Annotated in this window: 48 protein-coding genes (2 of these 48 cut by a window edge); 23 read left to right on the top strand and 25 right to left on the bottom strand. The window is 75.1% G+C overall.

The features are described from left to right. On the bottom strand, positions 1 to 305 hold the 5' portion of the coding sequence (locus D1J60_RS34890; protein ID WP_125824526.1) for a BadF/BadG/BcrA/BcrD ATPase family protein. Its footprint begins 967 nt before the window's first position; 305 of the gene's 1272 nt are visible here — the first part of the coding sequence; it begins with the start codon at positions 303 to 305; its stop codon lies off the left edge, out of view. Positions 306 to 477: 172 nt separating this feature from the next. Between D1J60_RS34890 and D1J60_RS34885 the strand changes: the two genes are divergently transcribed. Then, complete coding sequence (locus D1J60_RS34885; protein WP_125824525.1) at positions 478 to 2040, top strand: phosphatidylinositol-specific phospholipase C domain-containing protein; 1563 nt, start codon at positions 478 to 480, stop codon at positions 2038 to 2040. An 85-nt stretch (positions 2041 to 2125) separates the two neighbouring features. Here the strand turns inward: D1J60_RS34885 and D1J60_RS34880 are convergent, their stop codons facing one another. Continuing rightward, a complete protein-coding gene (locus D1J60_RS34880) occupies positions 2126 to 2917 on the bottom strand; it encodes an MBL fold metallo-hydrolase (protein ID WP_125824524.1) in 792 nt (263 codons plus the stop codon). Positions 2918 to 3001: 84 nt separating this feature from the next. Between D1J60_RS34880 and D1J60_RS34875 the strand changes: the two genes are divergently transcribed. Together D1J60_RS34875 and D1J60_RS34870 are read left to right on the top strand one after the other, a co-directional pair. Then, positions 3002 to 3601, top strand: a complete 600-nt coding sequence (locus tag D1J60_RS34875; protein WP_125824523.1) for a CGNR zinc finger domain-containing protein — start codon at positions 3002 to 3004, stop codon at positions 3599 to 3601. A 182-nt stretch (positions 3602 to 3783) separates the two neighbouring features. Next, on the top strand, positions 3784 to 4521 hold the full coding sequence (locus D1J60_RS34870) for a hypothetical protein (protein ID WP_125824522.1): 738 nt from the start codon (positions 3784 to 3786) through the stop codon (positions 4519 to 4521). Positions 4522 to 4555: 34 nt separating this feature from the next. Here D1J60_RS34870 and D1J60_RS34865 read toward each other — a convergent pair whose 3' ends face one another. Next, on the bottom strand, positions 4556 to 5488 hold the full coding sequence (locus D1J60_RS34865; RefSeq protein ID WP_125824521.1) for a helix-turn-helix domain-containing protein: 933 nt from the start codon (positions 5486 to 5488) through the stop codon (positions 4556 to 4558). 105 nt (positions 5489 to 5593) lie between these two features. On the opposite strand from D1J60_RS34865, the gene D1J60_RS34860 reads away from it, so the two are divergent. Next, positions 5594 to 6715 (top strand): serine hydrolase domain-containing protein, encoded by a 1122-nt coding sequence (locus D1J60_RS34860; RefSeq protein WP_125824520.1) that lies wholly within the window; start codon positions 5594 to 5596, stop codon positions 6713 to 6715. A 58-nt stretch (positions 6716 to 6773) separates the two neighbouring features. On the opposite strand, the gene D1J60_RS34855 is transcribed toward D1J60_RS34860, so the two are convergent. Beyond that, the gene (locus D1J60_RS34855) at positions 6774 to 7391 is read right to left on the bottom strand and encodes a nucleoside/nucleotide kinase family protein (protein ID WP_125824519.1); all 618 of its coding nucleotides are present in this window, start codon (positions 7389 to 7391) and stop codon (positions 6774 to 6776) included. 172 nt (positions 7392 to 7563) lie between these two features. Between D1J60_RS34855 and D1J60_RS34850 the strand changes: the two genes are divergently transcribed. Continuing rightward, entirely contained in the window at positions 7564 to 7917 is a 354-nt protein-coding gene (locus tag D1J60_RS34850) for a hypothetical protein (RefSeq protein WP_347147220.1), read from the top strand. 3 nt (positions 7918 to 7920) lie between these two features. Further along, on the top strand, positions 7921 to 9246 hold the full coding sequence (locus tag D1J60_RS34845) for a caspase family protein (RefSeq protein WP_125824517.1): 1326 nt from the start codon (positions 7921 to 7923) through the stop codon (positions 9244 to 9246). Between the two features lie 58 nt (positions 9247 to 9304). On the opposite strand, the gene D1J60_RS34840 is transcribed toward D1J60_RS34845, so the two are convergent. The 6 genes from D1J60_RS34840 to D1J60_RS34815 form a co-directional block, all read right to left on the bottom strand. Then, positions 9305 to 11845 carry an acyl-CoA reductase gene (locus tag D1J60_RS34840; RefSeq protein WP_125824516.1) on the bottom strand — a complete coding sequence of 847 codons (2541 nt, stop codon included), beginning with the start codon at positions 11843 to 11845 and terminating at the stop codon, positions 9305 to 9307. A gap of 2 nt (positions 11846 to 11847) precedes the next feature. Then, complete coding sequence (locus D1J60_RS34835) at positions 11848 to 12996, bottom strand: acyl-protein synthase (protein ID WP_125824515.1); 1149 nt, start codon at positions 12994 to 12996, stop codon at positions 11848 to 11850. After that, complete coding sequence (locus D1J60_RS34830) at positions 12993 to 14138, bottom strand: GNAT family N-acetyltransferase (RefSeq protein WP_164721108.1); 1146 nt, start codon at positions 14136 to 14138, stop codon at positions 12993 to 12995. Before D1J60_RS34830 ends, D1J60_RS34835 begins: the two co-directional genes overlap by 4 nt. A gap of 5 nt (positions 14139 to 14143) precedes the next feature. Then, positions 14144 to 15460: an MFS transporter gene (locus D1J60_RS34825; protein WP_125824514.1), complete on the bottom strand. Its 1317-nt coding sequence runs from the start codon at positions 15458 to 15460 to the stop codon at positions 14144 to 14146. Beyond that, complete coding sequence (locus D1J60_RS34820; RefSeq protein WP_125824513.1) at positions 15457 to 16722, bottom strand: AMP-binding protein; 1266 nt, start codon at positions 16720 to 16722, stop codon at positions 15457 to 15459. Before D1J60_RS34820 ends, D1J60_RS34825 begins: the two co-directional genes overlap by 4 nt. 278 nt (positions 16723 to 17000) lie before the next feature. Next, complete coding sequence (locus tag D1J60_RS34815; protein ID WP_125824734.1) at positions 17001 to 17942, bottom strand: AraC family transcriptional regulator; 942 nt, start codon at positions 17940 to 17942, stop codon at positions 17001 to 17003. Positions 17943 to 18057: 115 nt separating this feature from the next. Here D1J60_RS34815 and D1J60_RS34810 point away from each other — a divergent pair, with 115 nt between their 5' ends. Continuing rightward, positions 18058 to 18744, top strand: a complete 687-nt coding sequence (locus D1J60_RS34810) for an NAD(P)H oxidoreductase (RefSeq protein WP_125594714.1) — start codon at positions 18058 to 18060, stop codon at positions 18742 to 18744. Between the two features lie 118 nt (positions 18745 to 18862). On the opposite strand, the gene D1J60_RS34805 is transcribed toward D1J60_RS34810, so the two are convergent. The 3 genes from D1J60_RS34805 to D1J60_RS34795 all read right to left on the bottom strand — a co-directional run bounded on the left by D1J60_RS34805 (position 18863) and on the right by D1J60_RS34795 (position 23013). Further along, entirely contained in the window at positions 18863 to 20143 is a 1281-nt protein-coding gene (locus D1J60_RS34805) for a VWA-like domain-containing protein (protein ID WP_125824512.1), read from the bottom strand. Between the two features lie 83 nt (positions 20144 to 20226). After that, entirely contained in the window at positions 20227 to 21498 is a 1272-nt protein-coding gene (locus D1J60_RS34800) for a MoxR family ATPase (protein WP_125824511.1), read from the bottom strand. A gap of 147 nt (positions 21499 to 21645) precedes the next feature. Continuing rightward, positions 21646 to 23013 carry a hypothetical protein gene (locus tag D1J60_RS34795; protein ID WP_125824510.1) on the bottom strand — a complete coding sequence of 456 codons (1368 nt, stop codon included), beginning with the start codon at positions 23011 to 23013 and terminating at the stop codon, positions 21646 to 21648. 388 nt (positions 23014 to 23401) lie between these two features. Here D1J60_RS34795 and D1J60_RS34790 point away from each other — a divergent pair, with 388 nt between their 5' ends. Both D1J60_RS34790 and D1J60_RS34785 read left to right on the top strand, forming a co-directional pair. After that, entirely contained in the window at positions 23402 to 24562 is a 1161-nt protein-coding gene (locus D1J60_RS34790) for a histidine kinase (RefSeq protein ID WP_125824509.1), read from the top strand. Beyond that, the gene (locus tag D1J60_RS34785) at positions 24559 to 25200 is read left to right on the top strand and encodes a response regulator transcription factor (RefSeq protein WP_241253665.1); all 642 of its coding nucleotides are present in this window, start codon (positions 24559 to 24561) and stop codon (positions 25198 to 25200) included. Before D1J60_RS34790 ends, D1J60_RS34785 begins: the two co-directional genes overlap by 4 nt. 52 nt (positions 25201 to 25252) lie before the next feature. On the opposite strand, the gene D1J60_RS34780 is transcribed toward D1J60_RS34785, so the two are convergent. From D1J60_RS34780 to D1J60_RS34760, 5 genes are all read right to left on the bottom strand, one after another. Beyond that, positions 25253 to 26494, bottom strand: coding sequence for a cytochrome P450 (locus D1J60_RS34780; protein WP_125824508.1), 1242 nt, complete (start codon positions 26492 to 26494; stop codon positions 25253 to 25255). Beyond that, entirely contained in the window at positions 26491 to 26706 is a 216-nt protein-coding gene (locus D1J60_RS34775; protein WP_125824507.1) for an MbtH family NRPS accessory protein, read from the bottom strand. The genes D1J60_RS34780 and D1J60_RS34775 overlap by 4 nt, the downstream gene beginning before the upstream one ends. Continuing rightward, positions 26703 to 29876 carry a non-ribosomal peptide synthetase gene (locus D1J60_RS38775; RefSeq protein WP_125824506.1) on the bottom strand — a complete coding sequence of 1058 codons (3174 nt, stop codon included), beginning with the start codon at positions 29874 to 29876 and terminating at the stop codon, positions 26703 to 26705. Before D1J60_RS38775 ends, D1J60_RS34775 begins: the two co-directional genes overlap by 4 nt. Before the next feature lie 3 nt (positions 29877 to 29879). After that, on the bottom strand, positions 29880 to 31553 hold the full coding sequence (locus tag D1J60_RS34765) for a fatty acid--CoA ligase family protein (RefSeq protein WP_125824505.1): 1674 nt from the start codon (positions 31551 to 31553) through the stop codon (positions 29880 to 29882). A gap of 79 nt (positions 31554 to 31632) precedes the next feature. Continuing rightward, the gene (locus tag D1J60_RS34760) at positions 31633 to 31806 is read right to left on the bottom strand and encodes a thiazolylpeptide-type bacteriocin (protein WP_125600985.1); all 174 of its coding nucleotides are present in this window, start codon (positions 31804 to 31806) and stop codon (positions 31633 to 31635) included. Between the two features lie 227 nt (positions 31807 to 32033). Between D1J60_RS34760 and D1J60_RS37585 the strand changes: the two genes are divergently transcribed. The 10 genes from D1J60_RS37585 (at position 32034) to D1J60_RS34705 (ending at position 45777) form a co-directional block, all read left to right on the top strand. After that, a complete protein-coding gene (locus D1J60_RS37585; RefSeq protein WP_164721107.1) occupies positions 32034 to 32594 on the top strand; it encodes a hypothetical protein in 561 nt (186 codons plus the stop codon). Between the two features lie 165 nt (positions 32595 to 32759). Next, the gene (locus tag D1J60_RS34745) at positions 32760 to 33803 is read left to right on the top strand and encodes a hypothetical protein (RefSeq protein ID WP_125824502.1); all 1044 of its coding nucleotides are present in this window, start codon (positions 32760 to 32762) and stop codon (positions 33801 to 33803) included. Then, complete coding sequence (locus tag D1J60_RS34740) at positions 33800 to 34672, top strand: ABC transporter ATP-binding protein (RefSeq protein WP_125824501.1); 873 nt, start codon at positions 33800 to 33802, stop codon at positions 34670 to 34672. Before D1J60_RS34745 ends, D1J60_RS34740 begins: the two co-directional genes overlap by 4 nt. After that, positions 34669 to 35529, top strand: coding sequence for an ABC transporter permease (locus D1J60_RS34735; protein ID WP_125824500.1), 861 nt, complete (start codon positions 34669 to 34671; stop codon positions 35527 to 35529). The genes D1J60_RS34740 and D1J60_RS34735 overlap by 4 nt, the downstream gene beginning before the upstream one ends. Next, the gene (locus D1J60_RS34730) at positions 35526 to 38084 is read left to right on the top strand and encodes a lantibiotic dehydratase (protein ID WP_125824499.1); all 2559 of its coding nucleotides are present in this window, start codon (positions 35526 to 35528) and stop codon (positions 38082 to 38084) included. Before D1J60_RS34735 ends, D1J60_RS34730 begins: the two co-directional genes overlap by 4 nt. Beyond that, the gene (locus tag D1J60_RS34725) at positions 38081 to 39832 is read left to right on the top strand and encodes a hypothetical protein (protein WP_125824498.1); all 1752 of its coding nucleotides are present in this window, start codon (positions 38081 to 38083) and stop codon (positions 39830 to 39832) included. Before D1J60_RS34730 ends, D1J60_RS34725 begins: the two co-directional genes overlap by 4 nt. Beyond that, positions 39829 to 42036, top strand: coding sequence for a TOMM precursor leader peptide-binding protein (locus tag D1J60_RS34720; protein WP_125824497.1), 2208 nt, complete (start codon positions 39829 to 39831; stop codon positions 42034 to 42036). Before D1J60_RS34725 ends, D1J60_RS34720 begins: the two co-directional genes overlap by 4 nt. Before the next feature lie 14 nt (positions 42037 to 42050). Next, positions 42051 to 43607: a hypothetical protein gene (locus tag D1J60_RS34715; RefSeq protein ID WP_241253664.1), complete on the top strand. Its 1557-nt coding sequence runs from the start codon at positions 42051 to 42053 to the stop codon at positions 43605 to 43607. Continuing rightward, a complete protein-coding gene (locus D1J60_RS34710) occupies positions 43589 to 44596 on the top strand; it encodes a thiopeptide-type bacteriocin biosynthesis protein (RefSeq protein ID WP_125824496.1) in 1008 nt (335 codons plus the stop codon). Before D1J60_RS34715 ends, D1J60_RS34710 begins: the two co-directional genes overlap by 19 nt. Next, entirely contained in the window at positions 44593 to 45777 is a 1185-nt protein-coding gene (locus D1J60_RS34705; protein ID WP_125824495.1) for a cupin domain-containing protein, read from the top strand. Before D1J60_RS34710 ends, D1J60_RS34705 begins: the two co-directional genes overlap by 4 nt. Before the next feature lie 26 nt (positions 45778 to 45803). On the opposite strand, the gene D1J60_RS34700 is transcribed toward D1J60_RS34705, so the two are convergent. Further along, positions 45804 to 46964, bottom strand: coding sequence for an acyltransferase (locus D1J60_RS34700; RefSeq protein WP_125824494.1), 1161 nt, complete (start codon positions 46962 to 46964; stop codon positions 45804 to 45806). Positions 46965 to 47201: 237 nt separating this feature from the next. Here D1J60_RS34700 and D1J60_RS34695 point away from each other — a divergent pair, with 237 nt between their 5' ends. Beyond that, entirely contained in the window at positions 47202 to 47774 is a 573-nt protein-coding gene (locus D1J60_RS34695; RefSeq protein ID WP_125824493.1) for a dihydrofolate reductase family protein, read from the top strand. A gap of 103 nt (positions 47775 to 47877) precedes the next feature. Beyond that, positions 47878 to 48540 (top strand): hypothetical protein, encoded by a 663-nt coding sequence (locus D1J60_RS34690; protein WP_125824492.1) that lies wholly within the window; start codon positions 47878 to 47880, stop codon positions 48538 to 48540. Positions 48541 to 48573: 33 nt separating this feature from the next. Here the strand turns inward: D1J60_RS34690 and D1J60_RS34685 are convergent, their stop codons facing one another. The 4 genes from D1J60_RS34685 to D1J60_RS34670 form a co-directional block, all read right to left on the bottom strand. After that, on the bottom strand, positions 48574 to 49092 hold the full coding sequence (locus D1J60_RS34685) for a metallophosphoesterase (protein ID WP_125824491.1): 519 nt from the start codon (positions 49090 to 49092) through the stop codon (positions 48574 to 48576). A gap of 241 nt (positions 49093 to 49333) precedes the next feature. Further along, positions 49334 to 50059 (bottom strand): SDR family NAD(P)-dependent oxidoreductase, encoded by a 726-nt coding sequence (locus tag D1J60_RS34680; protein ID WP_125824490.1) that lies wholly within the window; start codon positions 50057 to 50059, stop codon positions 49334 to 49336. A gap of 142 nt (positions 50060 to 50201) precedes the next feature. After that, the gene (locus D1J60_RS38910) at positions 50202 to 51626 is read right to left on the bottom strand and encodes an alpha/beta fold hydrolase (protein WP_347147213.1); all 1425 of its coding nucleotides are present in this window, start codon (positions 51624 to 51626) and stop codon (positions 50202 to 50204) included. A 56-nt stretch (positions 51627 to 51682) separates the two neighbouring features. Beyond that, a complete protein-coding gene (locus D1J60_RS34670) occupies positions 51683 to 52981 on the bottom strand; it encodes a cation:proton antiporter (RefSeq protein WP_125824489.1) in 1299 nt (432 codons plus the stop codon). 704 nt (positions 52982 to 53685) lie between these two features. Here D1J60_RS34670 and D1J60_RS34665 point away from each other — a divergent pair. Further along, positions 53686 to 55305, top strand: a complete 1620-nt coding sequence (locus D1J60_RS34665) for a sulfatase-like hydrolase/transferase (RefSeq protein WP_125824488.1) — start codon at positions 53686 to 53688, stop codon at positions 55303 to 55305. A gap of 50 nt (positions 55306 to 55355) precedes the next feature. Here D1J60_RS34665 and D1J60_RS34660 read toward each other — a convergent pair whose 3' ends face one another. Together D1J60_RS34660 and D1J60_RS34655 are read right to left on the bottom strand one after the other, a co-directional pair. Continuing rightward, entirely contained in the window at positions 55356 to 55934 is a 579-nt protein-coding gene (locus D1J60_RS34660; protein ID WP_125824487.1) for a TetR/AcrR family transcriptional regulator, read from the bottom strand. Between the two features lie 71 nt (positions 55935 to 56005). After that, the gene (locus tag D1J60_RS34655; RefSeq protein ID WP_125824486.1) at positions 56006 to 56896 is read right to left on the bottom strand and encodes an SDR family NAD(P)-dependent oxidoreductase; all 891 of its coding nucleotides are present in this window, start codon (positions 56894 to 56896) and stop codon (positions 56006 to 56008) included. Positions 56897 to 57023: 127 nt separating this feature from the next. On the opposite strand from D1J60_RS34655, the gene D1J60_RS34650 reads away from it, so the two are divergent. Then, positions 57024 to 57671, top strand: the 5' portion of a protein-coding gene (locus D1J60_RS34650; RefSeq protein WP_125824485.1) for a DUF2625 domain-containing protein. 81 nt of this gene lie beyond the right edge of the window; 648 of the gene's 729 nt are visible here — the first part of the coding sequence; its start codon is at positions 57024 to 57026; its stop codon lies beyond the right edge, outside the window.

Genomic DNA, 57671 nt, shown 5'->3' with positions numbered 1-57671 from the left:
CCCGCGCCCGCGTCGCCCGCAGCGCCCGTGTTCCCCCGAGCCCCCGCGCCGCCCGGCGCCCCCGCTCCGGCGAAGCCCGCGACCACGCATCGGACCCGGGCCGCCCGGCCGTCGGCCAGGACTTCGCCGATGGCGTGCGCCAGGCGTTGCTCCAGGAGCCGTTCGGGGACGGAGCGCGCGTTGCCCGCACCGGCCGACGCGGTGGCGAGCGGCGGGCCGCCGTCCGCCGCGGCGACGGCCACGCGCAGCCCGCTGCCCCCCGCGTCGATGCCCAGCACCAGCTCCGGCCGGGCGGTCCGCGTCATCCCCGGTCACCTCCTCGGTGGTACCGGCAGCGTACGCGCGCAGGCCGGGCGGAATACGGCGGACGGCCGACGCGGGGCCGCGGGCGCCGACGTAAGCGGAACGTCAGCGGAACGATAGGGGCGGCGGTCAGGGTGGGGTCCGCACCGCTACCCGTACTCGCACTGGAGTGACATGTCCCGCACCACCTCCCCTTCCGCCGGCGTTCCCCCACGCCGACGGTCGCGCCGGCTGGCGTCCCTGATGACGGCCTGCGTCGCGCTGGGCGCCGCGCTGCTCGCGCCCGGGGCCGCCGAGGCGGCCGGGTCGACCCCGGAACACGCGTACCGCAACATCGGGCAGGCGGACCGGGCCGAGTGGATGTGGGGCATCGCGAGCGACACCCCGCTGTCGGCGATGTCCATCCCCGGCACCCACGACACGCTCTCCATCCACAACGGCACCAGCGTGCAGACGCAGGAGGACTGGGGCGACAGCGCGGCCACGCTGACGGCGCAGCTGGAGCGGGGCATCCGGGCCATCGACATCCGGGCCCGCGTCTCCGGGGGAGCGGCCTTCACGATCCACCACGCCGTGTACTACCAGCAGGCCAACTTCGACGACGTGCTGACCAAGGCGCAGGCCTTCCTCCGCGCGCACCCGACCGAGTCGATCGTGATGCGGCTGAAGGCCGAGTGCCCGTACTCGGACGTCGGCACCTTCGACTGCGCGAACGACCCGAAGTCGACGACCCCGGCCGACGTCCGGTCGATCTTCGCCGACTACGTCAAGCGGTACCCGGGCCTCTTCTACACCCCCTCGGTGTCCGGGAGCGGCCGGGCGAACGTCCCCACGCTCGGTCAGGTCCGCGGCAAGCTGGTCCTCGGCAGCTTCGACAGCGTCGACAGCGACGGCTACGGGATCAAGGGCTTCAACGACCGCAAGGAAGACCACTGGGCCCCGGACTCCCTCGCGGAGAAGTGGGGCTACGTCAAGAGCAACGTCAACAAGGCGATCTCCGGCTCCGCCAATGACATGTACGTGACGTACTCCTCGGCGTCGAAGGCCCCCTTCGGCTACCTGCCGTACCAGTTCGCCGGCGGCTGGAAGCTGGGCAACGAGAACGGTGACATCGTTCACGACGAACCAGGCGTCAACTACCAGCTCATGAAGCACCTCAACAGCAACCCCGGCCGGGTCGGCGTCATCATGACGGACTTCCCGGGCTGGGGCCTGGTGAACGCGATCATCGACCACAACGACGGCAACATGGTCAAGGGCGGCCAGCGGTCGATCTGGCTGGTCAACGCCGACAAGACGTACTCCAACAGCCAGTACCAGGGCCGGTGCATGGTCCGCGGGCCGGAGTTCGGCTCCGGCGACGGCGGCCTCGTCACCCAGCGCCCGTGCCAGTCGAGCCCGCCCAGCAGCCACCAGTGGACCGCCACGAAGCCGGACACCTTCGACGGCAAGAGCCACTTCTGGATCAAGGCGAGCAACGGCCAGTGCCTGACGATGCCGTACAACAACGGCACCGCGCCCGCCGCCGGCACCCAGCTGTTCTGGTGGCCCTGTGAGACCCGCTGGTTCTCCGGCAGCCAGATGTGGAACGTCATGCCGACCAAGCTCGCCACCTCGACCGGCTCCCGGCCGGCCTACTACTTCGTCAACAACTGGACCGGCCTGTGCCTGTCCATGGACCCGGCCACCGCCTCCACGACGGGCGGCAAGGTGACCCAGGACAGCTGCCCGAAGTAGTACGCCGCTTCCTTCGCCCCCTCCCTCCCTTCCCTCCCGCCCACCGGCCGGGCGGCCTCCTCCCGGGGCCGCCCGGCCGTCGGCGTCAGCCCCGTTCGCCCAGGTCCAGGCGGTCGAGCAGGCCGGCGTCGGTGAACGCGGCGACCAGTTCGTCCCGTCCTTCGGTGAAGTGCCCCCAGCTGTCGTAGTGGACGGGCACCACCCGGCGGGCACCGAGCAGCTTCGCGGCTTCGGCGGCCTGGGCGCTGTCGAGGACGAGCAGCCCCCCGTCGAAGAGCTGGGTGAACCGGGGGGCGCCGGCGAACAGGACGGCGGTGTCCACCGGCCCGAACCGCTCGGCGATCCGCCCGACCAGTTCGAGGGAGGCGTTGTCGCCGCTGACGTAGACCGTGGGCAGGTCCCGCCCGGTGAGGACGAACCCGACGACCTGGCCCGTGAACGGTTCGACCTCCTCGCGCGCCCCCGGCCCGTGGAGGGCGGGCACGCCGGTGACCGTGACGGTGCCGCCGCCGGGGCGGTCGAGCTCGACCGACTCCCAGTCGGCGAGCCCCCTGGCTCCGGCGCCCAGGCGCTCCCCGCCCCCGGGCGTGGTCAGGGTCAGGGGAACGTCGGCGAGCAGGGCCCGGCCGGACTCGTCGAGGTTGTCGGGGTGTTGGTCGTGGGAGAGCAGGACCACGTCTATGCGGCCGAGGTCGGCCGGGGCGGCCGCGGCGGGGGCCGTCTTGGTCAGCACGCGGTCCCCCGGGCCCGGGTACGCGCGCGGTGCGTCGAAGGTGGGGTCGGTCAGGAAGCGCAGGCCGCCGTACTCGAAGAGGGCGGTCGGACCGCCGAAGACGCGGACGGGTACGGACTCAACGGGCGTGCTGGTGTCAGCCATCTGAACCTCACGGATGAGTTGTTGGTTATCCGTGATGATCATAGGGGTGTCTCACGGATGGGTGCAATGCTTAACATGAGACCCATGAGTGAGATCCCGGTCGGCGCATCCGTGCCCACACCCGCGCCGGGGGCGGAGGAACACCTCGCCCTCGATTTCGTCAACAGCGCCGTCGCGCAGCCCGGAGGACAGTTCACCGACCTGCTGGGCACCCCCGAGAGCGCGAACGAGTGGCTGACCGCACACGGCCTCGCGCCCGCCGACGCCGGGGTACGCGAGGTGTGCGCGGCGCGGCTGCGCTCGATGCGCGAGCACCTCAGGTCGCTGTTCGCCGCCCGCGCCGACGGTCTGCCCGCCCTGCCCGCCGCCCTGGCCGCCGTCAACGACGCGCTGAGCGGGGCCCCCACGGCCGCCCTGCTGCACTGGGACGAGAAGAACGGCCCCTACCGCTCGACGCCCTGCCCCACCAGCGAGATCCTCGACCGCGCCCTCGCGGCCCTCGCCGCCGACGCGGCGGACCTCCTCACGAGCCCCGACGCCGAACGCCTCACGGCCTGCGCCTCCCCGCCCTGCAACCGCTACCTCCTGCGCCACGGCCGCCGCCACTGGTGCTCCACCCGCTGCGGCGACCGCGCCCGCGCCGCCCGGGCCTACGCCCGGCGCACCCGGGGTACGGCGGGGTGACGGCCGGGTGACGGCAGGCGGAGGAAGGGGCCGAACGCCCCGCGGCGCAGAAGCCTTTACCCGGTACGACTGATCCACCCGCACGGGTGGACCGCCGTCACGCGGCGGTCCGACGGCCGGTCACCCCGTCTATAAAGAGGGGGTTTCGCCCCCTGGCCGTCTGACTGATGGGTCGTCATTCCATGCCGCACGCCGTTCTGCGCCTCGCCGCCGCCACCGCCTTCCTCCTGTCCGTCGCCGTCACGCCGTCCGCTGCTGCCGCGCCCGCCGCCGCGTCCGTTGCCGCCGCGTCCGTTGCTGCCGCGCCCGCGGCGGACGGGGACACCAGCGCCCCGTGCGGCCCGGTCGTGGAGTACCGGGCCTGGGACTGGTGGCGCACCACGACGAACACGGAGATCGCCCGCACCGTGGCCGCCACCGCCTCCAGCGAGCGCTGGCAGTGGCGCGAGGACGTCAACACCCTGTGGCGCGGCGACACGAGGGAGAACGTCGAGGAGATCTTCCGGACCGGCTTCACCCCGCGCGGCGACCAGCTCATCCCGCTCGCCGAGTACATCGTCAAGGGCGGTGGCCAGCAGAGCGCCCACCTCAGCACCAGCTGCGACCAGAGCGTCGCCAAGCGGTTCGCGACGTACGGGGCGGAGAAGACCGGCTGGGTCTACGAGATCTACGCGCCCGGCGGCATCGACGTGAACGCCACGGCGGCGGTGAACAACTACCAGTCGCCGTACCTGTGGAACAAGGAGATCGACTTCCCCGGAGGCGTACGGGGCAACTACATCAAGGGCGCGTGCAAGTACCGCCTGACGGGCACCGACCCGGTGACCAACGAGAAGACCTGGCAGCAGCTCGGCTGCAAGGACAACGCCGACTTCGCCCCCTACAAGGCCGCCCCGGCCGCGTTCAAGCTGGCGAGCTGACGAAGCGGAGGGCGCCCTCCACGGGGGCCGGCGGTCACGGCGCCCCCGCCCGCCGGCCGGCCCGGTCCACCGGGATCCACAGCTGGGAGCGGGGCTCCTCGCCGGTCGCCGCCGGGGCGGTCCGCAGGAGTTCCGGGCCCGGGCGGCTCGTGTACGGGTTCGAGGGGAACCACTGCGTGAACACGTCCCGCCACAGCTCCTGGAGCGCGCCGGGAAGGGGCCCCCGGCTCTCGAAGACCGCCCAGGTCCCGGCCGGCACGTCGAGGACGTCGAAGTCGCCGAAGTCGCCGAAGTCGTCCAAGTCGTCCAGGTCGTCGCAGCCGCCGGCAGCCGTGCCGGGAGCGGTCAGCACGCCGATCCAGTAATCCGCGAGGGCGCCCTCCTCCCGGCTGTCGCTCAGGTACACCGCCGCCGACAGGATCCCCTGCGGCTCCGGGCCGCCGGACAGCTCCTTCATCCGTACGACCGCCCGCTCGTCCAGGCCCTCCAGGTGCGCGGCGGCCGCCTCGTTGACCCCGTCGTGGACGAGCGGCACCCGGGCCTTCCTGCCGACGAGCCGGAACGGCTCCTTCTGAACGATCCGGTACCGCATGGCCGTACTGCCCTCGACCACGACGCGGAAGGACATGCGCGGCTGCGCCGTGAGCACCGCACCCGTGCGCCGGGCCTCACCGGGCCCGATGCCGTGCACCGACCGGAACGCCCGGGCGAACGCCTCGGCCGACCCGTACCCGTACCGCACGGCGACGTCGAGCAGCGTCAGCTCCCCGTCCGTCACCTCGGCCCCGGCGAGCGTCATCCGGCGGCGCCGCACGTAGACCGGCAGCGGCATCCCGGCGAGCGCGGAGAACAGCCGCCGGAAGTGGTACTCCGACACCGCGGCGATCCGGGCCGCCCCGGCCACGTCGACCTCCTGGTCGAGGCGGGCCTCCAGGTGGTCCAGCGCCTGGTTCAGCCGCTCCAGCACGCGTGCGCGTCCTTGTCCGAGAAGGGGTGTGACCGGCCCCGCCCGACAGAACCGGTGCGGGAACTGTCGGGTGCGAAGCCCCCTCGCCGCCCGAGGCTTCCAGCCATGACTGATGATGTTAGGGGACTCTGCGCGCCGCGGTTCGCCGCGGTACGCGCCGCCTTCGCCGCCTCCCTCGCCCGGCACGACGTGGGCGCCTCGGTCGCCGTCCGCCTCGACGGCGAGCCGGTGGTCGACCTCTGGGGCGGTCACACCGACCCGGAGCGGTCCGTCCACTGGGAGCGCGACACCCTCACCGCCGTGAACTCGACCACCAAGAACATGACCGCCCTGTGCGCCCTCGTCCTGGCCGACCGGGGCCTGCTCGACCTGGCCGCGCCGGTCGCCGCCTACTGGCCCGAGTTCGCCGCGGCCGGCAAGGAGGGCGTGCTGGTACGGCACGTGCTGTCGCACAGCGCGGGACTGCCCTCCCTGCCCGGGACGGTCTCGGCCGAGGACCTGTACGACTGGGACCGCGTCACGGCCCTGCTGGCCGCGCTGGCCCCCGCGTGGGAGCCCGGGACGGCCGCCGGCTACCACGCGCTCACGTTCGGGTTCCTCATCGGTGAGGTCGTCCGCCGCGTCACCGGCCGCACCCTCGGCGCGTTCTTCGCCGAGGAGGTGGCCGGGCCGCTGGGCGCGGACTTCCACATCGGGCTCCCCGCCCGGCACGACCACCGCGTCGCACCGCTCGTCCCGCCGCCCGCACGGACCGACGAGTACGCCGCCACCGCACCACAGGGGCCGGACGGCGTGCCCCGGGCGGAGGCCGGCGGCCCGGTGGTCCGGGTCAGGGACGTCAACTCGGTGCCCTGGCGCCGTGCGCAGATCCCGGCGGTCAACGGCTTCGGCAACGCCCGCTCCGCCGCCCTCCTGCACTCGGTGCTGGCGAACGGCGGCACGGCCGGCGGGGTGCGGCTGCTGTCCGCCCGGGGCTGCGAGCCCGCCTGGCGGGAGCTGGTCCGCGGGCAGGACCGGGTCCTGGGGACGCCGATGTGCTGGACGGCCGGCTTCGGCAAGTTCGGCGACACCTTCGGGTGGGGCGGCTGGGGAGGTTCGCTCGTGGTGAGCGACCCCGGCTCCCGCCTGACGGTGGCCTACGTGATGAACGGGATGATCGACCGGGACCGGCAGGAGGACGACCGCGGCACGGACCTGGTCACGGCCGCTTTCGGCGCACTGTACTGACGGGGGGCCCGGTCCGGGGCGGGGTCACGGCCGGCCCCGCCGCAGGCTCCCGCACACCTCACCCGGGGTCGACGACGAGGTCGGCGCGGTGGCGGCCGCGGGCGACGAGCGCGGCGTTGGCCTCGTCCGACCGCGCCACCCACGCGCGCGCCCGCGCCGGGTCCTTGCCGTGGCGGACGTGCCGGCCGACGAGCCGGTCCACCCGCACGGCGTCGTCCGGGGCGAGGTACCAGGCCTCGTCCAGGAGGGCCCGTACCGGTGCCCAGCCCTCCGCGTCGTGCAGCAGGTAGTTCCCCTCGGTGATCACCAGCGGTACGGCCGGCCCCACCGGGATGCTGCCGGCCACCGGTTCCTCCAGCGAGCGGTCGAAGGCGGGCGCGTACACCACGCCCTCGCCGGGGGAGCGCAGCCGGCGCAGCAGGCACACGTACCCGGCCGCGTCGAACGTGTCCGGGGCCCCCTTGCGCCCGGCCCGCCCCAGTCGCTCCAGCTCGGCCTGCGCGAGGTGGAACCCGTCCATCGGCACCACCACGGCCCGCTCCGGCCCGAGCGCCGCGGCGACCAGCTCCGCCAGCGTCGACTTCCCGGCCCCCGGCGGCCCGGCGATCCCGAGCACCCGCCGCCCACCCAGACCGGCCAGCGCCCCCGCCCTCCTGACAAGCTCCGTCGTCTCCACACCCCCATCCTGCCCCGCGGCCCGCGGTCCCTCCGATTCGTTTCGGCCGGCCGACGGGTTCTCGCGGTTCGTCGGAGGGTAAGGCGTTCCGCAGGGGAGCAGCGTGGAAAGGGGAAGCCGGGTGCAGCAGGGGGAAGAGACCGCGGGAGGAATCGCGTCTGCCTTGGACGGCGTGCTGGAGTCCGCGGAACTGGCCGTCGCCGTGGTCGGACCGAACGGCGCGGAGCAGGACGCCGCGGCCGACGAGCTGCGGGAGTCATTGGCGGAGAGGGCTCCGGCGCTGACGGCCACGAGGATCAAGCCGGATGCGCTGACCCAGGACGCCGGGACGATCCTGGCCATCATGCTCGGTTCCAGCAGCGTCACCGTGCTGGCCACCGGCCTCGCGTCGTGGCTGCGTCGCCGCTCGGACTTCAAGTTGTTGCTCAAACGACGCAAACCCACCGGGGAGACGATCGAAATGACCCTTCAGGGCCGCCCCGACGAACACACCGAGCAGATGTTGAAGGACTTCCTGAAGGGGTGACAGGTGCTCGACCCCGCCCGTACGCTCGTCGTCATCACCGGGGCGCAGGCCTGGCCCCGGCTGGACTCCTTCGAGGCCGCGCCGGCCTTCGCGAACTCGGCCGCCGCCCTGGCCGGACACCTGGGCAAGGACGGGTTCGGCATTCCGCCGGAGAACGTCCTCGACCTGTTCGACAAGCCGGACGCCGTGGCGCAGTACGACCGGATCGCCGGCTTCCTCGGCGCCCGCGCAAAGGCTCTCGACGCACCCCACGGCGCCGGGCTGCTCGTCATGTTCCACTACATCGGGCACGGCGCGTTCTTCGGCACCTCGCGCGACTACTGCCTACTGGTTTCGGACACCCGCAGCCCGATGGAAGCGGACACCAGTCTGCGGGTCGCCTCGCTCGACCGCCTGCTGCGCCAGACCGTGCCGTCGAGTGCCCGGATGCTGTTCCTGGACTGCTGCTTCGCAGCCGAGGCCGCCCGGATCATGCAGGGAACCGTCGAGCAGGAAGTCAGTACGAAGAGCGAGGAGATCCTGACGAACGCGCCGCTGGACCGCGGGGTCGCGCTCTTCTGCGCCGCCGGCGCCAAGGACCCCGCTCGGCTGGCCAGCCGGGACAGCCACACCCTCTGCAACTGGGCGCTCCTCGCGGCCCTGCGCACGGGCGATCCCGACCACCCGGGCCCGCTGTCGCTGCGCCAGATCGCCGACGTGACGTCCAGGGTGCTGGCCGGCCTCGGTAAGCCCGACGTCCCCCGGCCGGAAGTGCACGTCCCCCACCAGGCCGCGGGGGATCTCGCAGCGGTCCGCCTCTTCCCCAACCCGGCGGCCCCCACTGACGGGACGCCTGCGGCCGAGGCGTCGGCGCAGCTGCCGGCGTACCGGACGCCGGCCGTGGACTTCGAGAAGGAGTTGCGCAGCGCGCTGGCCGACATGGGCCCGGTCCGCCACTTCGCGGTGCACGGTTCGGGACGTCCATCGGGAACGGTCGGCAACGCGGCTTCCTACCACGACGTGGACGCCGACGAGATCCTCGCGGTCTGGCAGACCAGAAGGGGCTTCATCAACCCGGCTGAAAGCCTCATATTCACCCGGAGCGGCATCCGCGCCAAGGACCGTTCCAGGGAACTGAGTCTGAACTACGACGTCTTCCCCCACTGCGCCTTCTCGACCGGGTACAGGTTCGAGCCGAGCAGTGCCGCCGGCCGGGTCCCCAACAGCCACTACTACTGGCTGGAGGTGGAGCACCCCGGCGGGACCTGGCAGAGCCGGTGGTTGGAGTACAGGCGGGACATCCAGAACCTCACCAACCTCCTCAAGCTCATTCAGCGGCTGAAGTCCTAGCAGGTGCTCCGGCCGGCCGGGGCCCTCGTCACGGGCCCCGGCGGCGTGCCCGATCCGGTCAGCGGCGGGTGTCGATCACCGCGAGGAGTTTGCCGCTGGTCGGGCTGCGGTCCAGCGAGGCGCCGTCGACCGCCTCGACCGTCAGGTCCAGCAGGCGCTCCGACACCGCCGAGGCGAGCTCCGGGTAGCCGGACAGGAAGACCTCCCGCAGCCGGTCCGGGTCCGTGCCCGGGGCCCGCTCCACCCGTACGGTCAGCCGCTCGCGCGCCTGCGTGCGGTCGAGCCTGATCTGCAACTCGCCCCGCAGGCCGCCCTGTTCCCCGGCCAGCGTCAGGAAGCGGCGGTGGTTGAGGAAGTACGTCGCCACCCGCATCACGTCACCCGTGCGCCCCGTCAGCTCGAAGCGCGGCGCGTGCCGGCCGCAGGGGCAGCGGCCCGGGACCTCCCGGCCGAGGTCGCCTATCAGGTACCGGCCCAGCCGCTGGCCGCGCCGGGCGTGCGTGGTGAAGACCAGCCGGCCCGTCTCGCCCGGGGTCACCGGCCGGTCCTCGGCCAGGTCCACGATCTCCAGCGTGTGGAGGTCGGCGTGCAGGTGGTGGACGCCGCCGGAGCTCTCCGTGCACTGGTAGCCCAGCGGGCCGAGGTCGGTGCTGCCGTAGGTGATCGAGCGGATGACCTCGATGCCGAAATCGGCCTCCAGCGTGCGCCGCTGCTCCTCGGTGAAGTGCTCGCCGCCGTAGAAGACCTTGCGCAGGCCCCCGTACGCGCGCAGGGCGTCCGCCTCCGCGTGCAGCAGCTGCCACAGGTAGGAGGGCATGCCGAAGAGGGTGTCGGCCCCGTGGTCGATGACCGCCCGAGCCGTTGCCCGGTGGTCGGGGCCGGCCGAGAGGGGGAGCTGCACGCCGCCGAGCCGTTCCAGTACGGAGAAGAAGCTGATGAAGCTGCCGTACATGCCGCCGCAGTAGAAGAGGTTGGCGGTGCGGTCCCCGACCGGGTCGTATCCGGCGGCGAGCAGGCCGCGGGCGGCGGCGTGCATCTGGGTGTCGTAGTCGTCGTAGCTGAACACCGACAGGGCGGGGGCGCCCGTGCTGCCGCCGCTGCGGAAGTACAGCTCGGCGTCGGCGCGGCCCAGTTCGCGGGCCGGCGCCTGCACGTCCTCCTTGCCCCGCAGCGGGCCCGCCGGCGGCGGCAGTACGACGGGCCGCGCCAGGTCGTCGAGGCAGGCGGTGGTGGCGAACCGGGCCGGGTCGGCCTGGACCGCGACGCGGCGGCTGTAGCGCTGGAGGGCGTAGACCCCGTCGTGCGGCTCGCCCGCGTAGCTCTCCAGCATGGCGCCGACCGGCGTGACACGGGTGACGCCCGCGGCCAGGACGGTGCGGGAGAGCTCGGCGATGTCGGACGGGCTGCCCGCGAGGCCCGCCGTCTGCAGGTAGCGGCGCATCGGGCGCAGGGTCGCGATCAGCCGCTCGCGGGGCAGCGGCTTGACCCACACGCTGCGGTGCAGCGGTGAGGCGGTGAGCGGCGACCGGGTGTCGGCCATGACCCGCCACGAGCCGTCGGGCGCGGCGAACACCCGGGTCAGGCCGAGGTGTTCCTCCAGCCGGGCCACCAGTTCGGTGGTGGTCAGCTCGGCGGCCTCGGCCGGGTCCGGACCAGCGACGGCGGCGGCCGGCGGGCGGGCGGCGAGGGCCGCGGCGAACCGCTCGGCGAAGGCGAAGACCTCCTTCTCGTCCTCGGTGTCGAGGTAGACCACCTGGGGGCTGGAACAGGCCTGCTGTTCGTGGAGGCACACGTCGTCCGCGAGGGCGTCGAGCGTGGCGGCGTCCGACCAGGCGCCGGCCGTCAGGTACGCGAAGGAGATCCGGTGTCCCCACTCCACCAGCCGGCAGCCGGCCGGCACGTGCGCCGCGACCCCTTCGACGGCGCCCTCCCCGCCCCAGACGGCGACGGCGTCCGCGGGCGCGCACATCAGGCGCAGCCACTCCTGCCGGGAGGACGGGAAGCGCAGGACGACGACCCGTGCGGCGAGCGTGCCGCCGGGGTCGAGGGCCGCGAGCTCGGCCATCAGGTGCTGGGTGAAGAGGCTGTCGGAGCTGCTGGTCTTGAGGACGTTGACGTTCCCGGCGAGCAGCCCCTCGACGATGCTGAGCGGCGCGACCGTCGCGGCGTTGCCGGGGGCGATGTGCGCGACCAGGCCGACCGGCGCCCACGCCTCGTAGACCGTCTCGCGCGGGTCGGCCCGGTCCAGCCGGCCGGGAGTCGCGCCGCCCAGCTCGCGGCGCAGCTTGCGGGTCAGCTCCCGCCGGCCGAGCAGGCCGCCGAGCTCGGCCAGGACGCCCGGGTCCTGCCCGGCGGGCAGGTGCGCGGCGAGCCGGGCGCGGACCGGGTGGGCCGGGTCGCGCAGGGCGGTCGCGAGGGCGTCGCAGGCGGCCAGCACGGTCTCGGTCTCCAGCACCGTGGCCAGCGCGGCCTCGACGGCGCCCGGCAGCCCGGCGAGCCGCCGGCCGGCCTCCTCGTCGCCGACGAATTCGCCCTGCCAGAAGTGGGGCGCCTCGCCCTGCCGCTCGTACGCGGCGGCCTCGTTGGTCGTCTCCGTCATGGTCACGCCATGCCCTTCATCAGTTCCGCTGCGGCCACCGCGCAGCTGCGGTTGCGGCTCACCCCGGCACGGCCGTGGACGGTGAACCAGGGGGTCCGGAGCTCGCAGCCGCAGGCGTCGCCTGGCTGGAGGGAGGCGAGGTCGCCCATGACCACGCTCTGCGCCGGCACCGAGGTGATGTACGGCGACACGAGGTGCAGGTAGCCCCGCTCCCCGTACGGGAGGGGTTCGAGGGTGCGCGTGGAGCGGATCGTGACCCGGGACCACACGGGGGCGTGCAGCCGGTGGTGGTCGCACTCGATGTACGGGACGCAGTGCTCGACCGAACCGAAGGTGTCGCGGATCCGCTCGCCCGGGATGCCGAGCTGCTCGGTGACGCGGGCGTACAGCTCCCCCTTCTCCACGCGCCGGTCGGCGTGCCCCTTCCAGCCGCCGCCGAGGACGACGAGGGAGCCCTCGGGCAAGCGCAGCGGGGGCAGTCCCATGGCCCGCATCCGCTCCAGGGTGAAGAAGAGGAAGGCGGGGAAGCCGAGGATGCGGACCGGGGCGTCCTCCCGTTCGAAGCGGCGCAGGGCGGCGATGCAGCCGAAGGGGTCGAACTCGTGGTCGCCGCCGGTGTTGCGCAGGGCGTACTCGACGCTGCGGGCCGGGGCGAAGTCGCACAGGTAGTTGTCGGTGAAGGCGGTCCCCAGGTTGAGGGAGGGGGCCGGTTCGTAGCTGTACAGCAGGTAGTTGACGTCCTGGCCGGGGGTGATCCAGCCGTTGCGCTCGAAGATCCGGGCGACCATGCGCTGCGCGGAGCGGATGGTCCAGTGGTCGAAGAACATCTGCGACTTCTGGCCGGTGGTGCCGGAGGAGGTCAGGTGCAGTTCGACGTCCTCGGGCGGGATCGAGAGCACCTCGTGCCGCTTGAAGAAGTTCGCGTGGACGAGCGGCGTCCGGTACGGCGCCGCCGGGGGAGTGGCCTCGTACAGGGAGCGGAAGAAGGGGGAGCGCTCGACGTGCCAGGCGTTGGTCTCCGCCATGGCGGCGGCGAACAGCTCGTCCTCGGCGGGCCCGCAGGCGTACGGGTCGGTCAGGTCGCACAGCCGTTGGACGTGCGGCAGGAAGGCCGGGTCGGGTACGGCGACCGGCGCGAGATGGGGGTTCATGGGGCAACCTCGGATGTGGTGGGCAGGTGCGTCGACGCCCAGGCCGACACGTAGCAGTCCAGGTAGGGCTGGAGGGGCGGCTCGACGGCGACGCCGCGGAAGTCGATGCGCTCGCTGGAGCGGGACAGGACCGCGTAGTCGTGGAAGCCGTCGCCGTCCGCGCGCATCGCCGGGTAGACCGCCCCGGCGACGAACCCCTCGGACAGGAACGCCGAGAGGACCTCCTGGTGCGCGAGCGGCACCAGGGCCTCGACGTAGCCGGCGCCCGCGCGGGCCAGGGCCCGGGTGACGGGTTCGAGGCAGGCGGCCGCGGCGGCCGGGTCGGGGTGGGCCGTCAGCAGGGAGCAGTAACCTCCGGCGCGGTTGAGGTACGCGTAGACCTCGAACCGGCCGTCCTCGGGCGTGAGCAGCACGTTCGGGGTGTGCAGCGGGTAGAACCAGCCCTCGGCGCCCGGGAACCGCTCGCGGAAGCGGCGGCGTACGAAGGCCGGTGCCTCGATCACCTCCAGCCGGTCGGCGGCGGCCCGCGGCCCGGGCCCCGGCGCGGCCGGGACGCCGCGCACCCCGGGGTAGCCGATGCCCAGCGCGGCCGCGGAGGTGCGCAGCAACGGCAGCAGCTCGGCGGGCACTTCGGCGACGGGGATCCGGCGGTCCAGCACCCCGGCGGAGTGACGCGCGTAGAGCGCGAGGCTCTCGCGGCTGCTCAGATCCACCGCGTTGGGCAGGATGCCCAGCGGGCGGAAGCCGTTGCGGGCGACGACCCGCTGCGGGCCGGCGCTGACGGTGCGCACGGTCGCGTACACCGAGTCCAGCCGCCCGGTGTCCAGCATCCCCGCGCACAGGGCTCCGGTCAGGGCGGCGGCCAGGCCGCCCGAGCGGTGCTCGGGGTGCACGGCGATGCCCTCCAGGCGGCCGATGCGGCTGCCGGCCTCGCCGTGGATGGCGGCGGACGCGGTCAGGGCCCCGGTGGCCGGGCAGTGGCCGACGAGCCACAGGGAGTACGGGTCCTCGATGAGCCGGGCCATCTCGGCCGGGTCGGTGCCGAGGGCCACGGGGTAGTGCGGCCCGTACACGGCGTAGTAGAGCTGGCGCAGTTCGGCGATGTCCGAGCGGCCGGCGGGGGTGATGACGGGACTGGTCACGCCGCTCACCGCTCACCTCCGGCGGGCCCGGCCGCGGGGGACTTCAGCAGGGCCAGCGCGCAGGCCGCCGGGACCAGGCCGGCACCCTGCACCAGGCACAGGGTCTGCGGGGAGAGGAAGTCGCCGGCGAAGCCGAACGCCAGGGACGCCACCGGCAGGGAGGCGCCCAGCACGGCCTGCATCACGGCGAAGAAGCCGGGCTTGTCGGCCGGCGGCACCAGCCGCTGGAACAGGGCCACGAAGCGGACGCTGACGGCCCCGGCGCACCAGCCGGCCACCGCCAGGCAGCCCGCGGCGACCGGCAGCTGCGCGAACAGCCCCGGCAGCGCGAGGGCGAGGGCCATCAGGCCCAGGCACCAGGCGCCGGCGACCGTGGGACGCCCCGGTACGCGGCCGCCGGTGAAGGCGCCGGCCAGCGCGCCGGTGCCCAGGGAGGCCTCCAGCAGGGCCACGGTGGCGCCGCCGCCCGCGAGGACCGAGCGGGTGTAGAGCGGGATGACGACGAACACGGCGGTGGTGAAGAGGTTCGCCGCGGTGAAGCAGACCAGGATCCGCCGTACGTACGGGAGTTCCCCGAGGATGCCGCGCAGCGTGCGCCGCCCCGGCCGGGACGACGGGTCCGGCGCGTCGGCCCCCGCGTCCGCGCCGGCCGCGTCGGCCCCGGCGTCCGCGGCGGCGGTGCGGAAGCGGGCGCCGGCGACGAGGAGGGCCGCGCCGAGGTAGGCGGCCGCACAGCCGGCGGCCAGCCCGGCCACACCGGCCCGGTCGACGGTCAGGGCGCCGAGCAGCGCCCCGCCGAGGCCGGCCAGGGACTGGGTGGACAGCTCGAAGCCGGTGGCGGTCTCGATGTCGGCGTCGTCGACGAGTTCGGGCACCGAGGTGGTCAGGCAGGGGTCGAAGAACGCCTGGCAGGTCGCCAGGGCGAGACCGGCGGCGTACACGGTGACGAGCGGCGGCCCGCCGCCGTACGCCCCCAGCGCCAGGGCACCGGAGGCGGCCCCGGCCAGGGCGGCGGCGGTCCGCAGCACGGAGCGGTGCGCGAACCGGGCGACGGCGCCGGCGACGACGGGCGCCAGCGCCACGGCGGGCAGGGTGCAGGCGGCCATGAACAGCCCGGAGGCGAGCCCGCGGGCGTCGTGCACGGCGTAGGCGACGATCCACCAGGACACGCCGACCTGGAACATCCGCACCGCGGCCTGGGTGAGGATCTGGCCGAGCCACACGGCACCGAAGGCGCGGTTGCGCAGGACCAGCGGAACGCGCCGCCGGGCGGTCCCGGTCCGCGTCCGCGGACCCGTCGCGGGAGGGGCGGTGGCGCTCATGCGGTCGGCCTCTCGTCGAGGACCCGGACCAGCTTGCCCGAGCGCGGGTTGACGGCGAGGTCGCGGTGGCGCACCCACTCCACGGACAGCGGGTGCACGAACCCGGCGCGCACGCTGTCCGGATACAGCGGCCGGACGTTCTCCAGCTCCGTGACGACGGCCCCGGCCAGTTCCTCGCGGCCGTGCGGCGCGCCCGGTGCCGTCGCCAGCCGCAGGACCAGCCCGTCGCGGCCGTCCCAGCGGCGGACGACGAGCTGCATGCCGACCACGTCCCCCGAGGTGTCCGCCGCGGCCACGGCGTCCTGGGCGTCCTGGGTGTAGAGCGAGACGGGGCCCACCCGTACGCCCTCCTCGGCGCGGCCGAGGATGCGGAAGTGGCCGGGAGCCGTGCCGGTCCACTCGGCCCGGTCGCCCGCCGGGTAGCGGATGATCGGCATGAGGCGCCGGAACAGGCTGGTGACGACGACCCGGCCGGGCCGGCCTGGTTCGGTGACGGGCTCGCCGGTGGAGTCGTCGAGGATCTCGACGACCGAGTACGGCGTGAACGCGCGGTGCACCCGGGCGTCGGAGCCGGGCACGGGCCGGCCGAGCAGGCCCGCGTCCACGCTCGCGTACCCGACGGAACGGGCCTCGGCGCGCGGGAACGCGGTGGCCAGCAGGCGCCGCTGGTCGTCGAAGAGGGCCTCGCCGCCGAAGAGCAGCAACTCCACCGAGTCGAGCCGGACACCGGACGAGACGACCTCCTCGGCGAGCCGGCACAGGGTGGTCGGCGTCCCCGCCAGGACCTGCGCGGCCAGGTCGCGCAGCGTGGGGATCGTCGACTCCGGCGGAGCGCCGCCGCCGATGGGCAGGCGGACGTTGTCCACGGGCGCGTGGGCGAGGGAGTCCAGGACGAAGAGGAAGCTGGCGTACAGCTCCCCGGCGTAGAAGAGGTCGGCGACGCGGTGTCCCGGGCGCAGGCCCGTGTCCACGAGTCCCTGGCCGAAGGCGGTGACGAACGTCCGCCACTCGTCGCGCGTGTAGACGGAGAACTTGGGGGACCCGGTGGTGCCGCCGGTCTTGTAGACCGTGGCCTCGCCGAGCGGGCCGGTCAGTACGCGGCTGTCGTGCAGGGTGTTGGCCTCCCAGAACGCCTGCTGGTCGACCACCGGCAGGTCGGTGAGGCGGTCGACGTCGGGCGGCAGGGACGCGTAGAGCTCCTGGTAGAAGGGCGAGTTGTGCCGGGCGAAACGTATGAGGTCCGAAAGCTGCTGGGCGGACATGTGCCTTTGCCTGGGTGACGGAAGCGGGAAGGGAGCCACGGCGGGGCGCGGTGGGCGCGTGTGCGCGGCGTGCACAGGGTGCACTGGGTGCACGGTGTGCGTGTTGTGCGCGGTGTGCGCGAGAACGGGGACCCCCCGGCGCCCCGTCTCCTCACTGCGCGTCAGAACATGACGCGCAGTCACGATGATGAAACATCAGTGCTGCTGTCACCAAATTGAGCAAGGATTTCCGGCCAGCCCGGCCGTATCCATAAAAATTTCAACCACACATGGCGGGGTCAGGCCGCCGCGGCGGCCCGGAACGTGCGGGGGCTCAGACCCCTGTGGCGCTTGAACGCGGCACTGAAGCCGAAGGCGTCGGCGTAGCCGACCGCCCTTCCGATCTCGGCGACGCTGAGGTCGGTGTCGGTCAGCAGCGCCTCGGCCTCGTCCATGCGGCACGCCGTGAGGTAGGCGAGGGGCGGCCGGCCCATCAGCTGGGTGAACCGCTTGGCGAACAGCGCCCGGGAGACGCCGGCCCGGGTGGCCAGCGAGGCCACCGTCCACGCCTCGGCCGGCCGGTCGTGGAAGGCCTGCAGGGCGGGGGCGAGCACCGGGTCGGCGAGGCCCCGGTACCAGCTGGGCGCGTCGGCGCCGGCCCGGTCGAACCAGCTGCGCAGCGTACACACCAGGGCCCAGTCCAGGAGCCGGTCCATCAGCGCCTGCGAACCCGCGGAGGTCTGCGCGGCGTCGGCGGCGGCCGTCTCCAGCCAGGCGCAGACCTCGGCGTCCTCCCTGACCACCAGGACGGGCGGCAGGGCCCGCAGCAGCCGTTCGTGGCGACGGCCCGAGGCCCGGTAGGCGCCCACGATCAGCGAGGTCGCCTCCTGCGCCCGCGCCCCCCAGCGGATGCCGCCGAGTTCCTCGCCGGCGCACTCGGCACGCGGGCCGAAGCAGGCGATCTCGTAGGAGGCGTGCTCGCCGGGGACGGTGCCGGGACCGTCCGCGAGGTGGAACGGCGCGGAACCGTTCACGATGGCCGTGTCACCCGCGCCGACCGGCCGCTCGGTGCCGTCGGGCAGCAGCAGCGTGCCGCCGCCGCGCAGCACGCTGACCATGGTGAGCGGCGCGCCGTCGGCGAAGCGGACGCTCCAGGGCGCCGTCAGTACGGCGTGGCTGACGACCGAGCCCTCGGCCCGGATGCCACTCAGCAGAGAACTCAGAAGGTCCACGGAGCGCAGCGTAGACGATCTCCTATGTTCCGGAGGGTTTCTCCCATGGATCATCCACATCCCCCCGGCTGTACTGGACTCGTCGAACGGAATCCCACCGCACCGAACCAGTCAGGAGAACACCGTGACGCAGCAGCCCGGCAGCCACGCCAGGACGGCCCTCGTGGTCGTCGCCCACCACCGCACCGACTCCCTCACCGCGCACACGGCCCGCCGGGCCGCCGCCCGGCTCGAGGCCGCCGGGTACCGCATCGACCTGCTCGACCTGCACGCCGAGGGGTTCGACCCCCGGATGAACGCGGCGGACCAGCCGGACTGGGGCGACCGGGAGAAGGCGTACTCGGACGAGACCCACGCCCACATGCGGCGCATCCTCGACGCCGACGTCGTCGTCGCCGTCTTCCCGGTGTACTGGCAGCACGTGCCCGCGATCCTCAAGGGCTGGATCGACCGCGTGTGGAACTACGGCTTCGCCTACGGCCGCAGCAAGCCCCGCCTCGCCGGCAAGCGCATGCTGTGGCTGGCCCTGGCCGGCGCCACCTCCGACGACCCCGTCACGGAGGGCATGCGGACGCTCCTGGAAACCAACCTGAACGAGGGCATCGCCTCCTACTGCGGCTTCTCCCGTTCCACCGTCGGCCTGCTCACCGACGCGGAGGAGCGCCCGCAGAGCTTCGACGCCGAAGGCAACCTGCTGGTCGGCGAAGCGGTCGCGGGCGCCGCACGGGAGGCGCAGTACGCCGACTTCGACCGGCGCGCCGGGGAGATCGTGGAACGCTTCGCCTCCGCCGGGGAACTCGTGACGGCCTGAGCCTTCCCGCTTCGCCCGCCTCCCGCCGCGGCGCCGATGACGCGGGACCGGCGTCGGCGCGGGAGCGGTGGGTTCCGTGACGGCGTCCGGGCGGGAACCCGTGGACCGCCGCGGCCCCCTACCCGATGGGGACGACGCGGGCCCAGGCGGGCGGCGCCTGCGGCGTGTACTCCTCCTCGTCCTCGCGCACGGGCCGGGGGGCGCGCGGGAAGAGGCCGACGACCGTGCGGCAGGGCGGCGGCGCCGACGGCCACGGCGTCTGCCCGTCCGTCAGGGCGACGATCACGTCAGGGCGGGGCCGGGAGCGCAGCGCCCGGGCGAAGCCGGACCGCAGGTCCGTACCGCCGCCGCCGACCAGTTCGAGGTTCTCGGCACGGCACAGCGGTACGGCGACCCCCGCCGCCGCGTCACAGGAGATCACCGAGACCAGGTCCCGGCGCCCGCCCACCGCCCGGGAGATCGCCGCGACCTCCAGCAGTGCGCCGCCCAGCTCCGCGTCGCTCACCGACCCGGAGGTGTCGATCACGACGCAGACCCGGGGCGGCATCCGCCGCAGGCTCGGCAGCACGACGCCCGGGAGGCCGGCCGAACGCCGCGACGGGCGCCGGTAGCTGTGGTTCTCGCCCGCGCCCGGCGCGCCCGCGGCCGCGCGGACCGCCGCACCGAGCAACTGCCGCCACGGCTGCGGGGGATGGAACGCCTCGTCCGCCCACCGGCGCCACCCCTCCGGGGCCTCCCCGGGCCGGCCGGTGATCGCCTCGGACACGCGGAAGCGTACGGCGTCCCGCTGCTGCCGACTCAGCCCGTGCGCTCCCTCGGGACCCAGCTCCCAGGGCCGCGCCCGCCCGTCCGCACCGCTGCCGCAGTCCAGCCAGGCCAGCCCCGCGGCGCCCGCCATCGAGGACGTCCGCAGGTACTCCTCCATCAGCAGCCCGTCCGGCAGGCCCAGCATCGACGGCCGTACCGCACCCGCCGGCATCGGCAGGCCGTCGCCGTAGACGTCGTCGTTGATCTCGAAGTCCGCCGCGACGTTCTGCCGCAACCGCTCGCCCGGCCCGTGCTCGCCCCGCTCGCGCGCGTACCGCTCGCTGCGCCCGTGGTGGTCCCGGAGCAGGTGCGAGACCTCGTGCACCCACACCCCCGCCAGCTCCTCCAGCGGGGTCCGCGCCACGAACAGCGGGGAGACGTAGCAGCGCCAGTACGCGTCCACCGCCATGGTCGGCACCGAACGGTCCTCCACGACGTGCAGCGCGAACAGGGCACTGGCCAGGTAGGGGCGCACCGAGACCGCGTGCAGCCGGGCGGCCAGCAGCTTCTCCGTGTCCAGCGGGACGGCGGGCGCCGGCGGCGGGCCGGGCACGTCGGCCCGTACCGGCCGCGGCGGCGGGGGAGGGGACATCGGACGGGGCAGCGGGCGGGGCAGCGGACGTGCCCGCCGGGGCTCCGGGCGCGGCTGCGGCTGTGACTGCCGCACGGCCCCGGTCACGCGCACCCGCCCGCCGCGCTCCCGGCCCCGGCGGCCGCCACGGCCCGGGCCCCCGGCGTCCGGGCCACCGAGTCCTCCGCCCGCCGCGCCAGGCCGATCACGGGGGAGAGGCGTTCCACCGCCTCCGGCACCTCCCACCCGTCGCGCCGCAGCGCGGCCAGCGCCTTCGCCGGTCCGACCAGCAGGTCCGGCGCACCGGTCTCCATCGCCCGGACCAGCACCTTCCAGGCAGCCTCCCAGCGCTCCCGCTCCGGGCGCGCGCCGACGGCGGCCACCACCGCCTCCAGCGTGGCCTGGCGCAGGTCGCCGCGGCCGGGCAGTTCGGCGGCGCCGGGGTCGGCCAGCAGCACGTCCGGATCCGGCAGCTCCATCCGGTCGATGTGGGCCAGCAGTTCGAGGCCGGGCCCGTCCCCGACCGCGCCCCGCACCAGCAGCGCCAGCACGTCCCGGGAGACCGAGGCGGCCGTGCCGAAGGCGAGCAGCGTCATCGCGGCCTCCCAGCTGCGGGGCGAGGGCCAGGCACCGCCGCGCCGGGTCTCGGTGGTCGGCAGCCGGTGGATCAGCGTCGGCCGGGTGCTCAGGAACCCGCACACCGCGCGGCGGGCGAACGCCACCGCGTCCGGCAGGCCCGCCGGGTCCAGCCGGGGCAGCTCCGCGCGCGGCCAGACCCCGCCGAGGCCGCGAACCACCACCTCCCGGTCGTGCACCCAGTACAGGTGCACGAACCGGTTCGCCAGCGGCGGGCTCAGCTCCCAGCCGTCCGCGGCCGACGCGCGGGGATTGGCCGCGGCCACGATCCGCACGCCGGGCGGCAGTTGCAGCGCGCCGACCCGCCGCTCCAGCACCACGCGCAGCAGCGCGGCCTGGACGGCCGGGGTGGCGGTGGACAGCTCGTCCAGGAAGAGCAGCCCCCGCCCGGCGCGCACCAGGTCCACGGCCCACTGCGGCGGGGCCATGGGCACCCCGTTCACCGCCGGGTCCTCGCCCACGACGGGCAGCCCGGAGAAGTCGGTCGGCTCGTGGACGCTCGCGATGACGGTGGTCAGCGGCAGGTCGAGGGAGGCGGCGAGCTGGGTCAGCGCGGCGGTCTTGCCGATGCCGGGCTCGCCCCACAGGAGTACGGGCAGGTCCGCCGCGACGGAGAGGGCCAGCGCCTCCAACTGCTCGTCGGGGCGCGGCTCGGTGGTGGTCGTCCGCAGGAGCGTCAGAAGGTCCTCGGCGAGACCGAGCTGCGGAACGGGTACGGGGAGGAGGGTGCTGGAAGTCATGGGCATCACCTGGGTGGTCGGTTGAGGGGAGACGGGTACGGGAGACCCGTCGTGGTCGAGTGGCGTACGTACGGCGCCCCCGGCGCGGCACGCGGACGCCCGGCGGGGCACGTCGCGGCCCTCAGGCCGCCGGGCCGACGCGGGTCGTCAGGAGGGCAGGCCGGTCCGGGGACGGGTACGGCGGCCGCGCTTGCGGCGCAGATCGGGCGGCATGCGCCGGTCGGGCCGGGGCCGGCGGCCGCCGTCCCGCGCCACGTCCGCGGCGGGGTGCACGCGTACCAGGCCCGAGCGGAAGAGCCCGTGGTCCAGGCGGCCGGCCACCGCGTCCTCCAGGGCGTCCCGCAGGGGCCCTTCGCGCAGGACCGCGCCGGGGCCGAGCAGCCCCTCGACCACGGCCAGGGCCCCGGTCACGTCCCCGTGGCGGAGCCGCTCGCGGACGGCGGGCAGCGCCTCGGGGCTGCGGTGCACCGCGTCGATCGCCCGCAGGCAGGGCAGCCCCGGCCCGCCCAGCGCCATGAGCAGGCCCTCGCGGGCCAGCTGGGCCGGGTCGTGGTCGACGGCCGCGAGGACCCCGTCCCGCAGCGCGATCCGGTGCACGCGCCCCAGGCACTGGACCCGGTGCGGGTCCGCGGCCCCGGCGTCCGGGCCCGCGTAGGGGACGGGTCCGGCGGCCGGCGGCAGTGCCGCGGCGACCAGCGGGTGGAGCCGTTCCGCCGGGAACAGCCCGGCGCGCAGGAGTTCCAGGTCCGGCAGGGTCCGCGCCGCGGCCTCCGGCAGCACCGGCAGCTCCGCGATCCGCTGCGGCGACAGCGCTTCCCGTACCGGCCGGAGCGCGGGGGCGTGGCTGTCGTCCGGGGCGACGAGTTCGAGCACGGCGCGGCTGCGCGTGCCGAGCCGTACGGTCAGGGCGCCGCGGGCGCGCCCCTCGGCCCGCAGCAGCAGCTCCGCCTCCGCCGCCCAGCGGCCGGCGGCGTCCGCGCCGCACCGCTGCGCCAGTTCGGCGCTGCGGGTGCCGTCCCAGAGGTGACGGTGCAGGTCGAGCCGGAAGCGCCGGTCGGGGTGGGGGTGCGGATGGTGCCCGGGCGCGTCCGCCCGGGATTCCTCCCAGAGCGCCAGGGACATCCGCTGCCCCGCGTCCGCCCAGGCCGGCGGGGTCCGCACGACGAGGTGCGGTGCCGTGCCGCCCGGGTCCGCGTACCGGGCCAGCGACACGGTGAGCCCGGGCCGGAGCCGCCCGTCGGGGGCGATCCGGGGCATGTGCCAGCGCAGCAGGTCCGGCGCGAGCCGGCGCAGGTCCGCCCGGAGGCGGTTGACGAGGTCGGTGCCGTGGCGGAGGCGCACGGCGCGCAGATCGATGTCGACGTCGACCCGGGCGGCGGCGCAGGCTCCCGCCCAGTCACCGTGCACACGGCGGGCGGTCGCGATTTCGATCATGGACGGTGGCACGGCGTACTCGCGTACGCGCTGCCACATCAGCAGGCGGGCGGGAACCGGTTCCGCGAAGTGAGCTGCCATCAGCACTCACCTTGCGCGGACGATTCCCCCCATCCGAGAAAGGAGGAGTTCTTCATCGCCGGCATCATAGGCAGCCCCGCAACGATCTGTCAGCCGAGTATCGCGACGGTCGGCCGCCGGGCGGTGCCACCCCCGATAACTGTTGAAATAGGGACGATCCCCTCGCGTTGACGCCTCGGCAGACGCATGTAATGTGCAGTGAGTTGGGTGATCGTTCGAAGTGTCGCCCCAGGCCCGGGGCGGATCTCACGAATCCCGGGCGGCGCGGCACACGAGTACGGGGGTACGGCCATGAGCAGGACGCCGAGGTGTCGCCACTGTTGGCAGAGCGGCGGAAGAGCCGGCGCCGTCGCCAGACGGGAAGAGCCGCGGCGCGACGGGTGACGCGATGTCCCGATCACTGCTGAACGCCCTGCGATCCCGCCGGACCCTCCCGCGCCCGGCCGTGTCCGTGCTGATCCTGCTCAACCTCATATGGCTGGTGCTGCTCCTCACGGGCACCGACGCCGGCCCCGCCGCCTGGGCCTGCGGAATCGCCCTCGCCGCGGCCTTCCTCGCCGTGCCCTGGGTGTCGGACATCGGTGAGGAGGAGGAAGAGGAGACCCCCGACCGCGCGGCCCACCTGTGGGTGGCCGGGGTCACCGTCATGGCGGTCGGACTGGTCCTCACCGACGGCGAGAACGCCACGGTGATGCTCTCCTACCCCGCCATCGTCTCCGTCTGGATCTGCCGCCCGGCCCGGGCACGCGCCGTCTGGTCCGCACTGCTCGCCCTGCTCGGGACCGGGCTGTGGTACGTGGAGGGAGCCGACCCGGGAACCGCGGCCGCCCTGTTCGGAGCCGCGGTTGCCGTCGCCATGAACCACATCCTGCGCGCCGCCGTCGCCCGGGCCCGCGAGGCCCGCATCGCCCAGCGGGAACTGGTCTCCGCCTCCCGGGGCATGGAACGCAACCGGCTGCTGCGCGAGGTGCACGACATCGTCGGGCAGGAGCTCACCCTCATCGCCATGGAAGCCGAGCGGGCCCAGGCACAGCCCCGTCCGGCATCGGCCGGTGACGGCCCGTCCGGCATCGAGTCCGTGGGCGCACGGGCCCGCACCCTGCTCTCCCGCATGGAATCGGAACTCATGTCCCTGCGCGGCACCTCCTTCGCCGAGGAGTGCAGGCGCGCGGAGGAGGCCTGCGCGGCCGCCGGCCTGTCCCTCACCGTACGGTTCGAAGTGCCCGGCGGGCCGCTCGCACCGCAGGCCGACCAGGTCCTCGGCTGTGTCCTGCGGGAGGCGATGACCAACGTGTTCCGGCACGCCCCCGGCGCGCGCTCCTTCCGCTTCTCGGTCGGCGAGGACCCGCGGGGCATCGCGTTCACCGCCGTCGACGACGGCGGCCCCGTCCCGCCGCCCCGGCCCGGCATGGGCCTGACCGGCCTGCGCGACCGGCTGGCCGAGATCGGCGGCGAACTCGAGGCGGACCTCACACCGGACGGCCGCTTCGCCCTCGCCGGGTACATCCCCCGGACCGTCCCCACCGGATCCCCCGAGGAGGCCCCGTGACCGAGCGGACCCCGGGCGCCGGCACGCCGCCGGACATCCGCATCCTCGTCGTCGACGACCACCGCATGGTCCTCGGCAGCCTCGCCGCGGCCCTGCACGCCACCGACGGCTTCGAGGTCGTCGCCGCCGTCAGCCGCAGCGAGGACGTGGTACCCGCCGTGCTCAAACACCGGCCGGCCGTGATCCTGCTGGACAACGGGCTGCCGGGGCGCGACGGAGTGACACTCCTCGGCGACATCCGCGCGGTCCACCCCGCGTGCCGGGTCGCCCTCATGACGGCCGTGCGACAGCGGTCCGTCGTACGCGACGCCATCGCCCGCGGGGCGCTCGCCGTCATGTCCAAGAGCGCCCCGCTGTCCCAGCTCATCACCACCCTGCGGGGAGTGGCCGCCGGACAGCTCACCCTGGACGAGGAGGTGCTGCCCTGGGTCACCCAGGCCGGCGACTGCCTGCTCAACGAGCGCGAGCGCGACGTCCTGCGGGTCGTGGCCACCGGCGCGTCGATCGGCGAGATCGCCGCCGAACTGAGCCTGGCCCAGGGGACGGTGCGCAACGTGGCCTCCAGCGCCATCAAGAAGCTGGGCGCGCGCAACCGGTACGACGCGACGCGGATCGCGGCCGAGCAGGGCTGGCTCTGACCCGCCGCCGGGGACGGGTGCGTGCGGCGTCCGCCGCGCCCGCCCCCGGCCGTCACGCCCGCGACCAGCTGAGCGGCAGACTCACCCGTCCGCTCAGGAAGTTCGAGTAGACGGGACCGCCCGGCCCGGTCTCCTCCATCGTCCCCACCAGGGTCCGCAGCCCGTCGAGCAGCGTCCCGATCTCGACCCGCGCCAGGTACGCGCCGAGGCAGAAGTGGGAGCCGTACGCGAACGACACGTGCCGGTTCGGGGTCCTGGCCAGGTCGAAGCGGTCCGGCCGGTCGAAGACCCGCTCGTCGTGGTTGGCGGAGACGTTCCACACCGTCACCACGTCGCCGGCCGCGACCGCCCGCCCCCGCAGCACCACGTCCGCCGCCGCCGTCCGGCCGGCGTGCAGCGCGGGCGAGGTCCAGCGCAGCACCTCCTCCACCGCCGACCGCGTGGACACCTCCCCCGCGCGCAGCAGCCGCCACTGCCCGGGATGCGCCAGGAGCGCCCGTACCCCGCCGATCATCGAGAGCCTGGTCGTCTCGTCGCCGCCCAGGATCAGGCTGTAGCAGTTGAGGACGATCTCCTCGTCGGTCAGCGGTTCACCGCCCGGACGCGAGCGCGCCAGCGCGCTGATCACATCGTCGCCGGGGGCGTCCCGGCGGCGCGCGGCCAGTTCCGCGAAGTACAGCAGGATGTCGTTGCGCGCGAGCCAGGCCTCCTCCGGGCCCGCGTCGGCGTTCTCCGAGCCCAGCGCGGCCGACGTGAGGGCGAGCAGCTCGTCCCGGTCCGCCTCGGGCACGTCCATCAGGTCGCAGATCGCACGCAGCGGGATCCGTGCCGCCACGTCCCGGGCGAAGTCGCAGGCACCCCGTTCGAGGGCCTCCTCCAGCAGGGCCAGGGTGGCGGTGCGCACGCTGCGCACGACGCCCTCCAGCGCCCGGGGCGAGAAGGACTTCATCAGGGCGGTGCGCAGCCGCGTGTGGCGGGGGCCGTCGGTCACGGCCAGCATGCTGCCGCCCGCCGAGTCGCCGCCCGCGAGCAGGGTGTCGAGGACGTTGCCGCGGTCGGAGCGGAAGGTCTCCGAGGCCCGGTACACGGCCGACACGTCCTCGTGCCGGGTCACCACCCAGAAGCCGGGCCTGCCGTCGCGGGGCGGCTGCCAGTGCACGGGATCCCGGTCGCGCAGGGTGCGCCAGACCTCGGTGAGGTCCTGCTCGGCGTGCAGGACCGGGTCGGACAGGTCGAGTCCGGCGGGCAGCCGCGGCGGCACGTCCACGCGTACGGGCGGGTGCAGGACGGTCATCGGCGTGCCTCGTCGGGGGCCGTCGCGGCGGGGTCCGCGACCCGCGCCAGGCAGGCGGCGCGGCCGGCGGGCCCGTGGAGCGTGCGCCAGCCCGGCGGTACGGGGACGAAGGCGGGCCACAGGGCCCTCCGGCCCTCGTCGCCGCCGTCGCCGCCGTTGACGTCGCACAGTACGAGGAACCGGCCGTCCTCGTCGTCGAAGGTGTTCCTCATCGGGCGGTGCTGCCTTCCTTGCGCCGGGCGGCGTCGGCCAGGCCGCGCGGGGTGCAGCCGGCGAGCGCGTCGCGCGGGCCGATGCCGAACCCGGCCCGGCGGGCCAGCGTGATCAGTTGGACGAGGCGGATGCTGTTCCCGCCGATGCCGAAGAAGTCGTCGTCCGGACCGGTGCCCGGGACGCCGAGGACCTCGTCGAAGAGCGCGGTGAGCAGGGCGACTTCCGGGTCGGGGCCGCCGTCGGGCGGCGCGGTCCCGCCGGGAGCGGCCGTGGGGCGGCGCTCCAGCAGGGCCGCGCGGTCCAGCTTGCCGTTCGCGGTCAGCGGCAGCGCGTCCCACAGGTGGTACTCGGCGGGCACGAGGTGCCCGGGCAGCAGCCCGCCCAGGTACCGCCGCAGCCCGGCGGCGTCCACGTCCGCGGCACCCGTCCGGACGGCGAGGTGCGCGGCCAGCACCCGGTCGCCGGACGGGTCGGGGCGCGCGGTGACGGCGGCCTGGGCGACCCCCGGATGCGTGCGCAGCGCGGCTTCCACCTCGCCCGGCTCGACCCGGAAGCCGCGCACCTTGACCTGATCGTCGCCGCGGCCCTCGTAGGCGAGTTCCCCGCCCTCCGTCCAGCGGGCCCGGTCGCCGGTCCGGTACATGAGGGAGCCGGGCGGGCCGTACGGATCGGGTACGAAGCGCTGCGCCGTCAGGGCCGGCCGCCCCAGGTAGCCGAGGGCGACGCCGCGGCCGGCGACGTACAGGTCGCCCGTCATGCCGGGCGGCAGCGGCCGGAGTCCGGGGCCCAGTACGGCCACCCGTGTGCCGCGCACGGGACGGCCGATCAGCGGGGCGCCGGAGCCCGACAGCGGCCCGTGCAGGGTCGCCGCCACGGTGCACTCGGTCGGCCCGTACGCGTTGATCATGCGTCGGCCGGGGGACCAGCGCGCCACGAGGTCGCCGGGGCAGGCGTCGCCGCCGACGATCAGCGTCGCGAGGTCGGGCAGCGGCGCGCCGGCGGGCAGGGTCGCCAGGACGGCCGGCGGGATGAGCGTGTGGGTGACGCGCTCGGCGGCGAGCAGGCCGGCCAGGGTCTCGCCGACCAGGGTGCTGCCGGCGGGCGGGATGACGAGGGTGGCGCCCGCGGCGAAGGCCAGCACGCTCTCCAGCACCGCGGCGTCGAAGCTCGGCGAGGAGAACTGCAGGACCCGGGCGGTGGAATCGGCGGCGCAGCGGTCGAGGAGGGTCGCGGCAAGGTCGGCCAGGCCCCGGTGCGGGACGACGACGCCCTTGGGGTCGCCGGTCGACCCCGAGGTGTAGATGACGTACGCGGGCGCTTCGGGGTCGGCGTCGGCAGGCGGCGGCACGTCCGCCGCCGCGGGGGCGTCGAACGCGGCCGGGTCCACGAGGACGTGGCCGCAGCCCGCGTCGGCGGGCAGGGACGGCAGGGTCTCGGCGCTGACCACGGCCAGTGCGGGAGCGGCGTCGCGGACCATGTACCGCACACGGGCGGCCGGATAGCACGGGTCCACCGGCAGGTAGGCGGCGCCCGTGCGCAGCACGGCGAGCTGGGCGACGGTCATGGCGCGCGAGCGCGGCAGCAGCAGGGCGACGACCTCCCCCGGCCCGGCCCCGGCGGCCCTGAGCCGGCGGGCGAACCTCTCCGCGGCACCGTCGAGCTGCGCGTACGTCAGGTCGCCCTCGGGGGAGGTCAGGGCGAGGGCCCCGGGAGTGGCGGCGGCGTGCCGGGCCACGGCGCGGGCCAGCGTCAGCGGCGGCGCGGTGGGGTCCGGCTCCGCGCAACCCGGGCCGTCGACCGCGCCGGGGCCGTCCACCGCGCCCGGGCCGTCGACCGCGCCGGGGCCGTCCACCGCGCCCGGGCCGTCGACCGCGCCGGGGCCGTCCACCGCGCCCGCGCCGTCCACCGCGCCCGGCAGGGACAGCAGGCCGACCGGCCGCTCGGGGTGCTCGGTGAACTCCGCCAGAGCCGCCTCCAGGCAGTCCAGCAGCCGCTCCGGCGCCAGGTGGCCGAGCGCACCCGGACGGTGGTCCAGGCGCAGGGCGAAGCGGTCGCCCGGGACCACGGAGAAGCCGGCGGCGTAGTGGTTGGCGTCGTACGAGACCGCCGACTCCAGGCGCAGCCCCGGGACGAGCAGGTCGAACTCGGCGGCGGCCAGCGGCGCGCGCTCGGCGACGGCGACCGTGTCGAAGAGCGGCCCGGACCCGGCGACGCGCTGTACGTCGGCGGGCCCGAACTCCGCCGACCAGGGCTCCAGTTCGTCCAGGCGGTCCTGCACCCCGGTCACCAGCTCCGCCCAGGAGCGGGCCGGGTCCACGGTCACGGGGACGGGCTGGACGGTGGCGTGGGCGCCGACCGGGGGCTCGGCGGCCCGCGCCCCGCGTCCGGTGGGCAGCCCGCCGACGACCACCCGGTCCCGGCCGGCCGACAGTGCCTGCAAGGCCGCCCAGACGCCCTGCACCACGGCGTCCAGGGTCACGCCCGCGGCTTCCGCGCGCGCCGCGAGCCGGCTGCTGCGCCGCTCGTCGAGGTGGCGGGTCAGCCGCACGGGAGCGGTGGTGAGGCCGGTTCCCAGCAGCAGCGGGGAGGCGTCGGCGAGGACCGCTCGCCAGCCCCGCTCGGCGGCCGCCGCGTCCACGGCGGCGGCGGGCGGCAGGGGTTGCGGCCCGGGCAGCGCGGCGGGGCCGGCCGCGTACCCGGCGAACAGCTCCTTCACCAGCCGCGGCTGCGACCAGCCGTCGCACACCAGGTGGTGGTGGGTCAGCACCAGTACGGAGCGGTCCTCGCCCGTCCGGACCAGCAGCAGCCGCAGCAGCGGCGGGGCGTCCAGGGCGAAGGGGGTGCCGCGCTCCGCACGGGCGAGGCGCGCCACCTCCTCCTCCCGCGCCCGCTCCGCGAGACCGCGCAGATCGGTCTCCCGCCAGGGCAGGGCGAGGTCCCCGGCGGCCACGACCGCCGCCGGTTCGGAGTCCCGGTGGGCGAACCCGGTGCGCAGGACGGCGTGGTGGGACAGCAGCCGGTCTCCGGCCGTGCGCAGCCGGGCCGCGTCCAGCGGCCCGTCCAGCCGGAGGACGAGCTGGAGGTTGTACAGCTCGGGGGCGTCCTGGTCGCGGCCGTAGACGAGCGTGACGAGCAGCCCGCGCTGCGCCGGGGTGAGCGGCGATGGCATGTCTTACCTCGTGTTCTGGGTGGGTCGGGGGGTGCGGGGCGTACGGGTGACGGGGCCGGCGGAGGCGATCACGTCCGGGTCGCCCGCGGGCGCGCCGATGCGCCGCAGGTCGGGTTTGCCGTTGTCGGTCAGCGGGATGCGGGACCACAGGGCGATCCGCGAGGGCGCGTGCGCCGGCGACAGGCTCTGCGCCACGGCGGCCGTGAGCCGGCCGAGCAGCTCCCGGGGATCCCCGGCCCGGCCGTCGCCGTCGCCGGTGCCGGCGGCGGCGGTGACCGCGGCGCCGACGTGTTCGCCCGCGTCGCCGTCCACCACCCGGTGGACCAGGGCCTCGGCGACGGCCCCGGTGGCGAGCAGTGCCCGCGACACCTCGCCCGGGTGGACCTTGACCCCGGCCGTCTTGATGACGCCGTCCAGCCGGTCCACCAGGTGGAGGTAGCCGTACGCGTCCCAGTGGCCGAGGTCGCCCGTACGCAGCCAGCCGTCGCGCAGGACGCGGCGGGACGCCTCCGGGTCGCCGACGTAGTGGGACATCATCTGCGGTGAGCGGACCAGCACTTCGCCGGTGGCGCCGTCCGGCAGCGGCCGGGTGCCGCCCCCGGGTGCGCACACGCGGACGTCCACGCCGGGGAAGGGCCGGCCGGCCGAGGGCAGCAGCTCCCGTTCCCAGTGGTCGACGGGCTCGAGCACGGTCACCCGTCCCGCCTCGGTGGTGCCGTAGCACTGGACCAGGCGGGGGCCGAAGGCCTCGCGGGCGCGCTCCAGCCGTCCGGGGGAGGCGGGCGAGCCGCTGTAGATGAGCGCCCGCAGCGACCCGAGGTCGCAGGCAGCCAGGCCCGGGTGGTCGAGCAGCGCGTACAGGTGCGGTACGGCCAGGTAGGTGCGGGTGACGCGGTGCGCGGCCACGGCGTCGAGCACCGCCGCGGCCTCGAAGCGCTCGTGCAGCACCAGCGTCCCGCCGGCGCACAGCACCGCGTCCGCCATGGGCCCGGCGGCATGGCTCAGCGGGGTCACCACCAGCATCACGGGCTCCTCCGCGGCCAGCTGGGCGGCGTCGCCGAGCACCAGGGCGCTCCAGGCGGCCAGCGGCTGGCGGACGCCCTTGGGCCGGCCGGTGCTGCCGCTGGTGTACGTGACGACGGCGGCCCGGTCCAGCGCCCCGGGGGTGGGCACCGGACCGGACCGCGGCTCGGGGGCGCGTACCTCCCCGCCCGCGGCCGGGCCGTCGGCGACGACGACCGTGAGGGGGTGGGGCGTACGGGCACGGACGGCGTCGGCGTGCCGGGCGTGCGAGGGGTCCACGACGAGGACGCCGGCCCCGTTCTCCGCCAGGATCGCCGCCTGCGCGTCGGCGTCGAGGAGCGCGCCGTCGGGCCCGGGGTTGACGGAGCGCAGGTGGACGACCGTGGCGCCGAGCAGATGGGCCGCGTACCGGTGGGCCAGCAGGGCCGGGTGGTTGGCCTCCGTGAGGAGCCCGACGGCGGGCGAGGCCGCCTCGGGCGGGACGGGCAGGCCCGTGGCCGCGAGCGCGTCGCGGGCGTGCAGGACCGCGTCGCGCAGCCGGCGGCCGGTCAGTTCGAGATCGCGCCAGCGCACCGCGACCGTGTCCGGCCGTGCGGCCAGGACGTCGAGGACGCGGGAGACGTAGTGCTCCCGGGCGGGCGGGTTCGGGTTCACGCTCCTCCTCCGTGCTCCGGGTGTCCGGCCCGTCCGGCGGCCGGAGCCGCCGGACGGACAGGAGTGGGACGTCGTCGGATCAGCAGCAGGACGACGACGAGGAGGAGGACGAGGAGCAGCACAGGGCGTTGCCGCTCGAAGCGCCCATCTCCGGGAGGGCCACGCCGTCGGCGACGTCCAGGACCTCGAGCTCCTCGATGTCGAAGGAGGTGAAGAGCTGGTCGAAGTCGGCAACAGCGGTGGTGTTCGCCATGACGGTATTCCTCTCGTGTTTTCCGAATTCGGTCCGTATGCGGACCGACGACCTGATGCTGCACCAGGAACCGGGCTGTCCGAAACCATTCGGATCCCCCTTCTGACAATGCTCACGACTCGCGTGACAAACGTCATCGAAATCGGCCCGAAGTCATTTTCTGCGGTATGGCGGCACACACCTGGGCCTTAGAGTGAGCGCCGAGACCCGTGCCAGAGGAGGCCCCCATGGACCCCAATTCCCGTACCGGACGCGCGCCCCGCGGACCGCTGATCGGGGCCGTCTTCGGAGCCGTCTGGTTCCTGATAGGCCTGGGCGCGCTGCACGGCACCGCCCGGGCGGCCGCCGCCGCGGCCGGCGCCCTGCTCGTCGTCGCCGTGACCTTCGCCGTCCTGCGCTCCCGCCGCGCACCCGCGCCCGCCCCGGCCGGCCCCGTGGCCCCGCGCGGGCGCGCGTTCGTCAGGCTCCTCGTGGTGCAGGCCGTCCTCCTCGGCGTCGGCGCCGGACTGATCAACAGCCGCCTGCACACACCCCAGTTGGCGTTCGCCTGGGCCGCGCTCGTCGTCGGCGGTCACTTCTTCCCGCTGGCCCGCGTCCTCGGCGCGCCCCTGCTGCGCGTCCTGGGCGCGGTGATGGTCGCGGTGGTCGCCGCGACCGCCGCCACCGCCCTGGCGGCGCCCGGCACCACTCCGTGGATCTGGCAGGCACTTCCCGGCCTCGGCTGCGCGGGCGCGCTGTGGGCGGCCGTCCTGGCCACCGGGGCGCGCACCCGCGCCCGCCGCGGATGACACTTGTCACGCACGCCGTGACAGGTGTCAGGAAAAACCCGTCGCGGCCGCTTCCCGCCCCCACCGGCGGACCACAATGTCTCCGTGAAAGAGGGAGACGTGACGGTGAACGTGGAAGACGAAGTCGAAGACCCGGTGGGAATACGCGTATTCAGCAGGGTCCCGATGAATCCGGAATGGTCGGCGGACCGCCTCGTGCCCCTGGTCCGTGAATTGCGGACCGAGCACGGCGCACCCGTCGTGTATCTCGAACGCGGCTGGCTGCACGGCCCGCACGTCGACGTCGTCGCCCGCCCCGGCCCCTTCGGCCCGCTCCCCTGGAAGGCCCTGGCCTCCCGCGCCGCGGCCCCGCCGGCCGGCGGCCGGGAACCCCTCACCGAACGCGCCTACCTCGCGCAGGCCCGCGAACTGGGCCGCCTCGAACAGGTCGACCCGCCCTACCTGCCGATGGCCCCGCACGGCACCGTGCGGCTCGTGCCCGCCGCGCAGGCCCACCCCGGCTGGCCCGAGCGGGTCCGGCCGCTGCGCGAACTGGCCCTGTCACGGATGACCGCGCCCGTCGTGCACTGCCTGGAATCCCTCGCCCGGGACCCCGGGAGCGCCCTGGTGCGCATGGCCGAGGCCTTCACCGCGCTCGCGGGGGCCCACCCCTACGGGGTGCCGCACGGCACCTTCTCCTTCCGCTCCCACGCCGAGGCGTTCTTCCACTGGGCCGGCCCCGGCAAGGACCCCCGCGCCGCCTTCGGGCGACGGCTCGACGCGGAGCGCGCCGTCCTGCGCCCCGTCGTCGAACGCGCCCTGACCGGCGGGGAGAGCGCCACGGCCGCCCAGTGGCGCGCCGCCCTGTCGTACGGCTGCGGCCTGTTCGAGGCCTCGGCCGTGCACGGCGAGACCACCCCGGCCCTGCTCGACTCACTGGCCGGCGCGCAGCCGGACGCGGGCCCGGACGCGGGGCGGGCGACCGCGCGCAGCGCCTTCCACACGGCCGTCGGGGACGCCGGCGTCACCGACACCGGCGCCCCCTGGTTCCTGGCCTACCGGCTGGTGATCAACCTCTTCTACCGGCAGCTGCCGCTGTTCGGCGTCTCCCCGATGATGCGCTACTACCTGTGCCACGCCGTCGCCGAGACCGTCGACGAGATCACCGGCGTGACCTGGCAGGAGCGCCTGGCCGCACGCACCACGCACCGCCCGGAGGCCGCCGCGTGAGCGGGGCCCGCGACGGCGCGGCTGCCATCGAGGTCACCGGCCTCGTCAAGCGCTACGGCGACCGGACCGCACTCGACGGCATCTCCTTCGAGGTCGCCAGAGGAGAGGTCTTCGGCCTGCTCGGCCCCAACGGCGCCGGGAAGACCAGCGCCGTCGAGATCCTGGAGGGCCACCGGCCCCGCACCAGCGGCACCGTGCGGGTCCTCGGCGCCGACCCGGCCACCGCCGGCCGCGCCTGGCGCGACCGCATCGGCATCGTCCCCCAGAACTGCACCGACCACGGCTACTGGCGCGTCGGCGAACTCGCCGCCCAGATCGCCGGCTGCTACCGCGACCCCGTCCCGGTCGGCGAACTCCTCGACCTCGTCGGCCTCGGCGACCTGTCCCGGCGGCTCGTGGCCACCCTCTCGGGCGGCCAGCGCCGCAGGCTGGACGTCGCCCTCGCCCTCGCCGGCCGGCCCGCACTGCTCTTCCTCGACGAACCGACGACCGGCTTCGCCCCCGAGGCCAGGCGCGAGCTGTGGAGCGTCGTCGAGCGGCTCAAGGAGGCCGGCACCTCCGTCCTGCTCACCACCCACTACCTCGACGAGGCGGAACGCCTCGCCGACCGCGTGGCCGTCCTGCGCGCGGGCCGCATCATCAGCGTCTCCTCGCCCCAGGACCTCGGATCCGCCGACGCCGGCACCGAGATCAGCTGGCGGGAGGGCGGCCGGACGCGCCGTACGCGGACGCACGACGTACCCGGCTTCCTCGCCGGACTCCAGGCGCGCCTCGGCGACGACGTACCGGAGCTCGAAGTCCGGCGGCCGTCCCTGGAGGACCGCTACCTGCAACTGATCGACCACGAACCCGGGAGCACCGGCACATGAGCACACCCCCCGCCGGCGCCCCGGCCGCCGCCCGCCGGGACACCCCCGGCCGGGCCCTGCCCGGCGCCGTCCCCACCGGACTGCGGCGCGGCCGGGCCGAGATACGGGTCTTCTTCCGCAACCGCACCGCACTCGTCTTCGGGACGCTGCTGCCCCTCGCCCTGATGCTGCTGTTCGGGACCCTCTTCAAGGGATCCGTGCCCGGCACCTCCGTCCCCGTCCACGACGTCGTGGTGGCAGGCGTCCTCGCCTCCGGCGTGATGTCCGCCGCCTTCAACACCCTGGCCATCGGCACCGCCCTGGAGAGCGGCGACGGCACCCTCAAGCGGCTGCGCGGCACCCCGCTGAGCCCGGTCGCGTACTTCCTGTCCAAGGCCCTGCTGGTGCTGGCGCTCAGCGCCCTCCAGCTGGTCCTCGTACCGGTGGTGGCCTGGGCGGCCTTCGGATTCGTCCTGCCCGCCTCGCCCGCCCGCTGGGCGCTCCTGCTGTGGGTGTTCCTGCTCGGCGCGCTGGCCAGTTCCTTCCTCGGCATCGCCATCGGCTCCCTGGTCACCGACCGGCGGGGCATCGGCGCGGTGCTCCAGTTCCCGTTCGTCCTCCTCCAGTTCGTGTCCGGCGTCTACTACCCGTTCGCGCAGCTGCCGGACGCCCTCCAGCACGTGGGAGCCCTCTTCCCCCTCAAGTGGCTGGCGCAGGGCATGCGCGCGGCGCTCCTGCCCGACTCCCTGGCCGCCGCCGAACCCGCGCACGGCTGGGAAACGGGCCGCACGAGCCTCGTCCTGCTGGCCTGGACGGCCGCCGGGCTCGTGCTCTGCGTCCTGGCACAGCGGCGCCTCCTGCGAAAGGGCCTGTCATGACCCCCACCCCCACCCCCACCCCCACCCCCACCTCCACGGGCCCTCGCGCGGAGCCCGTGTGGATGCTCCGCATCAACCCGCTGCGCCGCACCCCCCTGGCCGACGAAACCCTCGCCGACCTCGTGACACGGCTGGCCGGAGCCGAACGCGACACCGCCGCGCTCGCCGCCGAGTGCTCCGACCAGCTGTACGCCCGCATCGGCGACAGCACAGGGGAGGAGCGGGCCCGGCTCGTGGCCCTGCGCCGGGCCATCCACAACGGCCGCACCCCCGGCCCGCTCGCCGCCGCACCCCCCGTGCCCGCCGTGGCGGGGTGGCACGCCGCCCGGGAGCGGCTCGCCCGGCTGCGCCAGGAGGTGCGGGACGCCCACGACACGGCCGTCGCGCGCGAACGCCGCCGCCTCGCGGAACTGCTGGGCGACGAGGACCTGCGCCGCTCCCTCGCGCTGCTCGCGCCCGAGGTCCACGACGCGGCCGCACGCTACCGGCAGGCCGCGGCCCGGACCGGCGAGCCCCCCGCCCGGCTGCGCAAGTCCGAGCGCGGCCTGCTCCAGTACGTCACCCGTGCCATGGTCCGCACCAGCCCCCTCTCCCGCCTCACGGCCGTCGCCCTCGCCGTCCCCGGCGACCACGGCACCGGCCCCGGCGAGGCCGCCTTCACCGGAGCGGTGTCCCACCCCTCCCTGGACCGGGTCATGACGGACTACGTCGGCGCCGGCCTGCCCGGCGCGCCCAGCCGCCGGCCCACCCCCGACGGCTGGGTGCAGCGGCCGCCGACCGCCGAACTCGACCCCGACACGGGCCGCTACACCTTCCTCCACGCCACCGACACCGGAGTGCGGCTGCTCGCCGCCCCGCCGAGCGAGTCCCTGCGCGTCATGCTCGCGCTCACCGCCATGGGCCCCCGCCCCATCGCCGACGTCGCCGCCGAGGCCGCCCGCGTCCTCGACCTCAGCATCCCCGACGCCGTCCGCACCCTCACCGACGCCGTGCACGTCGGCATCCTGTGCACCGCCGCCGGCCCCGAGGACTGGCACGCCGACCCGCTGGCCCCGCCCCGCGGGCCCGGCGCCGAGCAGGTCCGCGACGACCTGGCCACCGTCCGGGAGCAACTGCCCCGGCTGGCCCGCGCACCCGCCGCCGAACGCCCCGCCGTGCTCTCCCGCGTACGGGAGGCCGCCGCCGGACTCAGCCGCGCCGCGGGCCGGCCCGCGACCCTGCTCGTCGAGGAGGACTACGTCGCCCCGCCCCCGGCCCTCACCACCCGGGCCTGGCGGCGGCAACTGGCCGAACTCGGCGACGTGGTGGAGTTCCAGAGCCTCTTCGACCGCATGCACGACGTACGCCGGCTGCTCACCGCCGCCTTCACCGCCCGCTTCGGCACCGGCGCGAACGTCCCGCTGTGGGAGCACGCCGACGGCCTGGTGCGCGAGGTGTACGACCGGGAGCTGCGCTACCGGGTCCACGGCGAACAGGGCCTCGGCCCCGCCGACGGCTCCCTGGAAACCCTGCGCGCCCTGCGCCAACGGGCCCTGGAGGTGCTCCACGCGGACCTCGCGGGCCGCGACCCGGCCGTCGAGGAGGTGCGGTGGAAGCCGTCCGAACTCGCGGCGCTCGCCGACGGCCTGCCCCACGCGCTGCGCCGGGACCCGGTCTCCTACGGGGTGCTCGTCCAGCCCGTCGGCGACCGGCTCGTGGTCAACGACGCCTACGCCGGACACGGCATGCTGTACGGACGCTTCCTGGCCGCCGACGCCGCCGCCGGCGGCACCGCGGCCGGGCACCTAGCCGACCGGCTCACGGCCCGCTACGGCCACGACGGCGCGGCCGTCGCCGAGGACCTCGGCCTGCACCGCCTCAACGTCAACGCCCACCCGCCCGTCCTCCCCGACGGACTGCACGCCCAGGACTGGTACGGCCTGCGCCTGGCCCACGACCCGGCCGCCGACAGGCTGCGCGTCGAACGCCCCGACGGCCGCGAACTGCGCGCCGTCACCCTCGGCGCCGGTTTCCCCGAGCTGTACCCGGCGCCCCTGCGCATCGCCACCTGGCTGCTCAGCGGCGGCCGCCTCGTCAACGACGTGACGGGAGCCCGGCACCGCCTCGCGGGCGGCGACCCGGCCGCCACCCACGCCTGCCCGCGGCTCACTGCCGGGCAGGTCGTACTGTCCCGGCGCCGCTGGTACCCGGGCGAGGACTTCGAGACCGCCCTCGCGGCCGGCCCGGGCGACGCCGACCGGCTGCTCGCGCTCACCGCGTGGCGGGCCCGGCACGGCGTACCGCCCGAGGTGGTCTTCAAGACCGTGGCCGACCCCACCCGGCGGGCCGCCGCGCAGGACCGCAGGCGGCGCAAGCCCCAGTACGCCGACCTGCGCAGCGCCCTCATGACACGGGTCCTGCCCCGGCTCCTGGAACGCGGCGGGACGGTCGGGACGGGCTACGCCGAGGAGGCACTGCCCGGCGTGGGCGCCTCGGCGCACGCCTTCGAGTGGGTGGTGGAGATCGGACGGGCCCCGGGGGGCCGGTTCACGTACACGACGGAGGAAGAACGTTGAGCGACCTGCGGATACTGCGGCCCGGACTGCACTACGCACCCGTGCAGAGCGGGGTCTACTTCGGCCACGGCCGCGGACAGTTCGTACTGCGCGGGCCCGAGGCCCTGTTCGGCGTGGCCGACGTGTGCGTCCCCGCCCTGGAGGACGGGAGCACCGAGGACGGCCTGGTGGCCGCGCTCGGCACCGAGCGGTCCCGGCCGGTGGTCCGGCTCCTGCTGAAGACCTTCGCCGCGCACGGCCTGCTCCTCGACCCGGCCCGCTTCACCGCGCCACCGCCGTCCGAGGAGGAACGACGCCGCCACGCGGGCGCCCTCGCCGAACTGGAGGCCGCCAGTGACGACCCGTACGGCCACTTCGCGACGCTGCGCGCCTCGGCCGTGCTGCTGTGCGGGCCGCCCGAGGCCGTCGCCCCCGCCGCCCGCGGCCTGCACCGCGCCGGGGTGGGCCGGCTGCTGCTGGCCGTACCGGATCCGCGGGCCGTCGCGACGACCGCCCGCCAACTCGGCGCCGAGGTCCACGCGCTCGGCCCGCACGGTGCGCCCCCCGCCGCGGACGCCGACGCGTACGTCCTGTGCCGGACGCCGGAGCAGGACGGCCCGGCGACCGCGGCCGACGCCTGGGCGGCCTGGCTCGAACGCCTGCCGCGGGGCCGGCCCGTGGTGCCCGTGGCCTTCGAGGAGGCGTTCATCCTGGTCGGCCCCGTCCTCGACGGCCCGGACGCGGCCGCCCGCCGCACCGCGCTGCACCGGCGGATCGCCGGCCACGCCGCCGCGCGGCCGGCCGCGCCGGTCACCCGGCCCGTCGGCGACGCCCTCGCCGGGGCCCTCGCCGGGCGGGCCGTGTTCCACGCCCTCACCACCGGCGCCGACCCCGCCGAGGCCCACCTCGTGCACGGCGACGAACCCGCCGCCGACCGCGTCGAGGCGCCGCTGCACCCCGTCGGCCCGGACGCCCCGCCCGTGACCCTGTCCCAGGTCCCCTCCGAGCCCGCCCCCGCGGCCGGGGAGACCGCCGAGGCCGTCGAGTCCCTCGCCGGTCCGTGGACGGGGCTCTACTCCCTGCCCACCCCCTACGACCTGCCGCAGCTCCCGGTCGCCCTCGCGGAGGCCCGCCCGGCCCGCGCCGACGCCCGGTCCTTCGTCGCCCCGGGCGACAACCAGCAGCAGGCCGCCCTCCAGGCCGCGCTCGCGGTGCTGCGCTCCGCCCTGCCCGCCGGGCCGGACGCGGTCGCCGCGGCCGGCACCACCGCCGAGCGCTGGCTGCTGGACGGCGCCCTGCGGCTGCTGGCCGCCGGGACCGGCCCGGCCGGCACCCCGGCCGACTTCGACGCGCTCGCGGCGCGCCCCCGCGGGCTGTGGCGCGTACTGGCCGACTACGAGGACGTCCCGCCCCACGTCGAGCTGCACGAACTGCCCGGCCTGTCCTGGCCGCTGGCCCGTGTCGCGGCCCAGGACGGCACGCCGCTCGCCGCCGCCTGGGGCCCGGACGCCGACGGCGCGGTCGCCGAGGCGCTCGCCGGAGCGCTCGCCGCGATCCGCACCCGGGCGGCGCGCGGCACCGGCCCCGGCGGCCACGGACCCGGCACCGCCGCCCTGGAGACCGCCGACGACACCGAGGTCGCCGCACTGCGGGCCGAGGTGGCCGCGTACGGCGCGGCACGGGGCCTGGAGTTCACCGGCCGCCCCGCCGACCGCGACCCGGTCCTCGGCGAACTCCCCTTCGCACACGGCCGGGTGACCACCGGATGACCACCCCGCCCCCCGCCGCCACGCCTGCCGGCACGCCCGCCGCCACGCCTGCCGACACGACGCCGGCTGGCACGACGCCCGCCACCACGTCCGCCGCTGCGACGCTCGCCGCCGCGATGCCCGGCGCGGCCGCGCCTGCTGCCGCGACGCCCACCGCGGCCGCGTCTGCCAGCACGATGCCCGGCGCTGCCGCGTCTGGCGACACGACGCTCGCGGCCGCCGCGCCCGCCGCCGCGATGCCCGCCGCCACGCCCGCCGGCAGCGTCGCGCCCGTCACCGCCGCCGGTGTCGCGACCGGTCCCGGCCTCGCCGCCGACCCGGACCTCGGCGCGCACCTGGCCGCCCTGCTGGAGCCGCTCGCCCTCGCCACCGGCGCCACCGTCGCGGTGAACGCCGGCTGGGACCTCGGATGGGAGGCACGGCAGTGGCGGGCGGCGGCGGCCGCCGCCGCCCGCCGCCCGCACCTGTCCGTACGCGTCCTCGGCACGGAGGCGGTCGTCGGACCGCTGTGGGTGCCCGGCACCCCCGCCGGCTGCGCCGGCTGCGCGGAGGCACGGCTGCGCATCACGGCCGACCACCCGCTCGTCGAGGAGTTCGCCGTACCGTGCCTGCCGCCCGGAACGCAGTCCCCCTTCCTGCCCGAGCTGCTGGAGACGGCCGTCGCCTCCCTCCTGCGGACGCCGCCCGCGCCCGGCGAACTCCACGCCGTCGGCGGCCCGCGCAGCGGCCGCCACCGGGTGCGCCGCAGCCTCGCGTGCCCCGTGTGCGCGGACCGGGACACCACCCCGGTCGACCCGGCCGCCCCGCCGCCCCGCTGGGAGCCCGTCCCCCGCCCCGCCGACCCCGGCGACCCGGCGCGCGGCACGCACGGCCGCGTCCTGCTGGACCGCACGCACCTGCGCGAACGCGTCGTCGACCCCCGGTTCGGGCCCGTCCTCGGCGTCATCCGGGACACGAACGCGCCGTTCGCGATGAGCAGCGCCGTCCACCCCGACGCGAAGGCCTGGGGCTACGGCCGCGCCCCGCGCTTCGACCGGTCGGAGCCGCTCGCCGTGCTGGAGGTGTACGAACGCCTCGCCGGCTTCCCGCACCACGGCGCCGTACTCACCGACACCCCCTACGCGGACCTCCGCGGCCGCGCCCTGGACCCGGCCTCCCTCGGCGGGTACACGGCCGAGCAGCTCGCCCACCCCATGAGCCGCGTGCTGCCCGGCGACGCCGGCACCCCGCGCGACTGGGTGTGGGGGCACCGGCTCCGGGACGGCGAACCGGTGCTCGTCCCCGCCGAAGTCGGCTTCTACCAGTACGAGTACACCGAGCGGATGGCCCGCCACCGGGCCCGCCGCGCCCCGGCCGACCGCCGGCGCCGGCACTTCCAGCCGGAGTCCTCCAGCGGCTGCGCGCTCGGCTCGAGCCTGGAGGAGGCCGCACTGCACTCGCTGTTCGAACTGGCCGAACGGGACGCCTTCCTCCTGGCCTTCCACCGCGCCCGGCCGCTGCCCGCCCTGGACCCCGGCTCGCTGGACGACCCCGTCAGCCGCATGCTCCTCGACTCCATAGAGGCCCGCGGCTACGACGCCCACCTGCTGGTCATCACCCAGGACATCGACATCCCGGCCGTCTGGGCGCTCGCCGTGCACCGCGGTGGCGGCTACCCGGCCACCTGGTCCGCGGCCGGATCCGGCGCCGACCCGGCCGGCGCGGTACGCGGGGCCCTGTGGGAACTGGCCCAGCTGGTCCGCGAGCCCGCCGACCGGGAGCGTGCCGACGCCGAGCGGCTGCTGGCGGACCCGTACCGGGTCGACGTCCTGGAGGACCACTACGTCCTCTACTCCCTGCCGCAGACCCTGCCCCGCATCACCACCGTCCTGGGCGGCCCGGCGGTCGGTCTCCACGAGGCGTTCCCCGAGGCGGCCGAGCGGTTCCGCGCCGAGGCGGGCGGCGACGTCCTCGGCGCCCTGCGCCGGACGGAGCGGCTCTACGCGGACGCCGGACTCGACACCGTCGTGATCGTCGACCAGACCACCCGCGAACACGCCGACCTCGGACTGGCCGTGGCCAAGGCCGTGGTGCCCGGCATCGTCCCGATGTGCTTCGGCCACGCCCAGCAGCGGCTGACGGGCCTGCCCCGGCTGGAGCGGGCCCTCGCCGAGGCCGGACGCCCCGTCGCCGCCGCCCCGTACGACCCCCACCCCTTCCCCTGACCAGGAGATCATCCATGGCTGCCCTGTCCGCCCGGGACGTCCTTCGGTTCGCCTTCGCCCAAGGAGCCGGGAACGCCCTGGTCACCGCCCCGATCCGGGTCACCGAGAACCCGGTGAGCACGGCCGGCGACCTGCCGCCCGGCACCTTGCCCGACCGCCGGACACCCCTGCCGACGGGCACCCACGAACACCTCGCCGACCTGCCGTACCCGCGTCGGCGGGTCACCGCGCAGGCCCTGGACCGGCCGGACGCGGCGCAGCGGCGCCTCGGCCACGCACTCGTCGCCGCCTTCGGCATCCAGCGCCGCGAGCCGTCCAACCCGTACAACGACCACCGCGGCTACGCCTCCGTGCGCAGCAAGTTCCCCGTCCACGCCTTCGTCACCGGCGGCGGCCGCCGCCGCCTCGTGGACCCGGGCCGGCACGCCCTGCTGGACATGGCCGGCGGGGGCGCGGCGGGGGAACCGGCCGCCGTCGTCCTCGCGGGCCGCTTCACGCACCTGCCCGACTACTACCGGCCCCTGCGCGGCCCGCTGACCGAGCTGGAGCTGGGCATCAACCTGCGGGCGCTGGCCGTCGCGATGGAACTGTTCGGCGTGGCGGGCCGGCTGCGGCTCCCGGGCGCCGACGACGCCGGACTGCCGGCCGGGCCCGGCCTGGCCCCGGCCTGGCAGTGGACCCTGCCCCTGGTCGTCGAGACCCCGGCCACGGACCCGGCCCCCACCCCGCCGACCGGGCCCACCCCGCCGGCCGCGCCCGCCGTGCCCGCGCCCGCCGTGCCCGCGCCCGTCGCGCCCGCGCCCGCCGGGTCCCGCGCGCCGGCCGGGAACGCCGGGGACGTGGCCGCGTGCCCCGATCCGGCCCTCGCGGAGGTCGTCGCCGTCAACCGCACCCAGCGGGGCGCAGGTCCGGCCGTCCCGCTGGCGGGCGCCATACCCGAACTGCCCGGGGAACGCGGCCCCTCCTGGGCGGAGGTCCTGTTCGAGCGGACCGCCGGCCGGATGCCGCGCCGCCTCTCGGGGATGAACGGCCGCCGCCGCCGGGTCCCGTCCACCGCGCTCACCGACGCCGCGGCCTGGCTGTCCGTACCGCCGCCGGGCCTCCTGCGGGCGGTGGCCGACGCGATCCGCGTCACCGCCGTCGTCCAGGACGTCGACGGCTTCGCCGCCGGCCGCTACGAGGTGCGGGGCTCCCGCGTCGAGGCCCGGGACACCTCCGGTACCGGACTCCACGCCCGCCTGGAAGGCGCGTACGGCTACCCGCTCACCCCGGGCAACGGCTGCGACGTGCGCCACGCGACGACCCTGTGGTTCCTGACGGCCCGCCCCGCCCGCCTGGTCGAGGAGTTCGGCCCCGCCGGCTGGACGCTCGCCCAGTACGCCGCCGGCTGGATGACCCAGGGCCTGTCCCTGTCCGCCGCCGCGCACGGCCTGTACGCGCGCCCCGCACGCGCCTTCGACGAGATCCCCGCGCAGCGGCTGCTCGGCCTGGAGCCCGACGAGACCGTGCTGCTCTCCGTCATCAGCGGCACCGGCCGCTTCACCGAACAGGTATGGGACCTGCGCCTGTGACCACCCCCGCCCCCACCCCCGACACGACCGGCACCCCCGCCACGACCGGCACCGCGCCGACCGGCACCTGGACGGCCTGGCACCTCCACCTGCCCTCGTCCGCACGGTCCGTCCACGACCGCGTCCTGCACGAGGCCGTCGCCCCGGCCGTCGCCGCACACCCCGGCCGGCCCTGGTTCTTCGTACGCTACTGGCAGGCCGGCCCGCACCTGCGCCTGCGCCTCGCCGGCCTCACACCGGACGAGGCACACGCCACGGAACACCGCCTGCGCGAGGCCCTGCCCGGCGCCGCGGCCCTGCGGGACGGCGAGGAACCCTTCGGCGACGCCGCTTTCGGGCGCGAGGCACAGCGCCTCGCCCGCGCCGGGGAGGACGGCTCCGCCCTGTCCCCGGGCACGCCCCCGCTGCCCACGGGCGTGTACGGGGCGGCGTACGAACCGGAGTACGAACGCTACGGCGGCGCAGGGCTGATGCCCCTGTCCGAGTCCCTGTTCACGCTGTCGAGCAGCCTCGTCCTCGGCTTCCTGTCCTCCCGGCCGCGCGGCCGGCGTGCCCGCGCCCTGTTCGCCCTGGGCGCCGCCGCGTGCGCGGCCGCAGCGCTCGGCGACGGCACCGACGCGGAGGCCTTCCGCGCGCACGGCCTCGCCTCGTGGCGGCGCTGGCTCCTCGGCTACGGCCACGCCCCGGACGAGGTGGACCAGTGGGTGGCGGCCGCGGGCACCGCCCCCGGGGAGGCCGGGCAGGAACGGGCCGTCCTCGCCTCCGCCGCGTCCGCCGCCGGCCCGCTCGCCGCGTGGCGGCGCGAACTGACCGCGGCCGCCGCGGTGTGGCGCAGCACCCCCGGCGTCCAGCCCGGCCGGCTGCTCTTCTCCCACCTGCACATGCTCCACAACCGCCTCGGCCTCGGCATCCCCGACGAACTCCTCACCTACGCCCGGCTCGCGCCGCTCCCCCCGCACCCCGCCGACCTCCACCGGAGCACCCGATGACCACGACCCCCCGGGCGCTGGCCGCGCCCCGCCACACCGCCCTCGGCCGCCTGGTAGAGGACCCGCCCGGCTTCGCGGCGCAGCTGCCCGGGGAGCCCCGGCTGCGGCGCGCCGCGGGCGACTTCTCCGACCTGTTCGGCCTCGCCGAGGTCGACGGCCTGCTCACCGACCGGGCGCTGCGCAGGCCCGCGTTCCGCGTCATCCGCGACGGCGAGCAGGTACCCGACGTGTCCTGCCTGCACGGCGGCCTGCTCTACCCGGACGTCGCCGACCCGCGCAAGATCTCCGGCCTGCTGGCGGAGGGAGCCACCCTCGTCTTCCAGGGACTGCAGGAACTGACCGGGCCGCTCGCCGAGTTCGGCCGGCGCCTCGGCCACGACCTGGGCCGTCCGGTCAACGTGAACGCGTACGTGACACCGGCCGGCTCGCAGGGCTTCGGCGACCACTACGACACCCAGGACTCCTTCATCGTCCAGATCCACGGCAGCAAGCGGTGGACGCTGAAGGACCCCGCGCTCGCGCAGCCGCTCAGCCACGAGACGGGCAGGCCCCTGCCCGAGGACGACGGCCCGGGCCGCACCCTCACCCTGGAGTCCGGCGACTGCCTGTGGCTCCCGCGCGGCTGGGTCCACTCGGCGCGCAGCACGGACACCGCCTCGGTGCACCTCACCATCAGCCTGTACGAGTGGACCGGCCACTGGGCGTGGACCAGGATCGCCGCCCGCGCCCCGGGTCTGCCCGGCCGCTTCCCGCTGAGCACCGACTTCTTCCGGGACCGGGCGGCTGCCGAGAAGGACATGGCGGCCCTGCGCACCGAGCTGATGCAGTGGCTGGCCACGGCGGACGACTCCGCCCTGGTCGACGTGGTCCGCGCGGCCGGCGCCCCCGAGTTCCTCTCCCCGGTCCGCCACCCCGCCGGGCAGGTCCTGGCGCCCGAAGCGGACGAGGACGCCGAGTACACGGTGAACGCGCACGCCGTCCTGAACGCCGAGACGCGCGGGGACCGCCTGGTCCTCACCCTGGGCGCCCGCGGCCTGACCCTCCCGGCGTCGATGACCCCCCTCCTCGCCGACCTCCTCGACCGTGACCGCTTCCGCCTCCGCGACCTCCCCCCGACGCCCGGCACGACCGCCCTCCTGACCCGCCTGTGCACGGAGGGCGTCATCACCCGCACCCCCTGAACCGGAGCGGTGGCCGGAGCGGGGGCTCAGTGGCCGCCGGTGGGGATCCGTTCCGTCTCCGGCGCGGTGGGCTGCGCGGGCACCCGGGGGAGGACGGGGCGGCGGGCCGGGGTCCCCGCCCGGATGTCCTCGATCCCGCGCCGCAGTCCGGCGCCCAGCCGCCGCCCCAGCGGGCGTTCGACGAAGCGGTGGACCACCCAGGCGACGACCAGCATCCCGGCGGTGGTGCCGAGGGCGAGGGGCACGGGGGCGACGCGGTCGCGGAAGTGGTGGATGACCGTCAGCCCCACCATCATGTGGATCAGGTACAGGGGATAGGTGAGCGCGCCCGCGTGGCGCAGCCAGCGCCACCGGATGCCGTCCAGGACACCGAGCGCGAGGGCGGCCATCACGGCGAAGCCGAGCAGGATGACCACGTGGGCCGGCCAGGACGGCGTCTGCTCGGCGGCGGCCCGGCCCAGGCTGGAGGTCATGCGGTCGCCCACGTAGTGCTGCGCGAGGAGGTACTGGACCCCCACGACGACCCACAGCACGGCGTTCGGCCCGAAGCGGCGCATGAGGTGGAAGGCCATGCCGGCGATGAAGTACGGGGACGAGGACGGCATCGCGAAGAAGGACAGCACCCCGTTGTCGATGGCCGGGGCCACCGCCCCGGCCAGGGTCCAGACCCCGCAGAAGAGCACGCAGTTGCGGTACGTCACCCCGCGCATGACGACGAGCGCGAACAGGGCGTAGAACTTGAGCTCCACGAAGAGGGTCCAGTACGCGTCGTCGATGTCCGGGACCCCGAGGCCGCCCTGGAGCATCGACAGGTTCACCACGACATCGGTGAACCGCGTGATCGACCGCACCTCGGGCCAGGCGTACAGCACCAGCGAGGTCAGGACGACGGCCGTCCAGTAGGCGGGGAAGAGCCGCGTCACCCGGGACACCGCGAAGTCGCCCACGCTGCGGCCCCAGGCGCTCATGCAGATGACGAACCCGCTCACGAGGAAGAACACCTCGACGCCGAGCCAGCCGTACACGGCGAGCTGGCGGGCGACGGGGAAGACCTCGGTGGTGGGCCGTCCCCAGGCGCTGGCCAGGACGGCGTAGTGGTAGAAGAGCACGGCCAGCGCGGCCAGGACCCGTATGCCGTCGAGGACGGCCAAGCGCTGGGGCTCGCCGCCCGATCCGCGTGCTCTCATCCTTCGTCCGCCCCCTCGCTCGCACAGCAGTCCTGTTACCGCCGCGTAAAGATCAGCGGAACAGTACAGCGTGCACACGTCAGCGGGCCCTGCCGGGAGAGCCGCGCGGCCGGCCGGCACGACGGGTCCGGCCCGAAATACGAATTACTCCCGGCAGACCGATGAGTTCCGGCGCGGACCCCGGTCTGACATGGTGATCGCCCACCCGCCCCCGCAACCACATCCCGGAGGAACCCCGTGCGAACCCTGATCAGCTCCGCCTTCGTCTCGCTGGACGGCGTCGTGGAGGCCCCGGGCGGCGAGCCCGGCTACCGGAACTCCGGCTGGACCTTCAAGGACGTGGAGTTCCTCCCCGAGGCCTTCGAGATCAAGGAGCGGGAGCAGAAGGAGGCGTCCGCGATCCTGCTGGGCCGGACCAGCTACGAGGCGTTCAGCCCCGTCTGGCCGGACATGGAGGACTTCGCCGGCTACAAGCCCATGCCGAAGTACGTCGTCTCCACCACCCTCACCGAGGACCGCCTCGTCACCAACTGGGGAGAGACCACGATCCTCCGCACGCTCGACGAGGTCGCCGCGCTGAAGCAGACCGAAGGCGGCCCGATCATCATCCACGGCAGCGCCACCCTCCACCGCGGCCTCTCGGACGCGGGCCTCGTCGACCGCTACCACCTGCTGGTCTTCCCGCTGCTGCTGGGCGCGGGCAAGCGGCTGTTCAGCGGCGCGGACCGCGACACCCAGAAGCTGAAGCTGGTCGAGCACGAGGCGTACGCCAACGGCCTGCAGAAGCAGATCTTCGACGTCATCCACTGACGCCCCGGGGGGCCGGGGGCGCACGAACCCCGCCCACCGTCCGCTCCCATCCGGCAGAATCCCAGGCAACTGAACGGTCAGCGGCGAGGGGTGGGGTGGGCACGTGGGGCTTTTCGGCCGGCGAAGCCGACGCAGGGGCATACCGGACGATCCGGCGCTGCTGGCCGAGGCCGCCGCGAATCCCGGCGGCAGCGTCGCCGAGATCGACACGGCGTACGTCGACGACCCGAACGGCTACGTTCCTCCCGAGGCGATCCGCGGCGCGTGGCTGGTGGACAGCGGCGGCAAGCTGACGGGGGAGTACCAGGAGAACCCACGTCACGGGGTCCCGCAGGACGACTTCGGCAAGCTGACCGACCCCGACCACTGGCTCGGCTGGCTGGGCGACGATCCCGCGGCCGCCGTCCGGAACGGCATCGAGGAGTCCTTGCGCGCCCAGGCGGCGGACGCGGTGGTCGAGTGGGTCAAGATCCTCGAAACGCCCCGCTTCCTCACGGGCGGGCGCCCCTCCGAGAACGGACGGACCCTGCTGGTCACCCGCGCGGCACTCGCCGCGCCGTTCGCGCTGTCCGTGCGCGCGGCGCAGCACGGGCGCTCCGTCCTCCTCGGCGTCTTCTCCTGGGCGGCGGTGAACCTGGCATCACCCGAGCCGCGCAGGGACCGGCACTGGTTCGACCTGAACGTCGGCCTGGACTGGGCCGACGAACGGCTCAAAGAGCGGATCTACGAACTCGACACCGCGGCGGGAGGCCCCGCCGAACGGTAGAGCGGCCGGGGCTGCCCCGGAACGGGCTGCTTCTCAGCCGCGGGGCGCTCCGGGCAGGCGGGGGAGGCGGTGTAGGCGGACTTCCGTGAGCTGCCCGTCCGCGGCCCGGGCCGTCATGTACGTGCAGTACGGCTGGCGGCGCCGATCGGTCGGGGAGCCCGGGTTGAGCAGCCGCAGCCGGTCCCCGGCAAACGTGTCCCACGGGATGTGGCTGTGGCCGAAGACCAGCACGTCCACCTCCGGGAACCGCACGGCACAGCGCTGCTCACGCCCCCGCGCCGGGCCCGTCTCGTGCACCACCGCGAACCGCACGCCGCCGAGTTCCGCGTACGCGACCTCGGGCAGCCGGGCCCGCAGCCCCGGCCCGTCGTTGTTCCCGTACACGGCGAGCAGCCGGCGCGCCCGCTGCTCGAGCAGATCGAGCGTGGCCGTGTCGGTCCAGTCCCCGGCGTGGATGACGACGTCCGCGCGCGGGACGCGTTCGAGCAACTCCGCCGGCAGCTCCCTGGCCCGCGCGGGAACGTGCGTGTCCGACATCAGCAGCAGCTCCACGGGATCCACGCTAGGCCGTGTCTTGCGGATCTTGCTCCCCCAGCTACCGCTGGGAGGTGCCCCCAGACCCGCGCCGCCCGGCACCGCACCTCGCCGCGTTGGCGGAGCACCCGAGTACGTCCAGTACAAGGGCGCCCCGCCAACGCGCCGATGCACGGCACCGGGCAACGCGGGCTTAACCGGCAAGATCCGAAAGACACGGCCTGGCCGCCCCCGACGGGAGGGGGGACGCGGACGCGGTCTACCAGGCGAGCGGCTTCCCGTCCCGGAAGAAGCCGCCGGTGGGTCCGGAGTCGGGGAGGGTCGCGGCCCAGACGACGCCGGCGGCGCCCTCCTCCACGGGTCCGCCGCCGGGCCCGCCCATGTCGGTCGCGATCCAGCCCGGGCAGACGGCGTTGACGAGGATCCCCTCGGCGCGCACCTCGTCGGCGAGCTTGCGCGTCAGGGCGTTGAGGGCGGCCTTGGAGACCCCGTAGGCGGGGGTCCCGCCCGACATGGTCTCCAGGGATCCGGACTCGCTGGAGACGTTCACCACGCGGGGGTGCGGCGAGCGGCGCAGCAGCGGCAGGAAGGCCTGCGCGGTCCGCCACGGGCCGAAGAGGTTGGTCCGCAGGGTGTGCTCGACCTCGTCGAGGTCGACGGAGACGGCGCGCCGGGAGGTGTCGTAGTTGACGGCGGCGTTGTTGACGAGCACGTCGAGGCGCCCGAACTCCGCCTCGACGCCGCGGGCGAGGGCGCGGACGTCCCCGTCCTCGGTCACGTCCAGCCGGCGCGGCAGCAGCGTGCCGGGCACTGCGGGAGCCAGCCCGGCGGCGGCCCGCTCGGCGTCCTCCGGGCGGCGGGCGCACAGCAGGACCGTGTGGCCGAGCGCGGCGAGTTGGCGCGCGGTCTCCAGGCCGATGCCGCGGTTGGCGCCGGTGACCAGTGAAACCGGCGATACCGGCGATACCGGCGTGACGGTGCTCATGACTCTCCTCCTGCCTCCCAGGCGCGGACCGACGTGGTCCGGCCGCTCGGTCAGCACGCTATGCGGCGGTACCGGGCGTGCGGATCGGACCGGGGTCGCAGCCGGTCTGCGGCCTTGGACCTGGTCCCGAAGACCCACCGGCTCACGCCCCGTCCCACGCCTCGGGGCTGCGGTAGTGATTGCGGTGCCCCGCGGCGAGCACCTGCCGCAGCGCGACCCGGTGCTCGGTACCGGCGGGGAGTTCCAGCCGGTCCAACAGGGCGAGCGCGGGCTCCGGTTCGAGCTGCCCGTACACGTCGTGGTAGCTCGCCCGCAGGGCCCTGAAGACGGCCGGGTGCAGCTCCGGCACCCGTACGGCCGCCTCGTACGTGGCGGCCTTGGCCTGCCACGGCACCGGCCCCGAGACCTCCAGGACCCGGCGGGCCCGGCGCAGCAGCGGTTCCGGGGCGCCGGCCTCCAGCCGGTCGCGGTCGTTGCCGAGGACCTCGGCGAAGGCCTCCTCGGCGGTCTGCCAGACCTCGAACCAGTCGGACCAGAGCGACTCGGTGATCGCCGGGTACTCCCGGACGGCCTCCAGCCGGCGGCGGTAGCCGTCCCAGAGCGGCCCGGCCGGCAGCGGTCCCCCGGGTCCGCGGTGGGCCGAGTGGATCTGCCAGGTCACCAGGACGTGGCCGCCCAGCAGGTCCATCAGCCCGAGCGCCACCCGCAACCTGCCCGCCAGGTCGAGTCCCTCGTCGGTGAAGGCCATCGAGCCGAGCCCGTTGCACAGCTCCTCCCGGGTGAGGGTCCGAGCGGGCGGATCCGCGTCGTACCAGGCGTCGGGCCCGGTCTGCGTGATGCCGTCCTCGGCGAGCCAGCGCCGGGCGACCTCGCCGTCCGGTATGTCTTCGGCCAGGAAGGCGGTGACCGCCGCGGTGAACTCCTCCGGGGCGGCCGCGTGCACCAGATGGCCGACCGGGATCGTGGTGAGCCGGGCGTCCGGGATCCGGCGGGCGAGGTCGGCGAGCGAATCCTGCGGGACGTGGCTGTCCGGCCCGCCCGCCACCACCAGGGTCGGGGCCGTGATCAGGGAGAGGCCCTCCAGCCAGGACGGGTCGGGGCGGTCCAGCTGGGACCGCAGCGCCGGCACCACCGCCCAGTCGAAGGCCAGTTCCCCCTCCGGCCGCACAGCGGCACGCGGCTCGCGGGGCAAGGGCGCAGGCACGTCCTCCAGCACCAGCCGGACCACCCTCCACGGGCTGTGCTGCGCCACCAGGAACGCGACCACGCCGCCCATCGAGTGCCCGACCAGGTCCACCCGGTCCAGGCCGACGGCATCCAGGAAACCCAGCACGTCGTCCCGCATCAGCTCCAGCGAGTACGCGCCGGCCCACTCACTGCGGCCGTGACCCCGCAGGTCCAGGGCGTACACCCGGCGCTCCCGTGCGAGCACGTCCCGTACGGCGGCCCAGTGGTCGGCGCTCTCGCCCAGGGCCGCCAACAGCAGCAGCGGATCACCACCGACCGGCCCGGCCACCTGGTACGCCAGCCGGACGCCGTTCACCGCGAGGACCTGGTGCTCTGTCACCCGGCCGACCCTACCCGGGGCCCGCCGGGCCACGCCCCACCGCCGGCACGCCCGGGTCAGCCGCCTTCGGCTTGGCCGAGTCTGCGGCGGCGCGGTGTGACGGGTGTGGCGGCGCTCTCGCGGAGGCCCGGCGTGGTGGCTGCTCGTTCGTACCAGTGTCCGTAGCGGCCGGCGAGGACCGCGGCGGATGCCCCGTGGAGCAGCACGCTGAGTCCGACGGTGATCGCGACCACCCGGCTGATCAGGTCCACGCCGTGGATGTGCTCCTCGGCGACCAGGAGTCCGAAGACGACCGAGGCGAGGCCCCGCGGGCCGAACCAGCCGATGTAGGCCACGGTCGGTGCTTTCAGCCTGCTCCCGGCCAGGGCGAGCGTGACCGGGACCATCCGGATGACGGTCAGGCTCAGGACGGAGTATCCGACGATTCGCCAGCTGAGGTGCTGCAGTGCGGGGCCGAGCAGCACGGCGCCGAAGAACAGCAGGCTCAGCATGGCCAGAAGTCCGCCGAGGTCTTCGGCGAGCTCGGTGGTGTGGGCCACCTCGTTCGCCGGATGTTCGCCGCGGCGTAGTGCGTAGGCGAAGGCGAGGCCGGCCACCCACGCGCCGATGAAGCCGCTCCCGTGGGTGGCCGTGGCCAGGGCGTAGGCGCCGGCGGCCGTGGCGAGCACGTAGACGGGGCGCCACTCGGGGGCGATCCAGCGGCGCTCGAGCGACAGGGTCAGGAGCAGGCCGCCGATGCCGCCGACGGCCAGGCCGAGTGCGGGGCTGAGCAGCAGCGCGCGCCAGAACGTCCCGGCCATGCCCTCCTGCGCGTACGAGGTGCCGGGGACGGCCGCGAGGAAGACGACGAAGAAGGGCAGTACCAGGCCGTCGTTCAGCCCGCTTTCCACGTTGAGGGTCTGGCGTACCAGGGTGGGCACGCGGGTGTCGGAGATGGCGCTCTTGCCCAGGGCCGCGTCGGTGGGTGCGAGGATCGCGGCCACCAGGGCCGCCTCCCAGACGGTGAGCCCCGGTAGGAGCGGCCAGGCCAGCAGCCATCCGGCGCCGATGGTGAGGACGAGCCCGGTCGACAGCAGCCGTCCCGGCAGCACGCCGCCGCTGCGCAGGTCCGACGGGCGTACGGTGGCCGCGTCGGTGAACAACACCAGGGTCAGGGCGGCTTCCACCAGGGTGCGCAAGGGCTCGGTGTCGTGCCCCGGGCTCACCAGGTCCAGGCCGACGGGCCCGATCGCGATGCCGAAGCCGACGAAGACCATGGCGGCGGACACCGGCGAGGTGGCCAGCCGGCGCGAGGCGAGCGCGTAGGCCGCGGCGACCCCGGACACCGCCGCGACGGTCCAGGCGCCGCCGCTCACGGCCGCCTGCCGCGCGGTGGCCGGGTGTGGCCGGCTCCCGGTCGGGGCCGTCTGCTCCCGTTGGTCACCAAGGTCATCGATTCCCAGTTGCTCCGCAGCGGCGATCTCGTCCGCCAACTGTGCGTCACCCGGGGAACCGCGGCGTCAGCGACACGAGAGCCGTCCAGGTGATCACCCCCGTCGGCAGGCCGGCCCGCCGAACAACATCCCACCCGGCCGCGCCGGCATCCGTCGCGAACCCGCCGGACGGTGGCTTTCCCGAGGAGGAGGGCCGGCTCACGGCCCGAGTGACAGGCGGCCCGCGGTGGACGCCCCGCGCCGCGGGCCGTTCGGTCCGGGGCAGCCTGCCGAAGGCGTGGCGCGGCCGCGCCGGCGCCTGCGCGCCGGGCTCACCCCTGCGCGGGCTGCCCCCGGCCGTGAACGATCCCGCCGCAGTGGTTCAGGCCCTCGACGGCTTCGGGGGCGGCTGGACTGGGTCACCTACCAGCTGCGCGAGCGGCACCCTGACTTCGCGGGCGGGGAACCTGCATGAGCCCGCCGTTCGCAGACACCGCGATCACTCGTCCGGTCGCCTTCGGCCGCGTCCTGAGCGGCCCCGGCCGACCGTCGACCCTAGATTCGAAGGCATCCGTAACGGTCCGCGCGCGAGGCGGTCTCCCACCGCTCCATCCACCCGTCGGCGCGCGGCGAGCGAAGGGCACGGCATGACCGAGCGCCCCAACATCCTGCTGATCGTCACCGACGAGGAGCGCGTCGCCCTTCCGCGGCCTCCGGGGTTCTCCCTGCCCGCGCGGGAGCGGATCGCGGCCCGCGGGACCACCTTCGAGCGCTACTACACGGCCTCCGCGCAGTGCAGCTCGGCGCGGTCCGTCATCTACACGGGTCAGCACGTGCCGATCACCGAGATCTACGACAACGACAACATGCCGTACATCCGCCCGCTCAACCCGGAGCTGGGCACGCTCGGCACGATGCTGCGAACCGCCGGCTACTACACCGCCTACCAGGGCAAATGGCACCTGTCGAACTGCTACGTCACGGCGGAGAGCCCCGGGCCCACGACCGACGCGCTGGAGCCTTACGGCTTCAGCGAGTTCAACGACTGGGGCGACATCGACGGCGGCGCCTGGGCCGGCCTCGAGCTCGACCCCGTCATCGCCGGCCAGGCCGTGCGCTGGCTGCGCAACCGGGCACCGGTCGTCTCCCAGGACCAGCCGTGGTTCATGGCCGTCAACTTCGTCAACCCGCACGACATCATGAGCTTCGACTACGGCGGCCGCTCCCAGATCCAGCTTCCGCCCGGCCTCGCCCACGCGGTGGTGGCCCGTGCGGCGGCGAACATCCCCGTCTACCAGCGGCGTTGGGACTTCGACCTGCCCGTCAGTCTGTATGACGACCTGTCCGGCGCCGCGCCCGCCATCGCGGAGTACGCGCGCGTGACGGACACGGTCTTCGGTCCGGTCGCAGACGAACAGCACTGGTACGACGGCCTGAACTTCTACCTCAACGCCATCCGCGACGTGGACCGGAGCGTCGAGTTCGTCCTTGACGCCCTGGAGGCGTCCGGCCAGGCGGACCGCACCGTCGTGGTCTTCACCTCCGACCACGGCGAGATGGCGGGCTCCCACGGCCTGCGGCAGAAGGGCAACCTCATCTACGACGAGAACTTCCACGTCCCCCTCATCATCGCCCACCCCGACATGCCCGGCGGGGCCCGAACCCAAGCGCTCGCCTCCTCCATCGACATCGCACCCACCCTGCTCGAGATCGCCGGACTGGATGCCGCCACGGTCGCCACCCGCCACCCAGCCCTGAAGGGCCACTCCCTGATGCCCGTGCTCCACGGACGCCCCGTGCGCAAGGGGATCCTCAACGCGGTCGAGTCGATCATGATGCTCGACGCGTCCTTCTGGTTCGAGTTCGCCGACCCCGACGCGCCCGAGCGCGTCGCCGCCGGCGACCTGCGCCCCGACTGGAACAAGCGCGGCTTCCTGCGCGGCTACTCCGACGAGCGCTACACCTTCGGCCGCTATTTCTCCCCGCTCAATCCCAACCGCCCCGGCAGCGCCCGAGCGCTGCTGGCGGAGAACGACGTGGTGCTCTACGACCGCGATCAGGACCCCGCCGAGATGCAGAACCTCGCCGCCGACCCCACCCACGGCGACCTGGTCGAGCGCTACCGCGCCCTGCTGGAGGACCTCATCGACACGGAGATCGGCACCGACACCCGCGCCTGGGTCACCGAACGGCCCCGCCTGCTCGGCTGGCCCACCTGGCACGGCGACGACACGCGCCCCGAAACCCTGGCACAGCAAGGACGGTGACCTATCGCGCCAGCGTGGCCAGGCAGCCCCCACGGCCTGGGGCGGGTCGCCTACGCGCTCGGGGGTGGCGTGCGCAAGCCTTCGAGGAGCGCGGCCAGGTAGCGGTGTGCGGTGTTGACTCGGTCGGCGGGGGTGCCGCCGTGGACGCTCACGGCGTGGGCGATGCCGCACATGAGCGGAACGAGGTCGGCCGCGGCGAGGTCGGGGCGGACCACTCCGGCATCGCGGGCCCGGGCGAGGAGGGTGGCGCCGGCCGACGCCAGTGACGTCTTGAGCTCCGTGGTGCGCGGCACGGCGTCCGTGGCCGCGGCGGCGACGGGGGGCAGGGCGGCGTCGGTGACCTGCGCCTCGACGGTGTGGAAGAGGAAGCCCGTCAGGCTGCGCCATGGGTCGGTATCGGTCAGCGCCTGCCGACCGTGGGCGGCCAGGGCCTCCAGGCGCGGCGCGGCGACGGTCTCCAGCAGCGCCTCGGGCGTGGCGAAGTGCCGGTAGACGGTGCCGACGCCGAGCCCGGCCCGGCGTGCGACGTCGTTGAGCTGCAACGGTGTGCCCTCGTCGACCAGGTCGCGGGCGACGGAGACGATCCGCTGCCAGTTGCGGGCCGCGTCCTTGCGTAGAGGCGTCGTCATGAGGCCATGCTAATCGGATGGTTCATCCGGATGGTTCCGCCGCCCGCCGGAAACCCGCAGCGCCGCGACGCTCAGGCGGGGGCGAGCGGCGCGTGCCGCTCGCTGAGCCGGCGTACCGCTTCGGCGACGCGGGGGTCGGCCGCCGACCGGTGCGGGGTGACCGGGTGCGCCTGGGCGCCGATGACGATGCCGGTTCTGCCCGTCAGCTTCTCGTCGGTGGCGGCCGCGATGGAGGGCCTGGCCGCCACGGATGCCGGACCGGAGGTCGAGCGTTCGAATGTGCGGCGCACCAGGGGCCACAGCATCCGCAGGGCGGGCGAGACGATCTTCGGGTCGGTCATGGTGCCGTTGGTCATACCGGTCGCGGCTCCTCCGGGGTCAGCGGCGAAGACCGAGACGCCCGTGCCGTCCAGCCGGCCCGCCAGGTCCAGGGTGTAGGCCAGGTTGGCGAGCTTGGCGCGGCCGTACCAGTGGAAGCCGTAGTAACCGCCCGGTGGCTCGACGGCGTCGAACACGCGCTTGGCCACGGCGACCGCGCCCGACGTCACGTTCACGATCCTGCTCGGCGCACCGGCCGTGAGCGTGGGCAGCAGCAGTTCGGTCAGCAGGTAGGGCGAGAGGTGGTTGACGACGAACGACGCCTCGACGCCGCCCCGGGTATGGCGCTCGGCGAACATCGCCCCGACGTTGTTGACCAGCACCGTCAGCGGTTCGCCCGAGGCGGCGTGGTCGGCCGCGATCGTCCGGGCGAGCGCACGTACCTGGTCGAGCGAGGCGAGGTCCGCGGACAGGAACCGGGCCGGGTGCACCGCGCCCGTCGCGTTGATCCGCTCGACGGCCTCGGCTCCCCGTTCGGCGTTGCGCCCGATCACCGTGACCGCGAACCCGGCGACGGCCAGCCCCAGCGCCGTCTCCAGGCCGATGCCCCCTGTCCCGGCCGTGACCACAGCTGTCATCTTCATGAGCCCCTCCACCCAGACATGAAGCGGATAGATCATCCACTTAGCCGGACGGTAGCACACATTCGGATTAACTATCCGGTTGTGGTGGCAGCGGCAGCACCCTGCTGGGGGGTGCGAGGATGCGGGGATGCGCGAGATGCATGAGCTGGTCGACGTCGACGATCCGGCCTGGCCGGTCCTCCTTGAGGAGCTGTCCGGTACTGAGGTTCCCGTCGAGGTGCTGGCTGGTGATGCCGAGGCAGGCCGCGCCGCACTACGGCAGCTGCAGATCTCCGCCCGGTCGAACCTGGGCGGGATCGTGCTGAACTGCGGCGGGTTGCTCGTGGACGGCGGGTGGCTCCGGATCTTCGGGAGTCCGGCCGCATCCGGCGCAAGGGGCCTGCCCGGGCTGGCCGAGGTCAACGCCATGCCCTCGGCCTTCGACCCCGCATGGCGGCCGGGGGCGGGCCTGGTCGTTGCGCACGACGTGCTGGGCGGAGTCTTCGCCCTCAACGGGGGCGACCCCCGTGCGGCCGGGCGGCCCGGGGAGCCGGGCGCGGTCGTCTACTTCGCCCCCGACACCCTCGGCTGGGAGGCCCTGGGCGCCGGCCACTCGGCCTGGCTTGCCTGGGTCCTCGCCGGGGGACTGGAGGAGTTCTACGGGGACCTGCGGTGGGACGGCTGGCGCGGCGAGGTTTCCGCGCTGAACGGGCGCCAGGGGCTGTCGTTCTTTCCGCCCCTGTGGTCGGCCGAGGCCCGCCAGGACCTGCCGGCGACCAGCCGTCGCGCCGTGCCC

This window comes from Streptomyces sp. W1SF4 (assembly GCF_003950035.1).
Taxonomy (GTDB): Bacteria; Actinomycetota; Actinomycetes; order Streptomycetales; family Streptomycetaceae; genus Streptomyces; species Streptomyces racemochromogenes.
The sequence above is the reverse complement of the archived record's forward strand: the minus strand, read 5'-3'. Positions and strand labels throughout refer to the sequence as shown.

Bases quoted from the DNA above. Each gene is read 5' to 3' on its own strand.
- D1J60_RS34885 (WP_125824525.1), top strand. From the start codon at position 478: ATGTCCCGCACCACCTCCCCTTCCGCCGGCGTTCCCCCACGCCGACGG.
- D1J60_RS34880 (WP_125824524.1), bottom strand. From the start codon at position 2,917: ATGGCTGACACCAGCACGCCCGTTGAGTCCGTACCCGTCCGCGTCTTC.
- D1J60_RS34875 (WP_125824523.1), top strand. From the start codon at position 3,002: ATGAGTGAGATCCCGGTCGGCGCATCCGTGCCCACACCCGCGCCGGGG.
- D1J60_RS34870 (WP_125824522.1), top strand. From the start codon at position 3,784: ATGCCGCACGCCGTTCTGCGCCTCGCCGCCGCCACCGCCTTCCTCCTG.
- D1J60_RS34860 (WP_125824520.1), top strand. From the start codon at position 5,594: ATGACTGATGATGTTAGGGGACTCTGCGCGCCGCGGTTCGCCGCGGTA.
- D1J60_RS34840 (WP_125824516.1), bottom strand. From the start codon at position 11,845: ATGACGGAGACGACCAACGAGGCCGCCGCGTACGAGCGGCAGGGCGAG.
- D1J60_RS34835 (WP_125824515.1), bottom strand. From the start codon at position 12,996: ATGAACCCCCATCTCGCGCCGGTCGCCGTACCCGACCCGGCCTTCCTG.
- D1J60_RS34825 (WP_125824514.1), bottom strand. From the start codon at position 15,460: ATGAGCGCCACCGCCCCTCCCGCGACGGGTCCGCGGACGCGGACCGGG.
- D1J60_RS34820 (WP_125824513.1), bottom strand. From the start codon at position 16,722: ATGTCCGCCCAGCAGCTTTCGGACCTCATACGTTTCGCCCGGCACAAC.
- D1J60_RS34805 (WP_125824512.1), bottom strand. From the start codon at position 20,143: ATGTCCCCTCCCCCGCCGCCGCGGCCGGTACGGGCCGACGTGCCCGGC.
- D1J60_RS34800 (WP_125824511.1), bottom strand. From the start codon at position 21,498: ATGACTTCCAGCACCCTCCTCCCCGTACCCGTTCCGCAGCTCGGTCTC.
- D1J60_RS34795 (WP_125824510.1), bottom strand. From the start codon at position 23,013: ATGGCAGCTCACTTCGCGGAACCGGTTCCCGCCCGCCTGCTGATGTGG.
- D1J60_RS34790 (WP_125824509.1), top strand. From the start codon at position 23,402: ATGTCCCGATCACTGCTGAACGCCCTGCGATCCCGCCGGACCCTCCCG.
- D1J60_RS34780 (WP_125824508.1), bottom strand. From the start codon at position 26,494: ATGACCGTCCTGCACCCGCCCGTACGCGTGGACGTGCCGCCGCGGCTG.
- D1J60_RS34775 (WP_125824507.1), bottom strand. From the start codon at position 26,706: ATGAGGAACACCTTCGACGACGAGGACGGCCGGTTCCTCGTACTGTGC.
- D1J60_RS38775 (WP_125824506.1), bottom strand. From the start codon at position 29,876: ATGCCATCGCCGCTCACCCCGGCGCAGCGCGGGCTGCTCGTCACGCTC.
- D1J60_RS34760 (WP_125600985.1), bottom strand. From the start codon at position 31,806: ATGGCGAACACCACCGCTGTTGCCGACTTCGACCAGCTCTTCACCTCC.
- D1J60_RS37585 (WP_164721107.1), top strand. From the start codon at position 32,034: ATGGACCCCAATTCCCGTACCGGACGCGCGCCCCGCGGACCGCTGATC.
- D1J60_RS34745 (WP_125824502.1), top strand. From the start codon at position 32,760: ATGAATCCGGAATGGTCGGCGGACCGCCTCGTGCCCCTGGTCCGTGAA.
- D1J60_RS34735 (WP_125824500.1), top strand. From the start codon at position 34,669: ATGAGCACACCCCCCGCCGGCGCCCCGGCCGCCGCCCGCCGGGACACC.
- D1J60_RS34730 (WP_125824499.1), top strand. From the start codon at position 35,526: ATGACCCCCACCCCCACCCCCACCCCCACCCCCACCTCCACGGGCCCT.
- D1J60_RS34720 (WP_125824497.1), top strand. From the start codon at position 39,829: ATGACCACCCCGCCCCCCGCCGCCACGCCTGCCGGCACGCCCGCCGCC.
- D1J60_RS34715 (WP_241253664.1), top strand. From the start codon at position 42,051: ATGGCTGCCCTGTCCGCCCGGGACGTCCTTCGGTTCGCCTTCGCCCAA.
- D1J60_RS34710 (WP_125824496.1), top strand. From the start codon at position 43,589: ATGGGACCTGCGCCTGTGACCACCCCCGCCCCCACCCCCGACACGACC.
- D1J60_RS34705 (WP_125824495.1), top strand. From the start codon at position 44,593: ATGACCACGACCCCCCGGGCGCTGGCCGCGCCCCGCCACACCGCCCTC.
- D1J60_RS34700 (WP_125824494.1), bottom strand. From the start codon at position 46,964: ATGAGAGCACGCGGATCGGGCGGCGAGCCCCAGCGCTTGGCCGTCCTC.
- D1J60_RS34680 (WP_125824490.1), bottom strand. From the start codon at position 50,059: ATGAGCACCGTCACGCCGGTATCGCCGGTATCGCCGGTTTCACTGGTC.
- D1J60_RS34665 (WP_125824488.1), top strand. From the start codon at position 53,686: ATGACCGAGCGCCCCAACATCCTGCTGATCGTCACCGACGAGGAGCGC.
- D1J60_RS34660 (WP_125824487.1), bottom strand. From the start codon at position 55,934: ATGACGACGCCTCTACGCAAGGACGCGGCCCGCAACTGGCAGCGGATC.
- D1J60_RS34655 (WP_125824486.1), bottom strand. From the start codon at position 56,896: ATGAAGATGACAGCTGTGGTCACGGCCGGGACAGGGGGCATCGGCCTG.